Raw genomic sequence first — 55,499 nt, forward strand, 5'->3', positions numbered from 1 at the left:
CATGTCGATGCCGTCGGATGCCACCACGAGGGTTCCCTTGTCCAGCCCCTGGCGCAGCAGGTGCGGGGCGGCCCCGTCCTCAACTGCCTTGTCCCCGAGCGCCATCTTGGCCTGCGACTCGGAGCCGAGCACGAGGGAGGCGCGGGTGTGGGCGCCCTCACGGACCATCTTGGGAAGGTTCTGGTCGGTCGGGTCCTGCGTGCCCTGCCACAGCAGCACATCGACCGCACGGCCCTGGTTGTGGATCGAGCGGGTGGCCATGAAGTACCGGGAGGTGGCCTTCGAACCCCCGTAGGGCCGCTTGGCGTCGTCGACCGCGGGGCACATGAACGCCTTCTGCGCTTCGTCCACGATGACGATCAGGGCCGGGAACTTGACGTGCGGGTTCGCGAGACGCTCTTCGATCCGGCGGTTCATCTCGCGTTCGGCGTCTTCCACCATCTCGGTTGCCTGGATCACGTGGCCGTCGGAGGGGCCCTCGATGAGCACGTCGGCGATGCCGTTGAACATGCTCCAGTCACCGACGCCCTTGAGGTCGGCGATCCAGAACTGCACCGACCGGTCCAGCGCGAGCCACAGGACGAGCGAGCGCAGGGCGGCGGTCTTGCCCTGGTTGGACCGGCCGGTGATGAGCAGGTGGCGCTGATAGAGGCTCAGCTCTGCCGAGTCTCCGCGCAGGTCCTGACCCCACGGGGCCTTACCTGTCTTGTAGTTCGCGGTCACCGTGGTGTCCGTGACCAGCGGAGACGGGCCGATCGGCTCATCCAGCGCCCCCGAATCGGCGATCCACAGGCGGACTGTGCGGGCGGCCTCGGGGATCGTGATGAACACTTCGTGCTCGTGCCGGGTGAGGTTCTCGGCGAGCTTGCGCCGCTTGCCCTGCACCTCGTTGGTGGCCACCCCGGACGGGAGGGTGACGTCGACTTCCACGCCGCATCCCGCGATCCGGATCGGACCGAGCATGGAGGCGCCGGCGTCGCCCATTTCCTTGATGGCGTTGCGCAGTGCGGGCACTCCGAGGTCGCGCAGGGCCTTGACGACGATGGACGGGGTGATCGGTTCACCCTCGCCGTTGCGGATGTTGTCGGGCAGGGCCCACGCGGGAGCGGCTTGCTGCTTGCTGCCGACGGCCCACAGGGCGAGCAGGGCGAGGAACGGGCCGATCGTCAGGGCAGGGCCCCACACGATCTGGACGATGGTGATGATGAGCCGGATGAACTCGATCACGGCCATGACCGGGGAGATCACGTCGGTGACGTCCTTGTTGGCGATGGCCAGGACGACCCCGAGCGCGACCAGGGCACCGATGCCCATCCCGGTCCCGACCAGCACTCCCTTGGCCGCGTCGACCGGGGAGTGAAGGAGGTCCATGCGGCGGCGGTGGCGCTCGGCACGGAAGCGTTGCCCGCGCTCTTCCCACTCAGCCGCCACCTCGTAGTTCCCCGTGGCTTCCGCCGCACGGAACATGCGCTCGTAGCGGGAGGCGGTGCGGCCGTCCCAGGTGCGTTTGGCTGCGATGCGGGCGCCGCCGGCGACGTAGAGAGTGTGCCGGGCAACGGCGCGCGCCGTGGTCTTGGTCGTCTCGTGCGTGACCACGGTCTTGACGGCACGTCCCGAGCGCACCCACAGCGGTATCGGTGCGGCGGGTGCCGGGTCGGGAACCACGGTGAGTGTGGTCACGGGCGCCGGTTCGGTGTTCTTGTGCAGGTGAACGACGTTCTCGCTCATGGTTGAGGACACTCCTGACTGCCCCTGGTCGGGGTGAAGGTGAAGGGGGAGATCAGTGCAGGTGGGGCGGGTGGCGCGGGTGCGCGTCACCACCACCCCGAGGACTTCTTGGCGGCCTTGGCTCGGGCGGCTTCGGTGACGAGTCGCTGTCGTTCGATCTGCAACGCGGTGAGTTCCGCGATCAGTCGCGTCTCGGCGGAGCTGGAGAGGGAGTCGAGTCGGTTGTCTGCGCGGGTGGTGCTCTTGCCGCGCAGGGTCCGGTAGGAGCCGCCGGCGAGGGCGGCGAGCATCGCGCGGCGCTCGGATCCGGTGAGCGGCCATGTCTCGCCCTGGCGGACCGCTTCGAGCTTGCGGTTCGTCTCACGGATCGCACGGTCCAGGCGGCGGGTGTCGGCGTTGGCCATGGTCACGTGCTCCTGACGGTGTCGGAGGGTTCGGGGTAGGCGCACAGGACGCACATGCCGAGCGAGCGCGGCATGCAGTAGCTGTAGATGAGCTGGCACTTGGGGCAGGTGCGGCGGGCGAGCATCGCCAGCGCGAGCGCGCCCCACTTCCGCGAGGTCATCGGCCGCACGGGCTTGGCGAGGTCGATGCGGTACAGGTAGGCCACCCGGACGTTCCCGGCACGCCTGTTGATCCGCATGACCTGCGCCGCTATCGGCTGTCCGCCCGGACGCAGGCCACGGGTCCGCAACTGCCGGCGGGTGGCGAACTGGTCGTCGTCGGGCGCGTACTTCCACGGGTAGGTGGGGATCCCGTAGAGCGCGCCGGTCGGGTCGAAGCACTTGCCGTATGCGCCGCTCATCACGCGGTGGTGTTGGCGCGTTCGGCGAGCAGGGTGTCGCGCAGCATGCGCGCGTTGGCCGGCGAGGTGTGGACCTCACGGCGGATGCCCTCAGCGGTCACCTTCGCGGCCGGCCAACCGGCCGTCACGGTGCGCGCCTCGTCAAGCAACTCGCCCGCAGTGCGCTTCGGGCGGGGTGATCGGGCGGCGGTGGGAACGGTGCCGGTTGCCCGACGCGGTCGGGTCGATGTGGCAGCGACCGCACGCTTCGCGGTCGCCCCGACCGGAGCCGGGGCGATGGCTGGTACCGGCTTGAACGGGAGAGCCGACTTCAGGAAGTCGACAGCGATTGGATCGGGCATCCGCAGCGGAGCCACAGTGATCGGTGCGGGGGCCGATACTGCGAGGTCAGCCGTAGACCGAATACTTACACTCTCGGTAGATTCCTCCGCATTCGCGACCGGGGCCGGAATCGGGGTGGGTCGGTGATGCAGCACCTTCGCGACTAGATCGGAGCCGAAGTAGATCGACCCGACCGGAAGCGACGTGGCGAGCAGCACCAACGCGTAGTTGGCGGGGTCCCAGTCGGCGAGTCGACCCCAGTCGACCGACGCGCCATGCAGCTCGGGAACCAGTCCGTGAACGTAGTTGAGGACCAGCGAGGCGAGCGTGTAGGTGCCCAGCACCTTCAGCGCGAACCGCTTGTCCCCGTCATCCGTCAGAACCAGGGTCGCGAGCAGGGCCAGGGCCATCAGGCCGTCGACCACGAACGGGTAGAGCGTCGCGGCCGTGTTGTCCGCGCCGATCGCGCTGGCCACGTCCCGCAGCGCGTTCCACGAGACCCGGAACGCCATGCCGACCACGCCGACCAGAGCCAGGACCAGGAGGGCTTTGCCCTTGCGGTTGAGGTTCATCGCCGACCACCCCGAAGCTGCCGGCCATGCCGAACCCAGCCGATGAACTGCACCAGGGCGCCGACCACGATGGCGTAGCGCCATGCCGGCTCGTGCGTCACGAACACCGCCGTCGTAGCGGCGAACATGGTCAGCGAACCGAGCATGATCAGCAGCAAAGCCAGACCACTGGGGGAAGGATTCGCGCTCATGCCCGCACCTCCGGAAGGACCGGAGCGGACGCGTTCGCCAGCGAGCGGCGAGCCGCCAGCACGCGACGGTGGGCCCGACGGACACGCCGCGCGTCCAGCTCCGTCGGCGTGCGGTCCAACATCATGATCTGCGCGTCCAACAGGTCGACGTCCGCCGTGATGACGGGCATCTCGCGGTCGATCGCGTCCAGCTCCGCAGTCGTCGGCTCCATGAAGTCGGCGAACGCAGTAACAGCATCCTGAACAGTGACGATGGTGCTCATGGGTCGTGTTCTCCCTAGTCGGTGGGACGGCCCGAAAGCACCCCCCGGAGCTGTCACTCCGGGGGGTGCGCCGTTTTTTGATTGGTCTGCTCGGCCGAGCAGACACGGCCCCCGGCGCCCCGTGCAGGGGCGTCAAGGACCGTGAGCACTCGGGCTCACTGCGACCCATCGACCGCCCGTGTGCAGGCGGCTGGATCGGCACACTGTTGAATTCTCAAGTAACAAACGCTTCCTTCGTACTCACCCCCGCAGAGAGGGGCTTTCCTCCGGGCGCTGTCAGTGCCGACAGGCGCACTTGCTGGTGTTGTGCCGCTTGCTCAACTTGTTGGTACAAGTCGATGTAGTGATGCTGCACCCACGGGTGGTGAAGAGTCAAGGGGTTGGGGGCTACATGTACCAACAAGTTGCGCGAGTGCGTCATGATGGGGGAATGAACAAGCAGCCGAAGTACCGGCAAGTCGCTGACGCCCTGCGCCGCGAGATCGACAACGGCACCTTCGCGCCGGGATCGCGGCTGCCTTCTGAGAACGACCTACAGGAGCGTTTCGACGCGTCCAGGAACACCATCCGCAACGGGCTAAGCCTGCTGGTCAGCGAGGGGTTGATCTCGTCCAGTCAAGGGCTTGGCTACGACGTCAAGTCGCACGAAGTGTTCGAGCTCAACGCGTCTCGGTTCGAGAACCTGAACTTCCCGCAGAGTGGCGACGCCTACTCCACGGATGTGACGAACGCCGGCCGGAGGCCACACCAAACGTTCCGTGTCGAGATGCTGCCGGCCTCTAAAGAGGTTGCTGAGCGACTCAAGGTTCCGGCGAGTACGAAGCTGGTATTGCGGTTTTGTCATCGCTACGTGGACGACGTTCCTTGGTCCACGCAAGCGACCTACTATCCGTCGTGGCTGGTCGATGAGTCGCCACGACTGGCTGAGCCGGGAGATATCGAGGAGGGCACGACGCGGTACCTCGCCGCTCGGGGTATCGAGCAGGTCGGGTACTTCGACGAGATTTCGGCCCGAATGCCCACACCAGAAGAGTCCCGCCTACTGGAGATCGGAGCCGGTGTGCCAGTCATGCTCTGGACTCGAACGGGCTACTCGGCGGATCGGCCGATCCGATGCACGATCACGACGTTCCGGGGTGACCTGAACCGAATGAACTACGAGATCGGCGAGTTGTCCGCCCGAAGTGAGGACATGTGATCATCGCTCCCGCAGAACCGCACGACGTGGCCAAGCTGCTGGCCTTCCGTGAGGAGGCGGCAGAGTGGCTGCGAGGCCTCGGCTCTGACCAGTGGAGTCGCCCATACCCCGCTGACAAGCTGCTGGCCACTATCGAGGCGGGCACGGTGTTCATGCTCCGTGACGGGCACACGACCGCCGCTACGATCACGCTCACCTCTGATGCCGAAGAGGGATTGTGGACTGACCATGAACTGGCCGGACCCTCAATGTTCGTCAATAAGCTCACCGTTGCTCGCGAGTACGCAGGTCAGAACCTCGGTGGCCGACTACTCGACTGGGCTGGTGACCGCGCGCACCGTGCAGGCGCGCGATGGGTACGCCTGGACGCGTGGACGGCTAACGAAGCACTCCAGCGGTACTACCTCGGCCAAGGTTTCACCCACGTTCGTACGGTCCGTGAGGGGAGCGCGGTGAACGGAGGGCCGAGGGTCTCCGGGTGGCTCGCCCAGCGTCCGGCGCGAACGGCGGATCACGGATTCACTGACCGCACGCCGACTCCCGAGCGACTCACGTTCGCGGCTTGAACTGAGGCCCGTGCGACCCTCTGTGGGCATCCCGCCCCCCATGTGTCCCCCATGAGGGGCCTTAGGCCGGGAAACCGCAGGTCAAAGCCCTCGGAACCGTCCCGCTGTAAATCTGCCGGCTTAGCCTTCCGTGGTTCGAATCCACGCGCCGCCACATGGGAAGCAAAGGCCCCGTGACCTGCCCTCTACGCAGGTCACGGGGCCTTTGTCATGCCCTCGCGCGAGGGGGAGCCGACGGATTGTCGGTCGTGGCGGGCACACTGTTGTCATGTCTTCGCGTCGTAGGAACTGCCCCGAGTGCCGTCGGGAGATCGCCGTTGTCGCGGGGCGGTTCGCTCGGCATGATCCGCAGGGTGCGCGGGGGAGTGGGGAGCTGGTCTCGTGTCCGGGGTCGCGCAGGCAGGCGCAGCTCGGGGCGGCTCAGCCGGCGCTGGACGGGTACGCCGTTCCGGAGTTCTCCGGGCAGCTTCCCCTATTCTGACCTCTAGCTTTGACCTCTAGTTCTGAGCACTGAGCACTGAGCACTGAGCTCTGGTTCTGACCCTGGTGCTCTGAGCCTTGGGGCTCTGACCCCTTGTGCTCTAACCTCTGGTCTCCCCGGTTCCCCTAGTTCCCCGCCACCGACTTGACCGCCACCGAGATCGGGGTCGAGCCGCTGATCACTTCCAGCGTCAGGCCTACCGTCGCGGGGGTGTCCACCAGTTCGGCCAGGACCGCGGCGACATCGTCGCGTGGGATCGGTCCGCGGCCGGTGGAGGCTTCCAGGCGTACGAGGCCGGTGCCGGCGTCGTCGATCAGGCTGCCCGGGCGCAGGATCGTCCAGTCCAGGGCCTCACGGCTGCGTACGTACTCGTCGGCCTCGCCCTTGGCGCGCAGGTAGACGTCGAAGATGTCGTCGCCCGGGTGCGCCGCGTCCGCGCCCATCGAGGAGACGACGATGTGACGGCGTACGCCCGCGCGCTCCGCCGCGTCCGCGAACAGGACGGCTGCGCCCCGGTCCACCGTGTTCTTGCGGCCCGGGTCGCTGCCCGGGCCCGCGCCCGCCGCGAAGACGGCCACGTCCGCACCTTGCAGGTGCGCGGCGACCTCCTCCAGCGAGGCGGACTCCAGGTCGCACAGGACCGGCTCGGCGCCGGCCGCCCGCAGGTCGTCGCTCTGTTCGGTGCGGCGGATGATCCCCGCGACCTCGTCACCGCGCGCGGCGAGCAGTCGCTCCAGCCGCAGCGCGATCTGACCATGACCTCCAGCGATAACAATGCGCATGTTTCCGACCGTACGCCCGGATGGACGCGTTCGCCGCACAACCCTGTGGGCGACTCATGGGTCACATGGGTGATCACTGTGGACAAGGGGGACGTCGTGCCAGTCGCGCTGCGTCGTAAGGAGAACGCCATCACCGTCATACGCAAGACCGTCATCGCGGCCGGCAGCGCCGCCGTTCTGCTCGCCACGGCGGCCGCCTGTGGCACGGTTCAAAGTCTCAGCGCAGGTCAGAAGGTGGACCAGGCCGCCGACCGGCTCGGCGAACAGAAGTCGCTGGCCTTCGAGTTGGACCTGGACGCCGATTCCGACGCGCTCACGGCGCTGGCGGGCGAGGCCGGTTCCGACGAGGAACTGCCGCCGGAGTTCGCGAAGTTCCTGGCGGGACTGCGCGTCGAGGTCTCCGTCAAGTCCAAGAAGCCGTTGGCGGATTCGGGTGAGAAGGATCTCGTCGGTACGAGTGTCAGGATCGAGGGCTCCGAAGGTGTTTTGGCCGAATACCGGGTCGTCGGCGACTTCACGTACTACCGCGCCGACATGAAGGCGCTGGGCGAGACCATGGGCATGCCCATGCCTACGGCAGACCAAATCCCGGAGAGCGAGAAGGAGTTCAGGAAGGTTCTTGAGGGCGAGTGGGTCAAGATCGACACCGGCGCCCTGGAGGAGGCCGCGAAGTCCGAGTCGCCCTCGGGCGGCGCCGACGAGACCGCCGGGATCGACGCCAAGACCCAGAAGAAGATCGTCGATGCCGTACGTGGTGTCATCGCGCACGAGGTCACCTTCGCTGCCAAGGATGGCAGCGACGGCACCGAACACATCATCGCCAAGGCCAACTTCCGTGACCTGATCACCGGAGTCATCGACAAGCTCGGGCCGTTGGAGAGCGAACTTCCGCTGGGCACCGAACTTCCCACCGGCAAGGACCTCAAAGACGCCCCGAACAAGAATGTCGCGGTCGACTTCACGCTGAAGAACGGCGACCTGACCCAGGTCGAGGTCGACCTCGCCGCCCTCGCCGACGCCCCGAAGGGCACCAAGCTCCCGCTGGTACTGAATTTCACCGACGCGGGCGACGTCAGCGCGCCGTCGGGTGCCACGGAGATCCCCGTGGGCAAGGTGCCTGGGGGCAGCCCGTTCGCCAGTGGGCTGTTGGGCGGCGGCGCGCTCTGAGCACGCGGGTGCGCCGACCGGCGAGTGAGCGGGCGCGCGAGTAGTCGGTAATCGCGGTAATCGCTGCCACGCGCGTGTGGACGTACGAAAGCGAGCTACGCGCGTGTGGACGTACGAAACGAGTCACGCGCGTGTGGACGTACGAAAACGAGCCACGCGCGCGTGCACTCACGAAACCCGCCCGCCCCGGCCCAACTCGGCGCCGCCCGAGCCGTCTCGTCCCCCACCCAACCCCTTCAAGACGGCTCCCCCCGCCCCTGCCGCGGCAGATCCAACCCCGCCGCCGCCGAGTTGCAGTACTCCCGCACCGCGCTGGTCCGCGCCACCACGCGCCCCCGGTGCACCACGATCCGGCTGTACGCCAGCGACAGCGCCCCCGCGAGCCGGTCCCCGCGTACGGCGAGCAGCTCGGCCGGAAATCCGGCCTCCACGCGTACCTCGGGCAGCCCGAGGGCGGTCCGGGCGACGGAACTCACGGCGTCGTACGCGTCCTCGGGCCGCAGCCCGTGCCGCGAGGCCAGCAGATACGCGGCCTCCAGCGGGTCGCCGCGACCCACCGGGTTCGCCACGTCGCGCAGGGCGCCGCTCCCCGCGGCGACCGGGACCCCGGCCGCCCGCAACAGCCGCACCGGAGCGGTCCCGCGCCGGTCCACCGGTCCGCACCCGCCCTGCGGCAGACACACGACAGTCACCCCGGCCGCGGCGAGTTGCTCCGCGGCGCGGGAGGCGACCTCGGTGGGCAGCCGGCCGAGTCCGCCGCACGGACCGAGGGTCACTCCGGGGCGCAGGCCGCCCGCCATCGCCGCGAGCCGTCCGAGCCGGGCGGGGTCGGCGGCGTCCGTGTGCAGGTCGACCGGGCAGCCGTGCTCGGAGGCGAGCTCCAGGACCGCCTCCACGTATCCCGTCGGATCGGGGTCGGCGTCCGGGCATCCGCCCACTACGGAGGCGCCCATTTTCACCGCGTCCCGCAGCATCGCGAGCCCGTCCGCCCCGGCGATCCCGGTCAGCAGCCGAGGCATCGCCACCGCGGTCAGCTCCGTGAGCCCGCGCAGCGACCGCCGCGCCTGGAGTACCGCGGCCAGTGCGTCGAGCCCCTGTACGTCGCCGACGTGCACGTGTGAGCGCAGCGTGGTGGCCCCGTGGCCGAGTTGCAGCAACGCGGCCTCGGTGGCCCGGCGCTGGACCTCCTCCGCGTCGTACGAGAGGGGGCCGTCGCCCTCGGCGGTCAGGGCCGTGTCGCCGTGGGCGTGCGGTTCGGCCGGGGCCGGCAGCAGGAGGTAGCCGCTCAGGTCCACGCGCGCGGCGTGCGCGCTCAGGCTCCCGGCGGTGCCGACCGCCTCGATGCGTCCGCCGCCCAGCCGTACGTCCACGGTCCTGCCGTCGGTGAGCCGTGCCCCGCACAGCAGGAGGGTGGCCGTGTCGGTCTGTCCCGACGCGGAGGACGAGGAGTGGGGCGGCTGCGGCTGACTGCCGGGCATCGGACTGTCGGGCATCGCGCTCCTGGGGCTCGGGGGCGGCTGCGGGGTGGGTGACTGCGGAGAGTGGAGACGCAAGATCACACAGCGTGAGCCGAGCCTAGGGTGGCGACCCGCCCGCATCGGGGAGGAGCGAAATAGTCGTACCGGTGTGGTCCGTCAGGGAGAAAAGGCCGAGAGCACAGGCCGACGGGCCGAGGGGATCAACTGATCTGACGATGAGGATCAGCCGACCTGATGACGCGGATCAACTGACCTGACGATAGGGATCAGCCGACCTGATGACGGGGATCAGACGGGGATCAACTGACCTGATGACGGAGATCGGCCGGTCTGATGATGGGGATCACTGCTGTGGTTCATGGTGCGTGAGAGGGCCTTGGGAACGCTTGCGGACCAGTGGGGAACAGGCCGGGGCGGTTGCCGCGAAACGGATTTGGGCGATCGGCGGCCGACCGTGTAATGTCTTCATCGCTCGCCCCAATAGCTCAGTCGGTAGAGCGTCTCCATGGTAAGGAGAAGGTCTACGGTTCGATTCCGTATTGGGGCTCTGGTGTGGGAGGTTCCTGTCGCAAGGCGGGAACCGATCGCATCTCAGCGGTGTAGCTCAGTCGGTAGAGCAAGCGGCTCATAATCGCTGTGTCACCGGTTCAAGTCCGGTCACCGCTACTGACAGTAGCCGATTGTGGGGTCGGTCCTTCGATCGGCTACTCTTCTATGCGTTAAACGTCCTATCTGTTATCCGTTCGTCCTAGGAGCACTCCTGTGGCTGCCACCGACGTCCGCCCGAAGATCACGCTGGCCTGCGTGGAGTGCAAGGAGCGGAACTACATCACCAAGAAGAACCGGCGTAACGACCCGGACCGACTGGAGATGAAGAAGCACTGCCCGCGTTGCAACGCGCACACCGCGCACCGCGAAACGCGATAAGTTTCAGGCTCGTACACGAGGCCGTCCCCTTCGCGGGGGGCGGCCTCGCGTCGTTACACAGCGTTCGCTACGCGGCGTTCGTCGCACAGCGGTTGTCTCGTTTCACCAGTCTTCGTCACGCCGATCTTCGTCACACCAGTCTTCGTCGGACCACTGTCCGTCACGCCACTGTCCGTCACACCAGAGCTTCGTCACACCAGAGTTCGTCACATCAGTCTTCGTTTCACCGGCTGAAAGCCAGGAGGTGCCGAGTTCATGGCGCTCGACCAGTCCTTCGTGGGGCGGTCCTATCCGCCCACCGATCCCTATGAGGTCGGGCGGGAGAAGATCCGCGAGTTCGCGGAGGCCGTGGGGGACACCAACCCGGCCTACACGGACCCGGAGGCCGCCAAGGCGCTCGGATACCCCGATGTGATCGCCCCGCCGACCTTCGTCTTCGCGATCAGCTTCAAGGCCGCGGGGCAGGTCATCGAGGATCCCCAACTGGGGCTCGACTACAGCCGCGTGGTGCACGGCGACCAGAAGTTCGCCTACACCCGCCCGGTGCGCGCCGGTGACCGGCTCACGGTCACCTCGACCATCGAGGCGATCAAGTCCATGGCGGGCAACGACATCCTGGACATCCGCGGCGAGGTCCACGACGAGGCGGGCGAGCACGTGGTGACCGCGATCACCAAACTCGTGGCGCGCGGGGAGGGCTGACCATGACGGCGAAGATCGCGTACGAGGACGTCGAGGTCGGCACCGAGCTGCCGGCCCAGTCCTTCCCCGTGACCCGGGCCACGCTCGTGCGCTACGCGGGTGCCTCCGGGGACTTCAACCCGATCCACTGGAACGAGAAGTTCGCGGTCGAGGTCGGGCTTCCCGACGTCATCGCGCACGGCATGTTCACCATGGCCGAGGCGATCCGCGTCGTCACCGACTGGGCCGGCGACCCGGGCGCGGTCGTCGAGTACGGCGTCCGCTTCACCAAGCCGGTCGTCGTCCCGAACGACAACAAGGGCGCGACCGTCGAGGTCAGCGCCAAGATCGGTGCCAAGCTCGACGACAACACCGTCCGCGTCGACCTCGTCGCGACCAGCGCCGGCCAGAAGGTCCTGGGCATGTCACGAGCGGTCGTACGGCTGCCCTGAGGGCGGCGTGGGTGACATAGGCGTCTGACGTAAGGGGCGTCCGCAATAGCGGGCGCCCCTTACGCGTGCCTCGCACGCTTACCTGTTGACGTAGTTAGTGATTGAGTACTAACTTAGCCACATGGTCAGGATGAGCGCAGAGGAAAGGCGCGAGAGCGTCATCCGTGCGGCGATGAGCGAGTTCGCCCGCGGCGGCTACAGCGGCACCTCCACCGAGGCGATCGCCAAGCGTGTGGGTGTCTCGCAGCCGTACCTCTTCCGGCTCTTCCCGAGCAAGAAGGCGATCTTCTTTGCGGCGTCCGAACGCTGCATGGAGCTCTTCCGGCAGACGTTCGAGGAGGCCTCCAAGGGGCTGGAGGGCGAAGAGGCCCTGCACTCCATGGCCAACGCGTACACCAGGGTCATCGCGGAGGAGCCCGAGCGGCTGCTCATGCAGATGCAGACGTACGCGGCGGTGGCGGCGGCCGAGGAGGCCGGCGACCCCGAACTCGGCGAGCTGGTGCGGGACCGCTGGATGCGGCTCTGGGACACCGCCCACATTCCGCTCGGGGCGGATGTGAACGAAACCACGACCTTCATGGCGTACGGAATGCTCGTCAACTGCCTGGTGGCCATGGGTTTCCCACCGGAGCACCGGGTCTGGGAAGGGCTCTACCCATCGGCGCGGTCGAAGGGGCGGCTCGAAACCGGCCCCTTGGAGGCCGAAGCCGAAGCTGAAGTCAAAGCTGAAGCCGAAGCTGGCGAAGGCTGAACACGGAATCAAACAAGGAAGCAGCGATGAAGAAGGCGGAGATCCGCACCTCTTCATGAGCGCGAAAGTTAGTTATCAATAACTAACCAACACTGGCAACCCTCGTTGATAGCCGTCGTTGGTAACCGTCGATAGTGATCACCCTCTGGGGGAGCGATGTCACAGCAGAAGGAACGTCGCGGGGGAGCCGTCTGGGCCCTCGTCATCACCAGCGTCGCCGGGTTCATGGCGGCCCTCGACAACCTCGTCGTCACCACCGCCCTGCCGTCGATCCGTGAAGACCTCGGGGGAGGGATGGACGACCTGGAATGGACCGTGAGCGCGTACACGCTCACCTTCGCCGTGCTGCTGATGTTCGGCGCGGCACTGGGGGACCGGTTCGGCCGGCGGAGGCTCTTCCTCGTCGGTCTCGCCGTCTTCACGGGTGCGTCCGCCGCCGCGGCCATGGCGCCCGGCATCGACCCGCTGATCGGGGCCCGTGCGGTCCAGGGCGTCGGCGCGGCGATCATGATGCCGTTGACGCTGACCCTGCTGACGGCCGCGGTTCCGGTGGCCAAGCGCGGGATGGCGTACGGGATCTGGGGTGCCGTCAACGGACTCGCCGTCGCCTCCGGGCCCCTCATCGGCGGCAGCCTCACCGAACACGTGTCCTGGCAGTGGATCTTCTGGCTGAACGTTCCGCTGGGCCTCGCCCTGCTGCCGCTCGCCCGGCTGCGCCTCTCCGAGTCGTACGGCATCGGTGCCCCGCTCGACATCACCGGCACCGTGCTCGCCAGTGGTGGTCTCTTCGGGGTCGTCTACGCCCTGATCCGCGGCAACGTCGACGGCTGGACCAGCGTTCCCGTGCTCGCCGGCCTGATCGTAGGTGGCGTGCTCCTCGCCGGTTTCGTCCGGCACGGGATCCGCGCCAAGAACCCGATGCTGCCGATGCGGCTCTTCCGTAGCCGCGCCTTCTCCGCGATCAACGCCGCCAGCCTGCTGATGTTCGTCGGGATGTTCGGCTCGATCTTCCTGCTGAGCCAGTTCCTACAGGGTGTCCTCGGTTACTCGCCGACCGAGGCGGGCCTGCGGATGCTCCCGTGGACCGGCATGCCGATGATCGTCGCTCCCATAGCCGGGTATCTGTCGGACCGGATCGGCGGACGCCCGGTCGTCACCGCGGGCCTCGCCCTGCAGGCCGTCGGGCTCGGCTGGTTCGCCCTGGTCGTCTCGCCCGAGATGTCGTACGCGGCCCAGCTCCCCGCCCTGATCATCAGCGGCGTCGGCATGGGCCTGTACTTCGCCCCGTCCGCCGCCCTGGTGATGTCCAGCGTCCTCCCGTCCGAGCAGGGCATCGCCTCCGGCGCCAACAACGCCCTCCGCGAGGTCGGCGGCGCACTCGGTATCGCGGTCCTGGCCTCGGTCTTCTCGGCACAGGGCGGCTACGAGTCCGCGCAGCGCTTCGTGGACGGGCTCTCGCCCGCACTGTGGGTGGGCGCCGCGGTGGTCGGCGTGGGCGCGGTGGCCGCGGCGCTGCTGCCCCGCAGCCGGCCGACGACCGGGACCCAGGTCGCGGCCTCCGCCCCGACCCGCACCCTCGACCCCGTCTCCCACTGACGCTCAATGGGCAGTCCACCGGGCGCAGGTGCTGCGGTACTTCGGCTCAGCCGCTGATGACGTACGTACGACACGGAAGGGCCCCGTCCGACAGGCGGGGCCCTTCTCCGTGTGCGCCGGCCGGGCCGCCCCGGTCCTTCTCGTAGTCTTGAGCCCGTGCAGGTACTCCATGACGCCCCGCTCGCCCCGCTGACCACCTTCAGGCTCGGGGGTCCGGCGACCCGGCTGATCACCGCCACGACCGACGCCGAGGTGATCGCCGCCGTTCGCGAGGCGGACGACGCCGGTACGCCGCTGCTGGTGATCGGTGGCGGATCCAACCTGGTCATCGGCGACAAGGGTTTCGCCGGGACCGCCCTGCGGATCGCGACGAGGGGCTTCGAACTCGACGGCGGGAGGCTGGAGCTGGCGGCGGGCGAGGTGTGGACCGACGCGGTCGCCCGCACCGTCGAGGCGGGGCTCGCCGGCGTCGAGTGCCTCGCGGGTGTCCCCGGTTCCGCGGGTGCGACACCGATCCAGAACGTGGGCGCGTACGGCCAGGAAGTGTCGTCGACCATCACCGAAGTGATCGCGTACGACCGGAAGACGCGCGAGACGGTCACGCTGACGAACGCCGAGTGCGCCTTCTCGTACCGCCACAGCCGCTTCAAGGCCGACCCCGAGCGCCGTGTCGTGCTCCGCGTCCGCTTCGAACTGGAGGACGCGGAGGGGCTCAGTGCGCCCGTCAGGTACGCCGAGACGGCCCGCTCGCTGGGTGTCGAGCCCGGCGACCGTGTGCCGCTGGAAAAGGCCCGGGAGACCGTCCTGAAGCTGCGCTCCGGGAAGGGCATGGTGCTCGATCCCGAGGACCACGACACCTGGTCGGCCGGGTCGTTCTTCACCAACCCGATCCTCACGGACGAACAGTTCGCCGCCTTCCACGCGCGCGTGGAGGAACGGCTCGGCGCCGGTACCGCACCGCCCGCGTACCCGGCGGGCGACGGTCACACCAAGACGTCCGCGGCCTGGCTGATCGACAAGTCGGGCTTCACCAAGGGCTACGGCAACGGGCCCGCCCGGATCTCCACCAAGCACACACTGGCCCTCACCAACCGCGGCGGGGCCACCACCGAGGATCTCCTCGCCCTGGCCCGCGAGGTCGTCGCCGGTGTACATGACGCCTTCGGGATCACCCTGGTCAACGAGCCGGTGACCGTCGGAGCGGAGCTCTAGTACGTCATGAGACCGGGTCGCTGAGCCACGCGTCCACGCCGGACAGCAGCTTTTCCTGTACGCCCTCAGGGGCGGCCGAAGCGCGGATGGACTGGCGGGCCAGTTCGGCCAGTTCGGGGTCGGTGAAGCCGTGGTACTGGCGGGCGATCTCGTACTGGGCCGCGAGGCGTGAGCCGAAGAGCAGGGGGTCGTCGGCGCCGAGGGCCAGAGGGACGCCGGCTTCGAAGAGGGTGCGCAGGGGGACGTCCTCCGGCTTTTCGTAGACCCCCAGGGCGACGTTGGAGGCCGGGCAGACCTCGCAGGTCACCTGGCGGTCCGCGAGGCGTTTCATCAGCCGGGGGTCCTCCGCGGCGCGCACCCCGTGGCCGATCCGGGAGGCGTGCAGGTCGTCCAGGCAGTCGCGGACCGAGGCCGGTCCCGTCAGTTCGCCGCCGTGCGGCGCGGCCAGCAGACCGCCCTCACGCGCGATCTCGAAGGCCCGGTCGAAGTCCCGCGCCATACCCCGCCGTTCGTCGTTGGAGAGCCCGAAACCGACGATGCCGCGGTCCGCGTACCGTACGGCCAGGCGTGCCAGCGTGCGGGCCTCCAGCGGGTGCTTCATACGGTTCGCGGCCACCAGGACGCGCATCCCGAGCCCGGTCTCCCGCGCGGCCGAGTCCACCGCGTCCAGGATGACCTCAAGGGCCGGGATCAGACCGCCCAGGCGCGGGGCGTACGACGTCGGGTCGACCTGGATCTCCAGCCACCCGGAGCCGTCCTTCACGTCCTCCTCGGCGGCCTCGCGCACCAGCCGCCGGATGTCCTCGGGTTCTCTGAGGCACGACCGCGCCGCGTCGTACAGCCGCTGGAACCGGAACCAGCCGCGCTCGTCCGTCGCCCGCAGCTTCGGCGGCTCCCCGCTGGTCAGAGCGTCGGGCAGCCGTACGCCGTACTTGTCGGCCAGCTCCAGCAGGGTCGTGGACCGCATCGACCCGGTGAAGTGCAGGTGCAGATGGGCCTTTGGCAGTTCACTTACATCACGTACGCGCTCCATCCCAGGATCTTGCCGTACGCGGATGACGTGCCGGTACCGCTTTCCCTGATCGTGGGCTTGTCCGAACGGAATCCCTAATGAAGAAGCGGGGCACCTACTTCGAAAAGTAGGTGCCCCGCGCGCGTGGAGCGCGAAAAACGTCAGTCGGTGGTCAGTCAGTGGCCTCGGCCAGCAGCTTCTGGAGGCGCGAGACACCCTCCACGAGATCCTCGTCACCCAGCGCGTACGACAGACGCAGGTACCCGGGAGTGCCGAAGGCCTCGCCCGGGACCACCGCGACCTCGACCTCCTCCAGGATGAGCGCGGCCAGCTCGACCGTGTCCTGGGGGCGCTTGCCGCGGATCTCCTTGCCGATCAGGGCCTTCACCGAGGGGTACGCGTAGAAGGCGCCCTCCGGCTCGGGGCAGAGCACGCCGTCGATCTCGTTCAGCATGCGCACGATGGTCTTGCGGCGGCGGTCGAAGGCCTCGCGCATCTTCTCGACGGCCGCCAGGTCGCCCGAGACGGCGGCGAGAGCGGCGACCTGGGACACGTTGGAGACGTTCGAGGTGGCGTGCGACTGGAGGTTCGTCGCGGCCTTGATGACGTCCTTGGGGCCGACGACCCAGCCCACCCGCCAGCCGGTCATGGCGTACGTCTTGGCGACGCCGTTCACGATGATGCACTTGTCGCGCAGCTCGGGCACGACCACCGGCAGGGAGTGGAACTCCGCGTCGCCGTAGACCAGGTGCTCGTAGATCTCGTCGGTCAGGACCCACAGGCCCTTCTCGGCGGCCCAGCGGCCGATCTCCTCGATCTGCTCGCGGGAGTAGACCGAGCCCGTCGGGTTGGACGGGGAGACGAAGAGCAGCACCTTGGTGTTCGCGGTGCGCGCGGCCTCCAACTGCTCGACCGTGACGCGGTAACCGGTGGTCTCGTCGGCCACGACATCGACCGGGACACCGCCGGCGAGACGGATCGACTCCGGGTAGGTCGTCCAGTACGGCGCCGGGACGATGACCTCGTCGCCCGGGTCGAGGATCGCGGCGAAGGCTTCGTAGATGGCCTGCTTGCCACCGTTGGTGACCAGGACCTGGCTGGCCTCCACCTCGTAGCCGGAGTCGCGCAGCGTCTTCGCGGCGATGGCGGCCTTCAGCTCGGGCAGGCCGCCGGCCGGCGTGTAGCGGTGGTACTTCGGGTTCGAGCAGGCCTCGATGGCGGCCTGGACGATGTAGTCCGGGGTCGGGAAGTCCGGTTCACCGGCGCCGAAGCCGATCACCGGCCGCCCCGCGGCCTTGAGGGCCTTGGCCTTGGCGTCCACGGCGAGGGTGGCGGACTCGGAGATCGCGCCGACGCGGGCGGAGACCCGGCGCTCGGTGGGAGGGATTGCAGCGCTCATGGACCCCATCGTTTCAGACCGGAAACCTCCCCGGCACGCGGGTTTCACAGACTGAACAACGACTGGACAACCGTCCGGATCGTGGCGGTGGGCTGGACGATCTTCCGCGATCAAAGCCCGTACGGACACTTTCTGTTCGACGACCGGCCCCGGAGCACGTACACTCTCTCCTCGTTGGCCTTCACCGGCCGCACTCACCCGGTGCACACCGAGCACTCGGGCGGATGCGGTACGTTGGGGGAAATCAAAGGGTCGTAGCTCAATTGGTAGAGCACTGGTCTCCAAAACCAGCGGTTGGGGGTTCAAGTCCCTCCGGCCCTGCTACACAATCCTTCGCCAGGATGTGTGCGCATGTACTGACTGCAATGCACCGCCGTGCGGCCTGGCCGGGCACGGCGTAGCCACGACCCGGAATCAGGTGAGGACGAGTGACGGACGCCGTGGGCTCCATCGACATGCCTGATGCCGAGGCACCGGAGTCCAATAAGAAGACTCGCAAGGGCGGCAAGCGTGGCAAGAAGGGCCCTCTGAGGCGCCTCGCCACCTTCTACCGCCAGATCGTCGCGGAACTCCGCAAGGTCGTCTGGCCGACGCGTAATCAGCTGACGACGTACACCTCAGTGGTCATTGTCTTCGTCGTCATCATGATCGCCTTGGTGACCGTGATTGACTATGGACTCGACCACGCCGCCAAATACGTATTTGGCTGAGCCAAACGCGAAGGGCGCCGTCACCGGCGCCCCTTTCGTGTGTTCCACCCCCATGTATCCAGGAAGAAGCAGCCACCGTGTCTGACCCGAACCTGAACGACGCCATCGAGTCGGTCGAGTCCGTTGAGGACGAGCTCGACATCGTGGAGGGCGCGGACACCGAGGACCCGGACGAGGTCGAGGCTGCCGACGCCGCCGCGGGTGAGCCCGCCGAAGAGGCGGCCCTGCACGTCGAGGACGAGTCCGGCGGGGACGTCGAGTCCGGCGGGGACGTCGAGTCCGGCGGGGACGTCGAGTCCGTCGAGGACGAGGACGTTTCTGACGAGGCCCTCGCCGTCGAGGACGAGGAAGCCGAGGCGGAGGCCGAAGAAGAGGCCGAGCCCGAGCCCGAGCCCGTCGATCCTGTCGCCGCCCTGCGTGACGAGCTCCGCGCACTCCCCGGCGAGTGGTACGTCATCCACACGTACGCCGGTTACGAGAACCGCGTGAAGACCAACCTCGAGCAGCGTGCCGTCTCGCTGAACGTCGAGGACTTCATCTTCCAGGCCGAAGTGCCGCAGGAAGAGGTCGCGCAGATCAAGAACGGCGAGCGCAAGACCGTCCGACAGAACAAGCTGCCCGGCTACGTGCTGGTGCGCATGGACCTGACGAACGAGTCCTGGGGCGTTGTCCGCAACACCCCCGGCGTCACCGGCTTCGTGGGCAACGCCTACGACCCGTACCCGCTGACTCTGGACGAGATCGTCAAGATGCTCGCCCCGGAGGCCGAGGAGAAGGCCGCCCGTGAGGCCGCCGAGGCCGAGGGCAGGCCGGCTCCGGCCCGCAAGCTCGAGGTCCAGGTGCTGGACTTCGAGGTCGGCGACTCGGTCACCGTCACCGACGGTCCGTTCGCCACGCTGCAGGCGACCATCAACGAGATCAACGCCGACTCGAAGAAGGTCAAGGGCCTCGTCGAGATCTTCGGCCGCGAGACCCCGGTCGAGCTTTCCTTCGACCAGATCCAGAAGAACTAACAGCTTCTGGACGTACGTCTTCCGAACAGGTCAGGCGGCTCTCGCAGCCGTCTGACCTGCTCGGTTTTTGGCCGCGCATGGATACCCGTTATCGTTGTGCGGTATGCCTCCATCCGGGTCGGATTCAGTGGTTCGGTTGAAGGCACTCGCCCGGGCGTGTCTCGGGCGTAGGTAGGCGAAAACGAAAGAGGACCCGGAATGCCTCCCAAGAAGAAGAAGGTCACGGGGCTTATCAAGCTCCAGATCCAGGCCGGCGCTGCCAACCCGGCTCCGCCGGTCGGCCCCGCGCTCGGTCAGCACGGTGTCAACATCATGGAGTTCTGCAAGGCCTACAACGCCGCGACCGAGTCGCAGCGTGGCTGGGTGATCCCGGTGGAGATCACGGTCTACGAAGACCGCTCCTTCACCTTCATCACCAAGACTCCGCCGGCCGCCAAGATGATCCTCAAGGCCGCGGGTGTCGAGAAGGGCTCCGGCGAGCCGCACAAGACCAAGGTCGCCAAGATCACCCAGGCGCAGGTCCGTGAGATCGCCACGACCAAGCTCGCCGACCTGAACGCCAACGACCTGGACGCCGCGTCGAAGATCATCGCCGGCACCGCCCGTTCCATGGGCATCACGGTCGAGGGCTGACACCCACCTTCGTAGGAATCATGCGGCCTCGGCCGCACGTGGCAGGGCCTGCTCGGTCCGCACCACGACTCCTCAGAACACATCAGGAGAAGCAGTGAGCAAGCGCAGCAAGTCTCTCCGCGCTGCGGACGCCAAGATCGACCGGGAGAAGTTCTACGCCCCGCTCGAGGCCGTCCGTCTCGCCAAGGAGACCTCCACCTCGAAGTTCGACGGCACCGTCGAGGTCGCCTTCCGTCTGGGTGTCGACCCGCGCAAGGCCGACCAGATGGTCCGTGGCACCGTGAACCTCCCGCACGGCACCGGTAAGACCGCCCGGGTCCTGGTCTTCGCGACCGGTGACCGTGCCGAGGCCGCACTCGCCGCGGGAGCCGACATCGTCGGCTCCGACGAGCTCATCGACGAGGTGTCGAAGGGCCGTCTGGACTTCGACGCCGTCGTCGCCACCCCCGACCTCATGGGCAAGGTCGGCCGCCTCGGCCGAGTCCTCGGCCCGCGTGGTCTGATGCCGAACCCGAAGACCGGCACCGTGACCCCGGACGTGGTCAAGGCCGTGACCGAGATCAAGGGCGGCAAGATCGAGTTCCGCGTCGACAAGCACTCGAACCTGCACTTCATCATCGGCAAGACCTCGTTCGACGAGACCAAGCTGGTGGAGAACTACGGCGCCGCGCTGGACGAGATCCTTCGTCTGAAGCCGTCGGCCGCCAAGGGTCGCTACATCAAGAAGGCCGCGATCAGCACCACGATCGGCCCCGGCATTCCGCTCGACCCGAACCGCACCCGCAACCTCCTCGTCGAGGAGGACCCGGCCGCCGTCTGAGCCTCCCGCTCACCCCGGTGACCGCGTCGCGTACGCGTATCTGACACGGGCCCCGCAACCTTTCGAGGTGCGGGGCCCGTTGCCGTTCGAGGGGATACCGCCACCGGTGCCACGCACCGGAGTTAGCTTGGACCTCACGGGGCGCACAAGGGGGGCACGGACGATGCACAGAACAGTGGGGCGAGGGATACTCCCGACCGCACTGCTGGCCGCGCTGACCACGGTCGTCGCGTGCGGCCTCTGGGGGGACTCGGACAGTCACGCCGAGGAGACCCCCGCAGAGACCGCGAGTGCCGACGCCGGTTCGGTGGCCGCGCTGCGGGCCGCCGAGAAGGCCACCGGCAAGGCGGGTTCCGCCAGGATCGCCTCCACCACGGTCATGGGCGACATGCTCTCGATGAAGACGGACGGCGCCCTCGGCTGGGCCGGCGCCTCGACCGGCAGGCTCCGGCTCACCTACACGGGCGGTCAACTGGCCGAAACCATGCGGGAACTGGGCAGTACGTCGATGGAGGCCCGGCTGCTGCCCGACGCCTACTACGCGAAGGTCGGCGACGGATTCGCGGCCCAGATGCACGGCAAGCACTGGATCAAGTACGCCTACGACGACCTGGAGAGCCTCCCGGGCGGCTCGGGGACGTATCTGAAGGAACAACTCGCGAACACCGCCCCGCTCCCACCGGTCAAGCTCCTGCTCGTCTCCAGGGACGTGCACAAGGTCGGCGAGGAGGAAGTGCGCGGCGAGCGGACCACGCACTACTCGGGCACGGTGAACGTGGCGGACCTCAAAGGCGCCGACGCCCTCAAGGAGCAGCTGGAACAGGCCGGCGTCACCACGGAGAAAATCGACGTCTGGGTCAACGGAGACGACCTGTTGGTCAAGAAGGTCGAGAAGGGCGAGCTGACGACCGGCTCGATGTCCGCGACGGCGTACTACAGCGACTACGGCGTGCAGGTCGCCGCCCAGGAGCCCCCGGCGAGCGACACGGCCGACTTCAAGGAGCTGCTGTAAAGGAGCTGCTGTGGCCGCAGGGCGCCACTTCCTGAGCGCGCCGGAGCGAAGCCGCCGAGGACTGCTTACGGGCGGATTTGCTTGACGCGCGACCGTTCACGTACTCTTCCGGAGAAGCCAAAGACCGCTGGTCGTTGTCTTGTGCTCGTAAGAGGGCAAGGTGACCGAAGGATCCGCTGAAACTGCGGACGACCCGCGTAGGTGACTGTGGATATGTTCCTGGAATTCTCTCAAGGAATTCTGGTCGAGCTACGCCCCGTGCGCCTGCGCCGGGGCGTTTCGTTTTTCTCAGCCCCTTCTGAGCGGTCCTCATCACCCGGAAGGAGGCCACGCTTATGGCAAGGCCCGACAAGGCTGCCGCGGTAGCCGAGCTCGCGGACCAGTTCCGCAGCTCGAATGCCGCTGTGCTGACCGAGTACCGGGGTCTCACCGTGGCGCAGCTCAAGACGCTGCGTCGTTCGCTCGGTGAAGACGCCCAGTACGCCGTGGTGAAGAACACGCTGACCAAGATCGCGGCCAACGAGGCCGGGATCTCTACGCTCGACGACCTGTTCAACGGTCCGACGGCGGTCGCCTTCATCACCGGTGACCCGGTGACGTCGGCGAAGGGTCTTCGTGACTTCGCCAAGGACAACCCCAACCTCGTCATCAAGGGCGGTGTCCTTGATGGCAAGGCGCTGTCCGCCGACGAGATCAAGAAGCTTGCGGACCTCGAGTCCCGCGAGGTTCTGCTCTCCAAGCTGGCCGGTGCCTTCAAGGGCAAGCAGTCTCAGGCTGCCTCGCTCTTCCAGGCGCTGCCGTCGAAGTTCGTCCGCACTGCGGAAGCGCTTCGCGTCAAGCTGGACGAGCAGGGCGGTGCCGAGTAATTCGGCTCGCGCATTGACCGCCGCCTGAGGCGACGGTCGCAGCGGGCCGAACGTACGCCCGCCTCACCAGTACATACCGGCACCTGCCGAATTAGTGGAAGGACGCCATCATGGCGAAGCTGTCCCAGGAAGAGCTGCTCGCGCAGTTCGAGAACCTCACCCTCATCGAGCTTGCCGAGTTCGTAAAGGCCTTCGAGGAGAAGTTCGACGTCACCGCCGCCGCCGCGGTCGCCGTCGGTCCCGCCGCCGCCGCTGCGCCGGTCGAGGCCGAGGCCGAGCAGGACGAGTTCGACGTCATCCTCACGGGTGCCGGCGAGAAGAAGATCCAGGTCATCAAGGTCGTGCGTGAGCTGACCTCGCTGGGTCTGAAGGAGGCCAAGGACCTCGTCGACGGCGCTCCGAAGCCCGTCCTTGAGAAGGTCACCAAGGAGGCCGCCGAGAAGGCTGCCGAGTCCCTCAAGGGCGCCGGCGCCGGCGTCGAGGTCAAGTAACACCTCGCGAGTCCCCACCGGACTCCAGCGCGCTGACACAGCCGCTCACGTAGCGCTGTAACGCTGACGCACCGAAGAGCGATCACCCAACTGGGTGGTCGCTCTTCGGCGTTCCAGGGGGTCCGCAAGCGGCTGCCTTGCGCTGGTGGTCGCGACGAGTAAGGTGATCTTCGTTGTGCCTCCGGCCGCCCCAGTGACGGGCTGCAAGACAGGCGGTGCGTGACAATCGCTGCACTCGGTTTGGGCATGGGAGGCCTTGACGAACCGCACGCAGCGCGCAATTCTCAGGACGCGTCGTCACAACGATCCGGATCCGAGGCATGGATCGGTGGCGAAGAGGGCAGTATCGATGTGCATCGAGGGCGTGGCTTGCAGCAGGGGTTGAGAACAACGAGGGTCTTCAAAAACCCGCACTGGACATCAGTGGGCCTAGTGGCTACACTGACCCTTTGCGCTGCCTGTTAGCTGCCTCCTGCCCGTCACCAGGGGCATACTCGTGTACGAACACTGACGATTGGATCGTCCCTGACCTGGCCTTTTTCGGCTGAATCGGGAACGCCTCAATCTCTGTGTCCGACATGGACCGGTACGCGCGTAGTGAGTCCGAGCCCTCGGAAGGACCCCCTCTTGGCCGCCTCGCGCACTGCCTCGACCGCGAATACGAACAACGGCGCCAGCACCGCCCCGCTGCGCATTTCCTTTGCAAAGATCAAGGAGCCCCTCGAGGTTCCGAACCTTCTTGCGCTGCAGACCGAGAGCTTCGACTGGCTGCTCGGCAATGCCTCGTGGAAGGCTCGTGTCGAGGCGGCTCTGGACAGTGGACAGGACGTCCCCACCAAGTCAGGTCTGGAAGAGATCTTCGAGGAGATCTCGCCGATCGAGGACTTCTCCGGGTCGATGTCCCTGACGTTCCGCGACCACCGCTTCGAGCCTCCCAAGAACTCGATCGACGAGTGCAAGGACCGTGACTTCACGTACTCCGCGCCACTCTTCGTCACCGCCGAGTTCACCAACAACGAGACCGGCGAGATCAAGTCCCAGACGGTCTTCATGGGCGATTTCCCGCTCATGACCAACAAGGGCACCTTCGTCATCAACGGCACCGAGCGTGTCGTCGTGACGCAGCTGGTCCGTTCGCCGGGTGTCTACTTCGACTCCTCCATCGACAAGACGTCCGACAAGGACATCTTCTCGGTCAAGGTCATCCCGTCCCGGGGTGCCTGGCTGGAGATGGAGATCGACAAGCGCGACATGGTCGGTGTCCGCATCGACCGCAAGCGCAAGCAGTCCGTCACCGTTCTCCTGAAGGCTCTCGGTTGGACGACCGAGCAGATCCTGGAGGAGTTCGGCGAGTACGAGTCCATGCGCGCCACCCTGGAGAAGGACCACACCCAGGGCCAGGACGACGCGCTGCTCGACATCTACCGCAAGCTGCGTCCCGGCGAGCCGCCGACCCGTGAGGCCGCGCAGACGCTGCTCGAGAACCTCTACTTCAACCCCAAGCGCTACGACCTGGCCAACGTCGGCCGTTACAAGGTCAACAAGAAGCTGGGCGGCGAAGCCCCGCTGGACGCCGGGATCCTGACCGTCGAAGACATCATCGAGACGATCAAGTACCTGGTGAAGCTGCACGCCGGTGAGACCGAGACCGTTGGTCCCAACGGCACCTCGATCGTCGTCGAGACCGACGACATCGACCACTTCGGCAACCGTCGTCTGCGCAACGTCGGCGAGCTCATCCAGAACCAGGTCCGCACGGGTCTGGCTCGTATGGAGCGCGTCGTCCGCGAGCGCATGACGACTCAGGACGTCGAGGCGATCACGCCGCAGACCCTGATCAACATCCGGCCGGTCGTCGCCTCCATCAAGGAGTTCTTCGGCACCAGCCAGCTGTCGCAGTTCATGGACCAGAACAACCCGCTGTCGGGTCTTACGCACAAGCGCCGTCTGAACGCGCTCGGCCCCGGTGGTCTGTCCCGTGAGCGGGCCGGCTTCGAGGTCCGTGACGTACACCCGTCGCACTACGGCCGCATGTGTCCGATCGAGACCCCCGAAGGCCCGAACATCGGCCTGATCGGCTCGCTCGCCTCCTACGGCCGGATCAACGCGTTCGGTTTCGTCGAGACCCCGTACCGCAAGGTCACCGGTGGTGTCGTCACCGACGAGGTCGACTACCTCACGGCTGACGAAGAGGACCGATTCGTCATCGCGCAGGCCAACGCGCCGCTCACCGAAGAGCTTCGGTTCGAGGAGTCCCGCGTGCTGGTCCGCCGTCGTGGCGGAGAGGTCGACTACGTCCCCGGTGACGACGTCGACTACATGGACGTCTCGCCGCGCCAGATGGTGTCGGTCGCGACCGCGATGATCCCGTTCCTGGAGCACGACGACGCCAACCGTGCCCTCATGGGCGCGAACATGATGCGTCAGGCCGTGCCGCTCATCAAGTCCGAGGCGCCGCTGGTCGGCACCGGCATGGAGTACCGCTGTGCGGTCGACGCCGGTGACGTACTCAAGTCGGAGAAGGACGGTGTGGTCCAGGAGGTTTCCGCGGACTACATCACCACGGCCAACGACGACGGTACGTACACCACGTACCGCCTCGCGAAGTTCTCCCGCTCCAACCAGGGCACGTCCGTCAACCAGAAGGTTGTCGTGGACGAGGGCGCCCGGGTCGTCGCCAGTCAGGTTCTGGCCGACGGTCCGGCGACCGAGAACGGCGAGATGGCGCTCGGCAAGAACCTGCTCGTGGCGTTCATGCCGTGGGAGGGTCACAACTACGAGGACGCGATCATCCTGTCGCAGCGCCTCGTGCAGGACGACGTCCTCTCCTCGATCCACATCGAGGAGCACGAGGTCGACGCCCGTGACACCAAGCTCGGCCCCGAGGAGATCACCCGGGACATCCCGAACGTCTCCGAGGAGGTCCTCGCCGACCTCGACGAGCGCGGCATCATCCGTATCGGTGCCGAGGTCGTCGCCGGCGACATCCTCGTCGGCAAGGTCACGCCCAAGGGTGAGACCGAGCTGACCCCCGAGGAGCGTCTGCTCCGCGCGATCTTCGGTGAGAAGGCGCGCGAGGTGCGCGACACCTCGCTGAAGGTGCCGCACGGTGAGATCGGCAAGGTCATCGGTGTCCGCGTCTTCGACCGTGAAGAGGGCGACGAGCTGCCGCCGGGCGTGAACCAGCTGGTTCGTGTCTACGTGGCGCAGAAGCGCAAGATCACGGACGGTGACAAGCTCGCCGGCCGCCACGGCAACAAGGGCGTCATCTCGAAGATCCTGCCGATCGAGGACATGCCGTTCCTGGAGGACGGCACCCCGGTCGACATCATCCTCAACCCCCTCGGTGTCCCGTCCCGAATGAACCCGGGACAGGTCCTGGAGATCCACCTCGGCTGGCTCGCCAGCCGCGGCTGGGACGTCTCCGGGCTCGGCGAGGACTGGGCGCAGCGCCTGCAGGCCATCGGTGCCGACGTGGTCGCTCCGGGTACCAACGTCGCCACCCCCGTCTTCGACGGTGCGCGTGAGGACGAGCTCGCCGGTCTGCTCCAGCACACCATCCCGAACCGCGACGGCGACCGCATGGTGCTCCCGACCGGCAAGGCGAGGATGTACGACGGCCGCTCCGGCGAGCCGTTCCCGGAGCCGGTCTCGGTCGGCTACATGTACATCCTCAAGCTGCACCACCTGGTCGACGACAAGCTGCACGCCCGTTCGACCGGTCCGTACTCGATGATCACTCAGCAGCCGCTGGGTGGTAAGGCCCAGTTCGGTGGCCAGCGCTTCGGTGAGATGGAGGTGTGGGCGCTTGAGGCTTATGGCGCCGCGTACGCCCTCCAGGAACTGCTGACCATCAAGTCCGACGACGTCACCGGCCGCGTGAAGGTCTACGAGGCCATCGTCAAGGGCGAGAACATCCCAGAGCCCGGCATCCCCGAGTCCTTCAAGGTGCTCATCAAGGAGATGCAGTCCCTGTGCCTCAACGTGGAGGTGCTTTCCTCGGACGGCATGTCCATCGAGATGCGCGACACCGACGAGGACGTCTTCCGCGCGGCGGAGGAGCTCGGCATCGACCTGTCCCGGCGCGAGCCGAGCAGCGTCGAAGAGGTCTGACGGGAGTCCGGCGGGCTCAGGGATGAGCCCGCCGGCCCCAGGACCCCCGTATCAGACCCCTAAGACTTACAACCCTGAGAGGGATTGACGCATAGTGCTCGACGTCAACTTCTTCGATGAGCTCCGGATCGGTCTGGCCACCGCTGACGACATCCGTCAGTGGAGCCACGGCGAGGTCAAGAAGCCTGAGACCATCAACTACCGCACGCTCAAGCCCGAAAAGGACGGACTCTTCTGCGAGAAGATCTTCGGTCCGACCCGGGACTGGGAGTGCTACTGCGGCAAGTACAAGCGCGTCCGCTTCAAGGGCATCATCTGTGAGCGCTGTGGCGTAGAGGTCACTCGCGCCAAGGTGCGTCGTGAGCGGATGGGCCACATCGAACTGGCCGCGCCTGTCACCCACATCTGGTACTTCAAGGGCGTTCCGTCGCGTCTTGGCTACCTTCTCGACCTCGCTCCGAAGGACCTGGAGAAGGTCATCTACTTCGCGGCGTACATGATCACGTACGTCGACGACGAGCGGCGCACGCGTGACCTGCCCTCGCTGGAGGCGCACGTCTCCGTCGAGCGTCAGCAGGTCGAGAACCGTCGCGACTCCGACCTCGAATCCCGTGCCAAGAAGCTTGAGGGCGACCTGGCCGAGCTTGAGGCCGAGGGCGCCAAGGCCGACGTACGCCGCAAGGTGCGCGAAGGTGCCGAGCGTGAGATGAAGCAGCTGCGTGACCGTGCGCAGCGCGAGATCGACCGTCTCGACGAGGTGTGGAGCCGCTTCAAGAATCTCAAGGTCCAGGACCTGGAGGGCGACGAGCTCCTCTACCGCGAGCTGCGTGACCGCTTCGGCACGTACTTCGACGGTTCGATGGGTGCCGCGGCGCTGCAGAAGCGCCTGGAGTCCTTCGACCTGAACGAAGAGGCCGAGCGGCTTCGCGAGATCATCCGTACCGGCAAGGGCCAGAAGAAGACCCGTGCGCTCAAGCGCCTGAAGGTCGTCTCCGCGTTCCTGCTGACCAGCAACAAGCCCAAGGGCATGGTCCTCGACTGTGTCCCGGTCATCCCGCCGGACCTGCGTCCGATGGTGCAGCTGGACGGTGGCCGCTTCGCGACCTCCGACCTGAACGACCTGTACCGCCGCGTGATCAACCGCAACAACCGTCTGAAGCGACTCCTTGACCTCGGCGCCCCCGAGATCATCGTGAACAACGAGAAGCGCATGCTTCAGGAGGCCGTCGACGCGCTGTTCGACAACGGTCGTCGTGGCCGTCCGGTCACCGGTCCGGGTAACCGCCCGCTGAAGTCCCTGAGTGACATGCTCAAGGGCAAGCAGGGTCGTTTCCGTCAGAACCTGCTCGGCAAGCGTGTGGACTACTCCGCGCGTTCCGTGATCGTCGTCGGTCCGCAGCTGAAGCTGCACCAGTGTGGTCTGCCCAAGGCCATGGCGCTGGAGCTCTTCAAGCCGTTCGTGATGAAGCGGCTCGTGGACCTCAACCACGCGCAGAACATCAAGAGCGCCAAGCGCATGGTCGAGCGCGGCCGCACGGTCGTGTACGACGTCCTGGAAGAGGTCATCGCCGAGCACCCGGTTCTGCTGAACCGTGCGCCGACGCTGCACCGCCTCGGCATCCAGGCCTTCGAGCCGCAGCTGGTCGAGGGCAAGGCCATCCAGATCCACCCGCTCGTCTGCACCGCGTTCAACGCGGACTTCGACGGTGACCAGATGGCCGTGCACCTGCCGCTCTCCGCGGAGGCGCAGGCCGAGGCCCGCATCCTGATGCTGTCCTCGAACAACATCCTGAAGCCGGCCGACGGCCGCCCGGTCACGATGCCGACCCAGGACATGGTCCTCGGTCTGTTCTTCCTGACCACGGACGGCGAGCTGCGTGACGTCAAGGGCGAGGGCCGGTCCTTCGGCTCCACGGCCGAGGCGATCATGGCGTTCGACGCCGGCGAGCTCGCGCTCCAGTCGGCCGTCGACATCCGCTTCCCGGTGGGTACCATCCCGCCGCGTGGCTGGGTGCCGCCGGTCCGCGAAGAGGGCGAGTCGGAGTGGCAGCAGGGAGATGTCTTCCGTCTCCGTACGACGCTGGGCCGCGCGCTCTTCAACGAGCTGCTGCCCGAGGACTACCCGTTCGTCGACTACGCGGTCAGCAAGAAGCAGCTCTCCGAGATCGTCAACGACCTCGCCGAGCGCTACCCCAAGGTCATCGTGGCGGCGACGCTCGACAACCTGAAGGCGGCCGGCTTCTACTGGGCGACCCGTTCCGGCGTCACCGTGGCCATCTCCGACATCGTCGTTCCCGAGGCGAAGAAGGAGATCGTCAAGGGCTACGAGGCGCTGGACGAGAAGGTCCAGAAGCAGTACGAGCGCGGTCTGATCACCAAGGACGAGCGCACGCAGGAGCTCATCGCGATCTGGACCAAGGCGACCAACGAGGTTGCCGAGGCGATGAACGCGAACTTCCCGAAGACCAACCCCATCTTCATGATGGTTGACTCGGGTGCCCGAGGAAACATGATGCAGATGCGTCAGATCGCCGGTATGCGTGGTCTGGTGTCGAACGCCAAGAACGAGACGATTCCGCGCCCCATCAAGGCCTCCTTCCGCGAAGGCCTGTCGGTGCTCGAGTACTTCATCTCGACTCACGGTGCTCGTAAGGGTCTGGCGGACACCGCCCTGCGTACCGCCGACTCGGGTTACCTGACCCGTCGTCTGGTGGACGTGTCGCAGGACGTCATCATCCGCGAGGAGGACTGCGGCACCGACCGTGGCCTCAAGCTGAAGATCGCGGAGCGCGGCGCGGACGGTGTGCTGCGCATGGCGGAGAACGTCGAGACCAGCGTGTACGCACGTGCGCTGGCCGAGGACATCGTCGTCGACGGTGTGGTGCTGGCTCCGGCCAACACCGACCTGGGCGACGTCCTCATCGACGAGGTCGTCAAGCACGGCATCGAGGAGGTCAAGACCCGCTCGGTCCTGACCTGCGAGTCCGCCGTCGGCACCTGCGCCATGTGCTACGGCCGTTCGCTGGCCACCGGCAAGCTGGTCGACATCGGTGAGGCGGTCGGCATCATCGCCGCCCAGTCCATCGGTGAGCCCGGTACCCAGCTGACGATGCGTACCTTCCACACCGGTGGTGTGGCCGGTGACGACATCACCCAGGGTCTGCCCCGTGTCGTCGAGCTCTTCGAGGCTCGTACGCCCAAGGGTGTCGCCCCGATCTCGGAGGCGGCCGGCCGCATCCGTATCGAGGAGACCGAGAAGACCAAGAAGATCGTCGTCACCCCGGACGACGGCAGCGACGAGACGGCGTTCCCGATCTCGAAGCGTGCCAAGGTCATGGTGCGTGAGGGTGACCACGTCGAGGTGGGCCAGAAGCTCACCTTCGGTGCCACCAACCCGCACGACGTGCTGCGGATCCTCGGTCAGCGCGCGGTCCAGGTCCACCTGGTCGGCGAAGTCCAGAAGGTCTACAACTCGCAGGGTGTGTCGATCCACGACAAGCACATCGAGATCATCATCCGGCAGATGCTGCGCCGTGTGACGATCATCGAGTCGGGCGACGCGGAGCTGCTGCCCGGCGAGCTGGTCGAGCGTTCGAAGTTCGAGACCGAGAACCGTCGTGTGGTCCAGGAGAGCGGTCAGCCCGCCTCCGGCCGTCCGCAGCTGATGGGTATCACCAAGGCCTCGCTCGCCACCGAGTCGTGGCTGTCGGCGGCGTCCTTCCAGGAGACGACCAGGGTTCTGACGGACGCGGCGATCAACGCCAAGTCCGACTCCCTGATCGGCCTCAAGGAGAACGTCATCATCGGTAAGCTCATCCCGGCCGGTACGGGTCTGTCCCGCTACCGCAACATCCGGGTCGAGCCGACCGAGGAAGCCAAGGCCGCGATGTACTCGGCCGTCGGCTACGACGACATCGACTACTCGCCGTTCGGCACGGGCTCCGGCCAGGCCGTTCCGCTGGAGGACTACGACTACGGTCCGTACAACCAGTAAGGCGTACGTCTGCTGAAGGGCGGCCACTCCGTTTCGTACGGGGTGGCCGCCCTTCGGCGTGTCCTCGGGGGTCCAGGGCCTGTAAGGGCCCTTCAGTGCCCGCCGAGGGCTGCTCTGTGGCTCGTCCGCCGCACGGAATCCATGGAATCCCCAGCATCCATGGAATCCCCAGCATCTATGGAATCCCCAGCTCGAAGATCACGTAGTGCGCATACCACCCCGACGCCACCGCGGCCGTCGTGAAGAAGACCACCAGGCTCGGCAGCTTGAGGCGGCTCATCGCCGCGGCCGGGGCGATGAGCAGGGGGAAGCAGGGGAGCAGGTAGCGCGAGGTGTTGCCGAACATCTGCTGGGTGCCGAGCACGGAGACGATGCCGGCCAGGGTGTAGGCGATCAGTACCAGGGGCGGTCGCTTGCGCAGCATCAGCGCGATCAGGAAGGGCAGGGCCAGTACCAGCTGTACGGCGATCAGGTCCGGGACGGTGAAGGCGAAGATGTAGTCGTGCTTGCCGACCGCGGTGTTGCCCAGGACGTCGAAGGTGTGGTGGCCGTAGTCGAAGTAGTGCGCCCAGCCCTCCTTCTGGAGGGTGAAGTACGCCGTGAGGTCGCCCATGCTGAGGCCGACCCAGGTGATGTAGGTGAGCAGACCGAGCGGCGCGGCGACCATGGCGTACACCGGGCCCGCGACTCCGTGTTCTCGTCTGCTCTCGCGCCGCGCCAGCGTCACCAGCGCGGCCAGTCCCACGGCGCCGATGAGCGCGGCGGACGTCGGCCTGCTGAGCCCGGCGACGAAGGCGAGCAGCCCGGCCGCCACCCATTGGCGTTTCATCACGCTGTAGCAGCACCAGACCGCGATCGCCACGAACAGGGACTCCGAGTACACCGCCCACTCGGTGCCCGCGCCGGGCGCCACGGCCCACAGCCCGGCGGCGATCGTGCCCGCGCGGGCCCCGGCGAGCAGGGAGATCACGGCGTAGATGCCGGCGGCGGCGACGAACGACGTCAGGACCGAGACCAGCAGTCCGGCCCCGAACAGGCCCAGGCCGGTGATCTCGGACACCGTCCGGATCAGAGCCGGGTAGAGGGGGAAGTAGGCGACCGAGTTCTGCTTGACCGTGAACATGCCGCCCGGGTCGAGCCGCTCCAGCGGGCGGGGGTCGTACCCCTTCTCGGCGACCTGGAGGTACCACCAGCCGTCCCAGCTGGCGAGCACGTCCCACCAGTGGGCGCCGCCGCCGAAGCGCGGGTTCTTCTTGTGGTACTCGCCGGCGCTTTCCAGCAGCCAGGCGAAGACGCCGAGCCCTATGAGCTTGGTGACGCCGTAGAGGATCAGCGGGGCGGCGTACGGTCGTGCGCCTGCCGGTAGGGTGAGGCGGCCGGCGGATATTCGGGGCCGCCACTCCTGCGGCGCCCACCACCTCCGCCCCTTGTTCGGTATGTCGCAATCCGTGATCGCGTCGCCGTCCGTCGCCGCGTCGTCGGAGATCGTGCTCATGACGGTTCCCCCCGTCCTGCCACCGGAGTCAGAGCGTGACTCACTGTCCCGGTGGTTGTGAACTGTCTGTACGTAAGATCGCGACAGACTCGCACATCCCTGTCCGGACCCGTCCGGAACCCCCGGAGTGTCGGCCGCTGGGCATTTGTTTTGACCACAGCGAATGAGGTAGGTACGCTCATACCTTGTGCCTGGGGTGTGCCCTGGCTCCCGTGCGTGCCTTCGAACCGCACGGGAAGCCGTAAGCGGCCACCGTGAATCTGCGCTCTTCTCGCCTTTCGGCGGGAGTCTGCAGGCTTCGACACACCCGACCGCGTGGGTCGGCGATGTTCCAGGTTAGCTACACCACTCGGCACACAGAAACCGGAGAAGTAGTGCCTACGATCCAGCAGCTGGTCCGGAATGGCCGGCAGGACAAGGTCAAGAAGAACATGACGCCCGCGCTCGAGGGCTCGCCCCAGCGGCGCGGTGTCTGCACGCGTGTGTTCACGACCACCCCGAAGAAGCCGAACTCGGCCCTGCGTAAGGTCGCGCGTGTGCGTCTGACCAGCGGGATCGAGGTCACCGCCTACATTCCGGGTGAGGGACACAACCTGCAGGAGCACTCGATCGTGCTCGTGCGCGGCGGCCGTGTGAAGGACCTGCCCGGTGTTCGCTACAAGATCATCCGCGGTTCGCTTGACACCCAGGGTGTCAAGAACCGCAAGCAGGCCCGCAGCCGCTACGGCGCCAAGAAGGAGAAGTAGAAATGCCTCGTAAGGGCCCCGCCCCGAAGCGCCCGGTCATCATCGACCCGGTCTACGGTTCCCCTCTGGTGACCTCCCTCATCAACAAGGTGCTGATGAACGGCAAGCGCTCCACCGCTGAGCGCATCGTTTACGGCGCCATGGAGGGCCTGCGCGAGAAGACCGGCAACGACCCGGTCATCACGCTCAAGCGCGCTCTGGAGAACATCAAGCCGACCCTCGAGGTCAAGTCCCGCCGAGTCGGCGGTGCGACGTACCAGGTTCCGATCGAGGTCAAGCCCGGTCGCGCCAGCACGCTCGCGCTGCGTTGGCTCGTCGGTTACTCCCGCGCCCGTCGCGAGAAGACGATGACCGAGCGTCTGCTCAACGAGCTTCTCGACGCCTCCAACGGCCTTGGTGCCGCTGTGAAGAAGCGCGAGGACACGCACAAGATGGCCGAGTCCAACAAGGCCTTCGCGCACTACCGCTGGTAGTCGCTACCCACGACGAGACCGAGAGAAGACCGAAGCCTTATGGCTACCACTTCACTTGACCTGGCCAGGGTCCGCAACATCGGGATCATGGCTCACATCGACGCGGGTAAGACGACCACCACTGAGCGGATCCTCTTCTACACCGGCGTCAGCTACAAGATCGGTGAAGTCCACGACGGCGCTGCCACCATGGACTGGATGGAGCAGGAGCAGGAGCGTGGCATCACGATCACCTCTGCTGCCACCACCTGTCACTGGCCGCTCGAGGACAACGACTACACGATCAACATCATCGACACCCCGGGGCACGTCGACTTCACGGTCGAGGTGGAGCGCTCGCTGCGCGTCCTCGACGGTGCCGTCACGGTGTTCGACGGTGTCGCCGGCGTTGAGCCGCAGTCCGAGACGGTGTGGCGTCAGGCCGACCGTTATGGCGTGCCGCGTATCTGCTTCGTCAACAAGCTCGACCGGACCGGCGCGGAGTTCCACCGCTGCGTCGACATGATCAAGGACCGCCTTGGTGCGGTTCCGCTGATCATGCAGCTTCCGATCGGTGCCGAGATGGACTTCAAGGGCGTTGTGGACCTGGTCCGCATGAAGGCGCTCGTGTGGTCCGCCGAGGCGGCCAAGGGCGAGATGTACGACGTCGTCGACATCCCGGCCACGCACGCCGAGGCTGCCGAGGAGTACCGCGGCAAGCTCGTCGAGGCCGTCGCGGAGAACGACGACGAGATCATGGAGCTGTTCCTGGAGGGCCAGGAGCCCACCGAGGAGCAGCTGTACGCCGCGATCCGTCGCGTCACCATCGCGTCCGGCAAGTCCAACGGCATCACGGTCACCCCGGTGTTCTGTGGCACCGCGTTCAAGAACAAGGGCGTCCAGCCCCTGCTCGACGCGGTCGTGCGCTACCTGCCGACCCCGCTCGACGTCGAGGCCATCGAAGGCCACGACGTGAAGGACCCCGAGCTGGTCGTCAAGCGCAAGCCGTCCGTGGACGAGCCGCTGTCCGCGCTCGCGTTCAAGATCATGAGCGACCCGCACCTGGGCAAGCTCACCTTCGTCCGGGTCTACTCGGGCCGCCTGGAGACTGGCACCGCGGTGCTGAACTCCGTCAAGGGCAAGAAGGAGCGCATCGGCAAGATCTACCGCATGCACGCGAACAAGCGTGAGGAGATCGACGCGGTGGGCGCCGGCGACATCGTCGCGGTCATGGGCCTGAAGCAGACCACCACCGGTGAGACGCTGTGCGACGACAAGAACCCGGTCATCCTGGAGTCCATGGACTTCCCGGCGCCGGTCATTCAGGTCGCCATCGAGCCCAAGTCCAAGGGTGACCAGGAGAAGCTGGGTGTAGCCATCCAGCGTCTCGCGGAGGAGGACCCCTCCTTCCACGTTCACTCGGACGAGGAGACGGGCCAGACCATCCTCGGCGGTATGGGCGAGCTGCACCTCGAGGTGCTGGTCGACCGTATGAAGCGCGAGTTCCGGGTCGAGGCCAACGTCGGTAAGCCGCAGGTCGCCTACCGTGAGACGATCCGTAAGGCCGTCGAGCGCGTGGACTACACCCACAAGAAGCAGACCGGTGGTACCGGTCAGTTCGCCAAGGTGCAGATCGCGATCGAGCCGATCACCGACTCCGACGGTCCGGCGTACGAGTTCGTCAACAAGGTCACCGGTGGCCGTATCCCGCGGGAGTACATCCCGTCGGTGGACGCCGGTGCGCAGGAGGCCATGCAGTTCGGCATCCTGGCGGGCTACGAGATGACGGGTGTTCGCATCACGCTTCTCGACGGTGCCTACCACGAGGTCGACTCCTCCGAGCTCGCCTTCAAGATCGCCGGTTCGCAGGCGTTCAAGGAGGGTGCGCGCAGGGCCAGCCCCGTGCTGCTCGAGCCGATGATGGCCGTCGAGGTCACCACGCCCGAGGACTACATGGGCGACGTCATCGGCGACATCAACTCCCGTCGTGGCCAGATCCAGGCCATGGACGAGCGAGCCGGTGCGCGTGTCGTGAAGGGCCTCGTGCCCCTCTCGGAGATGTTCGGCTACGTCGGCGACCTCCGCAGCAAGACCTCGGGTCGCGCAAGCTACTCGATGCAGTTCGACTCCTACGCCGAGGTTCCCCGGAACGTCGCCGAGGAGATCATCGCGAAGGCCAAGGGCGAGTAACACACCCCGTTTGCACGCTTTAGGCTTGACACCGACCGCCGGGGCTTCAACCCGGCCAAGGGACGAGCGATCGTCCCCGGGACAGAACCCCGGCGGGCGGCATCCCAGCAAAGATCACCTGGCGCCGATGAGTAAGGCGTACCAGAACCACTCCGCAGGAGGACCCAGTGGCGAAGGCAAAGTTCGAGCGGACTAAGCCGCACGTCAACATCGGCACCATCGGTCACATCGACCACGGTAAGACGACCCTCACGGCCGCCATTACCAAGGTGCTGCACGACGCGTACCCGGACCTGAACGAGGCCTCGGCCTTCGATCAGATCGACAAGGCTCCCGAGGAGCGCCAGCGCGGTATCACGATCTCCATCGCGCACGTCGAGTACCAGACGGAGACGCGTCACTACGCCCACGTCGACTGCCCCGGTCACGCGGACTACATCAAGAACATGATCACGGGTGCGGCGCAGATGGACGGCGCCATCCTCGTGGTCGCGGCCACCGACGGCCCGATGCCGCAGACCAAGGAGCACGTGCTCCTGGCCCGCCAGGTCGGCGTTCCGTACATCGTTGTCGCCCTGAACAAGGCCGACATGGTGGACGACGAGGAGATCCTGGAGCTCGTCGAGCTCGAGGTTCGTGAGCTCCTCTCCGAGTACGAGTACGCGGGCGACGACCTTCCGGTCGTCAAGGTCTCGGCGCTCAAGGCTCTTGAGGGTGACAAGGAGTGGGGTCAGACCGTCCTCGACCTGATGAAGGCCGTCGACGAGAACATCCCGCAGCCCGAGCGTGACGTCGAGAAGCCGTTCCTCATGCCCATCGAGGACGTCTTCACGATCACCGGTCGCGGTACGGTCGTCACCGGCCGTATCGAGCGTGGTGTCCTCAAGGTCAACGAGACCGTCGACATCGTCGGCATCAAGACCGAGAAGACCACCACCACGGTCACCGGCATCGAGATGTTCCGCAAGCTGCTCGACGAGGGCCAGGCGGGCGAGAACGTCGGTCTGCTCCTCCGTGGCATCAAGCGCGAGGACGTCGAGCGCGGCCAGGTCATCATCAAGCCCGGTTCGGTCACGCCGCACACCGAGTTCGAGGCCCAGTCCTACATCCTGTCCAAGGACGAGGGTGGCCGTCACACGCCGTTCTTCAACAACTACCGTCCGCAGTTCTACTTCCGTACGACTGACGTGACCGGTGTTGTGACCCTTCCCGAGGGCACGGAGATGGTCATGCCGGGCGACAACACCACGATGACCGTTTCGCTCATCCAGCCCGTCGCCATGGAAGAGGGCCTGAAGTTCGCCATCCGTGAGGGTGGCCGGACCGTGGGCGCCGGCCAGGTCATCAAGATCAACAAGTAGTTCTGCTTGTTGGCCTGATCGCCTGGTAGCTCCTTCAAGAGCTCCGAGAAGGGCCCGTACGACTTCGGTCGCACGGGCCCTTCTGCCATGTTCCGGGAGTCACCAGGTGACGGGGAGTGCCACCGGTCCGCGGATCATCGTGCGCTGTCGCCAGGGGACCTCATCGGCGGGGACGGCGAGGCACAGCTCCGGCAGCCGGTCGAGGAGGGTGTTGATCAACAGGTCGGTCTGCATCCGGGCGAGGACGGCGCCGGTGCAGTAGTGGGGGCCGTTTCCGTAGGCGAGATGCGCGCCGGTGTCCCGGTCGATGTCGATGCGGTCGGGGTCGGGGAAGACGTCCGGGTCGCGGTTGGCGGCGAGGTAGGAGACGTAGACGGGGTCGCCCGCGGTGATGCGTACGCCCTGGATGTCGATGTCCTCCAGGGCGATGCGGGCCAGGCCGACCGAGGTGCGGTGCGGGATGTAGCGCAGGAGTTCGTCGATGGCGGCGGGGCGGGACTCGGGCTGGCAGCGCAGGCGATCGAGCAGCTCGGGGTCGGTCAGGATGAGGTACAGCATCTGGCCGACGTTGTGGGTGACGGCCTCGCCGCCGATCTGGAGCGGGCCGGCGATGCCGATCGCTTCGGCCTCGCTGATGTCACCGCGGCCGACGGCGGCGCCGAGCAGCGAGAGGACGTCCTCGGCTTGGCTTCCGGCCCGCTCGCGGATGGCCTCGGTGATCCAGCCGTACATCCCGTCCTTGGCGCGCTCGGCGGCCTCGGCGCCGCCCGCGGTGGAGATGATCTGCCGGGTCCAGGCGTGGATCTGTTCCCGGTCGGCGACCGGTACCCCCATCACGTCGCAGACGACGGCGATGGGGAAGGGTTCGAGGACGCGCTCGATGAGGTCGGCGGGGGGACCGTCCTGAAGTACGCCTTCGACGAGTGCGTCGAGTGTCTCCTGCGCGCGGGGGCGCAGCCGCTTCACGGCTCCCACGGTGTACGCCGCTGCCACCGCCTTGCGGAGCCGGTTGTGGTCGGGCTGGTCGGCGAACGCCAGTGACCCGGGCTTCGGCTTGAAGTGCGGTGCGACACGGGTGACTTGGCGGTCGACGACCTCGGCGCGGCTGAAGCGGGGGTCGTTCGTGATCGCCTTCACGTCCTCGTGGCGGGTCGCCAGCCAAGCCCAGCCCTCCCCGTGGGGGAGCCGGATCCGGGTCAGCGGTCCCTCGCGCATCAGCTCCGCGAGCACCGGGTCGAAGTCGGTCGCGTGCAGTTCGCGGGGCGGCCAGTCCCGTACGGGGGGAGGGGGCTGGCTGGTCAGGGTGGTGGTGTCTTCTGCCATGGGTCCACCATTAGTCGGCGAGGGCCGGGTGTCGCGTGGGAGTGGTCCAGGCGGAGTCGGTCACGTCGGCGAGGGGCGTGCGCTCAGCTCCCGTAGGGCTTCCTGGGCGGTGTCGGGGTCCTCGTGATCGAGCGTGCTCTGCGCGTGGGCGAGGCGGGAGGTCAGGCCGGGGCGGCGGGCTTGTGGTGTTCTCCTCACTGCTCGGGGTGTACGCCGCCCTTGCTCTGGTAGCGCGGCAGGTCATGCGTCGGGATGGTCCAGTCGGCGATGGTGACGTCCTCGCCGTAGACGAAGTCCTTGCGGGTGGCGTAGCGGGGGCCGGCCGGGGTCGAGTGGATCTCGGAGAAGACGGCACCCTCGCCCGTACGAGGATCGAAGATCACGTAGATGGGAATGCCGAGCAGGGGATAGTCGCGCATCTTGCTCACCTTGCGAGGGACGGCACCGAGTTCGACGTCCCACGCGATCGGCGAGCGCCTCGACCAGGACACCGAGGGCCCCCGCCTCACCTTCGCCCCGACCGCTTGGGCGGACTTCGTGTCGTACGCCTCTGCGCACTGACCTAGGGCAGATGCCCCCTCCTCCTGTAAATTCGCTGATGCGTACGACAGTTACTGAGGCGAACGTGACGGGGGTTGCGGCGTGGCGGGGAATCGGCCGAGTGATTGGCATGTCCTGGACCTGGACAAGGACCCGACCCCGGGTGATCCGGACCGGGTGCGCCAGCTGTCGAAGAATCTGCAGGACTTCGCCGATGACGTCGGGGACGCGCTGCGTCTGATCAAGGGGATGGCGGACGAGGAAGCGGTTCTGCAGTGGGCGGGGAAGTCCGCGAAGGCGTTCCAGGATCAGTTTTCGGGTGTGCCGAAGCAGCTGAAGAAGCTGAAGACGTCGTACGACATGGCGGGGGATGCGCTGGCGGCGTACTGGCCGAAGCTGGAGCGTGCCCAGGCTCTCGCGGACAGGGCGTTGGTAAACGGCCGCACCGCCCAGGCCGACCTCAGCTCGGCCAAGTCCCGTCTCTCGTCCGCTGATTCGTGGGTGACGAAGGCCGGCAAGGAAGCCGACAAGTACAAGGACGACCCGACCGGCAGCAAGAGTGCGGAGAAGCCGGACGAGGCGAAGGTCCGCGCCGCGACGAGGGATGCGCAGCACGCGAAGTCGGCCCAGACGTCGGCGCAGTCGGACGTCAGCTCGGCGCAGAACGCGCTGGACGCGGCGAAGAAGATGGCCGAGGACGCCCGCACGATGCGCGAGGAGGCGGCGCGGGAGGCCAAGACCAAGATCGATGACGCCTCGGATGCGGGGATCCGGAACCGGAAGTGGTGGGAGGAGGTCGGGGACTGGTTCTCCGACAACTGGGACACCATCGTCACGGTCTGCAAGGTTGTCGTCGCGGTTGTCGGCATCATCGCGCTGATCATCGGAGGGCCGATCCTCGGCGCGATCGTGCTGATCGCGGCTCTCGTCGTCCTCGCCGACACCCTCAACAAATACGCGAAGGGGCAAGCTTCCCTATGGGATGTGGCCTTCGCGGCGCTGGACTGCATACCTGGCATGAAGGGGCTGACCACCCTCGGCGGACTCGCCAAGGGGCTCAAGGGTGGCCTGACGGCGATGAAGGGCCTCAGAGGCGGCCTGAAGGGGATGGGCCTGGCCGTGCGCGGACTCGGGAAGTCGGCCCGCGGCGCTCTCGGGGACAGCGCCAAGGGCGCCTACAACCGGCTCAAGAACGTGGTCCGTTCGAAGGGCAGTGACCCGGTGGACATGGCCACCGGCGCCATGTTCCTGCCGCAGACCGACATCACTCTGCCGGGCGTGCTGCCGTTGGTCTTCAGCCGCCGGGTCGCCTCCGACTACCGCAGCGGCTGGTGGTTCGGCCCCACCTGGGCGTCCACCCTCGACCAGCGCCTCGAAGTCGACGAACACGGCATTGTCCTCGTCACCGAGGAGGGCCTGCTGCTGGCCTATCCGCACCCTGCCGAACCGGGCACGCCGGTCCTGCCCGCGGCCGGACCCCGCTGGCCCCTCACCCGCCTCGATGACGGCGGCTATCGCGTCGACGACCTTTTCACAGGCCACGCACGCCACTTCTCCCAGCCCGCCGTCGGTATCGCCCCGCTCACCCGCATCACCGACCGCAGCCACAACACGATCACCTTCGAGTACGACGAGCACGGCACCCCGCGCGCCATTCGTCATTCCGGCGGTTACCACCTCACCGTCACCACCGACGAAGGCCGCGTCACCGCACTCGCCATGGCGGGCGCCGCCGAGGACGGCTCCGACGTCACCGTCAAGCGCTACGGTTACACCGACGGCAACCTCACCGAGGTCATCAACTCCTCCGGTCTGCCGCTGAAGTTCACGTACGACGAACGCCTGCGCGTCACCTCGTGGACCGACACCAACAGCAGCCGCTACGCCTACACCTACGACGACCGCGACCGCTGTATCGCCGAAGGCGGCGAGGCCGGCCACATCACGGTCACCCTCGACTACGACGGCACCGACCCCGCCTGGCCCGACTGCCGCATCACCACACTCACCACCGCCGAGAACGCCGCCACCCGCTTCGTCATCAATGACAACAGCCAGGTCATCGCCGAAATCGACCCACTGGGCGGCACCGTCCGCACCGAATACGACGGCAACCACCAGGTCATCTCCCGCACAAACGAGCTCGGTCACACGTCGCGACTCGCACTCGACGAGAACGGGCGTCCCACGGCGGTGGTCCGCCCGGACGGCGCGACCATGCGTATCGCATACGACGACCTCAACAGCCCCACGCTCATCCGCAGGCCGGACGGCGCCTGCTGGAGCAGGGAGTACGACGAACACGGCAACTGCACGTCCATGACCGACCCCGCAGGGGCGACAACGCGGTTCACGTTCAACTCCGCAGGCCATGTCACGCGGGTCGTGGACGCCCTGGGCAACACCAGAACGGTGCGCTGCAATCCGGCAGGACTTCCCGTCTCAGCCGACGATCCGCTCGGCGCGACCACCACATGGGAACGTGACGCGTTCGGCAGGATCGTCACGTACACCGATCCGCTGGGACGCGTCACCCGTCTCGCCTGGACAGTCGAAGGCCTGCTCGCGAGTCGTGTCACGTCCGATGCCGCAGTCGAGACCTGGTCGTACGACGCTGAGGGCAATTGCACGAGCCACACCACACCCACCGGCGCCGTTACGCGCTTCGAGTACACCCACTTCGACCTCCCGTCGGCCCGCACCGGTCCCGACGGAGCGAGGTACGAGTTCACCCATGACCCGAACCTACGGCTGGTCGAGGTCACCAACCCCCAGGGCTTGACGTGGACGTATCAACACGACGCGGCAGGGCGCCTGATCTCGGAGTCCGATTTCGACGACCGGGTCCGGACGTACGCCTACGACGCGGCGGGCCGCCTGACGTCACGTGCCAACGCGCTTGGCATTACCAGCCACTACGAGCACGACGTCCTTGGCGATCTGGTTCGGAAGACCAGCGCCGGCCATGTCACGGAATTTGCGTACGACCTCAATCGTGAGCTGGTCGCAGCGCAAGGGCCGGACGTCTCTGTCGCGTTGGAGCGAGACCTCAACGGCGTGGTCATCGGTGAGACGGTCAACGGTCGGCGCCTGGCCCATGAGCGTGATCAGTTGGGGCGCCTCACCCACCGGACCACTCCTTCAGGGGCCTTCACCCACTGGACGTATGACGCCACGGGCAACCGCACGCAGATGGACGCGTCGGGCCGCACCGTACGGTTCGACCATGACTGGTCGGGTCAGGAGACCTGCCGGTCCATCGGCCAGGGCATCACACTCACGCATGCGTACGACGGCCTCGGCCGACGCACCGCCCAGTCCCTGTCTGCGCCTGCGTCCGACGGCGGTGATGGTCACATTCTGCACCGCTCCTATCTGTACGGCGAGGACGGCGGTCTTGTCGGCATCGACGACCAGACGTCCGGCAGCCGACGGTTCAGCCTGGACGCCGCGGGACGCGTCACCGCTGTCCAGGCCCGTGACTGGACCGAGCGCTACGCCTATGACGCGGCCGGCAACCTGACAGACGCCTCCTGGCCCACGAGGCATCCCGACCAAGAATCCACAGGAGGACGTGCCTACACCGGAACGCGCATCGGCCACGCGGGCGGAACGCGTTACGAATACGACTCCCTGGGGCGCACGGTTCTACGCCAGAAGAAACGTCTGTCGCGCAAGCCTGATACCTGGCACTACACGTGGGACCCGGAAGACCGTTTGGCTTCGGTGACGACACCGGACGGAACACGCTGGCGGTACCTCTACGACCCGTTCGGGCGACGCACCGCCAAGCAACGCATCGCCGACGACGGCGAAACGGTCGTGGAGCAAGTCGACTTCACGTGGGACGGCATCACCCTCTGCGAACAGTCGACCCGAGCGCAGTCCGTTCCTCGCTTGGTGACGCTGACATGGGACCACGACGGCCTTCATCCGATCGCGCAGACGGAACGCATCACGGTGCCGGAAGTGCCGCAGGAAGAAATAGACTCCCGCTTCTTTTCCATCGTCACGGATCTGGTGGGCACGCCGACAGAACTCATTGACGAAGACGGGGGAGTCGCATGGAAGACGCGAGCCACTCTCTGGGGAAGAACCACGTGGAACGCCGACGCGGCCGCGTACACCCCTCTTCGGTTTCCGGGCCAGTACTACGACCCCGAAACCGACCTTCACTACAACTACTTCCGGCACTATGACCCCGAGACCGCTCGCTACCTGACGCCGGACCCGCTCGGCCTGGCACCGGCGCCGAACCCGGTTACGTACCTGCACAATCCGCACACCGGGGTCGACCCCCTTGGGCTGAGCCCGTACTACAGCGAGATCGCCCCGAACGGACAGCGGGGTCCCGCTTACGCGGAGGTCACTCCTCAGACTCTGGACGACGCGGCCAACAACCTCATCGGCAGTCCACCCGGGCGAGGCGCCCGGCATGCTCCCGCGGGCTTCCAGGGCGGTGCGGCCGGTCATTCACGAGGGCACCTGATCGGGCAGCAGTTCGGAGGGGACGGGCGGGACATGCGGAACATCGTCACGCAAGGAACCACCCAGAACAACGGGCCGATCTCGGATGCCGAAGACCTCATCGCCGGTCATGTGAGATCGAGCGGAAACACGGTCATTATGAGCGTTACCCCCGAATACGCTCACGGAGGCGATGTCCCCAGTCACGTCCTCATCGAAGCCGTGGACGACTTCGGCTGGTCATTCAGCAGTCGACTTCCCAACATGTAGAAAGGTGCGGACCGGATGACCGACGCGAACCGTGCGGACGATCTTCTGAAGCTCACAGAGCTCTGCCCACCTCCGGCAGACCCCGGTCCGTCTCACTCCGAGCGCGGCGTCCGGACGCCAAGACTAATTCCCGAAAGCCACTACGATCTGGTCCGCACATACGGCACGGGATGCTTCGACGATTTTCTGTGGATCTTCGCGATGGGTGCAGACAACGCGAACCTTGACATCGAATCCAGCACCGGTGTGATGCAATCGATTCTCCGAGCCAAGGGTGCGCCTGATCTCCGCGAGGTCTTGGCCCGGTACGGCGTGAAGCCGCAGGACATGATCCAGTGGGGATCCACCGACAACGGCGACTCGTTGTTGTGGATTCCCGCCGGAGAACCTGAGAATTGGCCAACAATCGTCATTCAAGCCGGACAGCTCGCTTTCGTAATCTCACCGCGCAGTTCAACGGGAGTAGTGCTCGACATCCTCACGGGAGAACTCAACATCGGATTCTTCCCGGACGACTTCCCGAGCGATCACCCAGAGTTCTCAACGAACCCCTATGTCTAGACGGCCCTCCTGGGCAGCGGCAGCCGCAGTGGAGGAGGGGGCTCCCCGTTCTGGACCCTCAAGGATGAATCGGGAGATTGAGGCTTGACGGAAGGCTATGCACCGATCTCCGAAACCGGGCTCGGGGGAGCGGTCCCTGCGGGATGTATCGAGGGCTATCCCCCCGCCATCGACGACCTCGTGGTGCTGCGATGCATGCTCCGCATGGGGAGCGACCTCCAGTTGGCCAGGCTCGAGAAGCTCCGGCAGTACGCGCATGCGCTGGAGGGCTTGATCGACTGGTGGCCGCTCCCGTCCGGGGGCGCTCCTCCCCGCTGAAGCTTCCGCGTTCGGTAGGTGAATCGGTGGTGAACGCCATATGGTGCGTAGCTGGCCGTTGGGGCAAGTGTGCGTCCCGGGTGGGGAGTTTGTTTCAGTCTGGTCGCTGTGGGGTGGTTGTGGCGGTCGTAGCCTGAGTCGGCTTGGGGCCGCTCGGCTCCCGGGATTCCTTGTGAGGGTGGGTAGGTGGCCATGCGCGGCGCCGCAGGCGGATCGGCGATACCCGTGCGGGGCGCGGGTGGGTTGAAACAGCCGCTTCCCCCGCTCGCCGAGTCGGACTGGCGGACCGGCGTCGCCGCAGCCGAGAGGCTGGCGCAGCCGCCCGCGAGTGTCAGCGAGGGAAAGCCCGCCGCTCGCGGGCAGGGGGCACGCCCCCGGCTGTACGCCATCGACGGCATCCGGATAGCCGCCGCGCTCATGGTGGCCGTGCACCACCTCGCCGGTACGGACAGGGTGAACCGGCCGGGCAACGCGATCTGGGACCGTCCGGTGTCCGACATCATGCCCAGCGTGTTCCACCTCGCCACGTACGGCTGGATCGGCGTCGAGATCTTCTTCGTGATCAGCGGGTTCGTGATCTGTATGTCGTGCTGGGGGCGCACCCCGCGGCAGTTCTTCGTCTCGCGGGTGATCCGGCTCTACCCGGCGTACTGGTTCGCCGTCCTCTTCACTACCGGCGTGCTGGTGGCCGTGCCGGGAGTGTGGGAGCGGCTGCGGACGCGGGAGATCCTGCTCAACCTCACGATGTTGCAGACCGGTTCGGGTGTGCAGAACGTCGACGGCGTGTACTGGACGCTCTGGTCGGAGCTGCGCTTCTACCTGCTCTTCATGCTGGTCGTCGCGGCCGGACTGACGTACCGCAAGGTCGTCGTGTTCTGCTGCGTGTGGGGCGCCGCCGCGATGCTCGCTCCGGTGTCCGACTTCCATCTGCTGGAGCTCGTCGCGAACCCCGAGGGTGCCTGGTTCTTCATCGCGGGGCTCGCCCTCTACCTCATGCACCGCTTCGGCCAGGACCTGCTGCTGTGGGGCATCCTCGCGATGGCCTGGCTGATGGGGCAGATGGAACTGGGGAACCGGGTCGACGAGGTCGAGCACGTCTCCAGCTGGCGCGGGGCCGTGCTGATCTTCACCGTGTTCCTGCTGGTCATGGTCGGCGTCGCGCGCGGCATGGCCGACCGCATCCAGTGGAAGTGGCTCGTCACCGCCGGCACCATGACGTACCCCCTCTATCTGATGCACTACGCGGCCGGTACGGCGCTGATCAACCGCCTGCGTGACACCATGGACGCCCGGCTGCTGGTCGTCGCCGTGATCGTCGGCTTCCTGGTCCTCAGCTACCTGGTCCACCGGTTCGTGGAGCGGCCGGTGGCGCGGCTGTTGAAGAGGGGCCTCGATACGTCCTTCGCTCGGCTGCGCAACGCCGGGAACGCCGGAAGCACAGTCTGATCCGGGACGCGGCCCGCCGAACCGAGCCTGTGTTTGACCTGCGTCACCTTCGGGGTATTCTCTCCGGCTCGATTGGCCAGGCCCATGCCCCGTATGGCAGACTGTCGGAGTTGCTCGGTCGAGCGCCGATGCTGCGCGCCTCCCGTCGGGAGGACCGGAAGCGAGTCCCACAGTACTCGTCGCCCCAACTGCCGTAAGGCAGCGCTGGGGCGGACGTACGGGAATCTTTCGGGAAGTGTCAGCGGGGTGCAGGCCAGGCACCCGGTGGGTGTTCAGCCCCCGGTCCTGCGGTTGCTTTCGGGCGAGCCGCGTCCCTCGTAGGGAAATCCGTAACGGATATCTGTGCGGCAGGAACGCGACACACCCGACCGCGTGGGTCGGAGGACAGGACGCGAACCCCCGGGTTCCGGAGCGTTTCACTAGACAAAGGACTACTGAGTAGCCATGGCGGGACAGAAGATCCGCATCCGGCTCAAGGCCTACGACCACGAGGTCATCGATTCCTCGGCGAAGAAGATCGTCGAGACGGTGACGCGTACTGGTGCGTCGGTCGCGGGCCCGGTGCCGCTGCCCACTGAGAAGAACGTGTACTGCGTCATCAAGTCGCCGCACAAGTACAAGGACTCGCGCGAGCACTTCGAGATGCGCACGCACAAGCGCCTGATCGACATCCTCGACCCGACGCCCAAGACCGTTGACTCCCTGATGCGACTCGACCTCCCGGCCGGTGTCGACATCGAGATCAAGCTCTAAGGGCCGGTGATCTGAGAATGGCTAAGCAGATCAAGGGCATCCTGGGCGAGAAGCTCGGCATGACGCAGGTGTGGGACGAGAACAACCGTGTTGTTCCCGTCACCGTCGTCAAGGCCGGTCCGAACGTCGTGACCCAGGTCCGTACGAATGACTCCGACGGCTACGAGTCGGTCCAGATCGCCTTCGGCGAGATCGACCCTCGCAAGGTGAACAAGCCCCTCAAGGGTCACTTCGCCAAGGCCGACGTCACCCCCCGCCGCCACCTCGTCGAGATCCGTACCGCTGACGCCAGCGAGTACACCCTCGGCCAGGAGATCACCGCCGAGACCTTCGAGGCCGGCGTCAAGGTGGACGTGACCGGCAAGAGCAAGGGCAAGGGCTTCGCCGGTGTCATGAAGCGTCACAACTTCAAGGGCCTCGGCGCCGGCCACGGTGTCCAGCGCAAGCACCGCTCTCCCGGCTCCATCGGTGGCTGTGCCACCCCTGGCCGTGTCTTCAAGGGCATGCGCATGGCGGGCCGCATGGGCAACGAGCGGGTCACCACCCAGAATTTGACCGTTCACGCTGTTGACGCGGAGAAGGGACTGCTCCTCATCAAGGGAGCCATCCCCGGTCCGAACGGCGGCCTCGTCCTGGTCCGTACCGCGGCCAAGGGGGTCTGAGGAACATGACCACCATCGACATTCAGTCGCCCTCCGGCGACACCGCCGGGACCGTTGAGCTCCCGGCCGAGATCTTCGACGTAGAGAAGATCAGCATCCCGCTGCTCCACCAGGTCGTCGTCGCACAGCTGGCCGCTGCCCGTCAGGGCACGCACAAGGTCAAGCGTCGTGGCGAGGTCCGCGGTGGCGGCAAGAAGCCCTACCGCCAGAAGGGCACCGGCCGCGCCCGTCAGGGTTCGACCCGTGCTCCGCAGTTCGCCGGCGGTGGCGTCGTCCACGGCCCCACGCCGCGCGACTACTCGCAGCGGACCCCGAAGAAGATGAAGGCCGCGGCCCTGCGCCACGCCCTCACCGACCGGGCCCGCAACGCTCGCATCCACGTCATCACCGACGTGATCGAGGGCGAGACCGTCTCCACCAAGGCCGCCAAGAGCTTCCTCGGCACGATCTCGGAGCGCAAGAACGTGCTCCTGGTCATCGAGCGCTCGAACGAGGCCGCGCTGCTTTCCGCGCGCAACCTGCCCCAGGTCCACATCCTGGAGCCGGGCCAGCTGAACACGTACGACGTTCTCGTCTCGGACGACGTGGTCTTCACCCAGGCCGCTTTCGAGTCCTTCGTGTCTGGCCCCCAGGCCGCTGACACCGAAGGGAGCGAAGCCTGATGGCTACGCGTCACCCGAGCATCGCCTCGAAGGCCGCCAAGGCCAAGAAGATCGCGCGCGTCGCCAAGGCGAAGCGCCACGAGGCCGAGGGCAAGAACACCGTCGAGACGCCGCTGAGCAAGAGCTTCACGGACCACCGTGACGTCCTTCTCAAGCCGGTCGTCTCCGAGAAGAGCTACGCGCTGCTCGACGAGGGCAAGTACACCTTCGTCGTCGCGCCGGGCGCCAACAAGACCCAGATCAAGCAGGCCGTCCAGGCGGTCTTCTCGGTCAAGGTCACTGGCGTCAACACGATCAACCGTCAGGGTAAGCGCAAGCGCACCAAGAGCGGTTTCGGTAAGCGCGCTGACACCAAGCGCGCCATCGTGACCCTCGCTGAGGGCGACCGTATCGACATCTTCGGCCAGGCCTCCTAACGGAGCGCCCTGGTCCGAATATCGGACGAGGACTGAGAAATGGGAATCCGCAAGTACAAGCCGACTACGCCGGGCCGCCGTGGCTCCAGCGTCGCCGACTTCGTCGAGGTCACGCGGTCCACGCCGGAGAAGTCGCTGGTTCGCCCGCTGCACAGCAAGGGCGGCCGTAACAATTCCGGTCGTGTGACCGTTCGCCACCAGGGTGGCGGACACAAGCGCGCCTACCGAGTGATCGACTTCCGTCGTCACGACAAGGACGGCGTGCCGGCGAAGGTCGCGCACATCGAGTACGACCCCAACCGCACCGCGCGCATCGCGCTGCTGCACTACGCGGACGGCGAGAAGCGTTACATCCTCGCCCCCCGCAACCTGTCGCAGGGCGACCGCGTCGAGAACGGTCCCGGGGCCGACATCAAGCCGGGCAACAACCTGGCGCTCCGCAACATCCCGGTCGGTACCACGATCCACGCGATCGAGCTCCGTCCGGGTGGCGGCGCCAAGTTCGCCCGCTCCGCCGGTGCCTCGGTGCAGCTGCTCGCGAAGGAGGGCACTATGGCCCACCTCCGCATGCCGTCCGGTGAGATCCGTCTGGTCGACCAGCGCTGCCGCGCCACGGTCGGCGAGGTCGGCAACGCCGAGCAGAGCAACATCAACTGGGGCAAGGCCGGCCGTAAGCGCTGGCTGGGCGTTCGCCCGTCCGTCCGCGGTGTTGCGATGAACCCGGTCGACCACCCGCACGGTGGTGGTGAGGGCAAGACCTCCGGTGGTCGCCACCCGGTCTCCCCGTGGGGTCAGAAGGAGGGTCGTACTCGCTCGCCGAAGAAGGCTTCGAGCAAGTACATCGTCCGCCGCCGCAAGTCGAACAAGAAGCGCTAGGAGCGGGTTTAGATGCCGCGCAGTCTCAAGAAGGGGCCCTTCGTCGACGGACACCTCATCAAGAAGGTGGACGTACAGAACGAAGCCGGTACCAAGAACGTCATCAAGACCTGGTCCCGTCGCTCGATGATCATCCCGGCCATGCTCGGTCACACGATCGCGGTGCACAACGGCAAGATCCACATCCCGGTGTTTGTCACCGAGTCGATGGTCGGCCACAAGCTCGGCGAGTTCTCGCCGACGCGCACCTTCCGGGGTCACGTCAAGGACGACCGGAAGACGAAGCGCCGCTAAGGCGGGGTGGATTCGACCATGACAGACACTGGAAGGACAACCATGGAAGCCAGGGCCCAGGCGCGGTACATCCGCGTTACGCCCATGAAGGCCCGCCGCGTGGTGGACCTTATCCGTGGCATGGATGCCACGGAGGCTCAGGCGGTCCTGCGTTTCGCCGCGCAGGCCGCGAGTGTGCCGGTCGGCAAGGTGCTTGACAGCGCCATCGCCAACGCCGCGCACAACTACGACCACACCGACGCCGGCAGCCTCGTCATCTCTGAGGCGTACGTCGACGAGGGTCCGACCCTGAAGCGGTTCCGTCCGCGCGCCCAGGGCCGTGCCTACCGGATCCGCAAGCGGACCAGCCACATCACCGTGGTCGTCAGCAGCAAGGAAGGAACCCGGTAATGGGCCAGAAGGTTAACCCGCATGGGTTCCGGCTCGGCATTACCACGGACTTCAAGTCCCGTTGGTACGCCGACAAGCTGTACAAGGACTACGTCAAGGAAGACGTCGCCATCCGTCGGATGATGACGTCCGGCATGGAGCGCGCCGGCATCTCGAAGGTTGAGATCGAGCGCACCCGTGACCGTGTGCGGGTGGACATCCACACCGCGCGTCCCGGCATCGTCATCGGTCGCCGTGGCGCCGAGGCCGACCGCATCCGCGGCGACCTCGAGAAGCTCACGGGCAAGCAGGTCCAGCTGAACATCCTCGAGGTCAAGAACCCCGAGACGGACGCTCAGCTGGTTGCTCAGGCCGTTGCCGAGCAGCTGTCCTCCCGCGTCTCCTTCCGCCGCGCCATGCGTAAGAGCATGCAGTCGTCGATGAAGGCCGGCGCCAAGGGCATCAAGATCCAGTGTGGTGGCCGTCTCGGCGGCGCCGAGATGTCCCGCTCGGAGTTCTACCGCGAGGGCCGCGTGCCCCTGCACACCCTCCGTGCGAACGTCGACTACGGCTTCTTCGAGGCCAAGACGACCTTCGGCCGTATCGGTGTGAAGGTCTGGATCTACAAGGGCAACGTCAAGAACATCGCCGAGGTCCGCGCCGAGAACGCCGCTGCCCGTGCGGGTAACCGCCCGGCCCGTGGTGGAGCCGGTGGCGGCGGCGGTGACCGCCCGGCCCGTGGTGGTGCCCGTGGTGGCGAGCGTGGCGGCCGCGGCCGCAAGCCGCAGCAGCAGTCCGCGCCGGCTGCCGAGGCCCCCAAGGCCGACGCTCCCGCCGCCGCTGCCGCTCCGGCTGAGAGCACCGGAACGGAGGCCTGACCGAAATGCTGATCCCCCGTAGGGTCAAGCACCGCAAGCAGCACCACCCGAAGCGCCGTGGTCAGGCCAAGGGCGGTACGCAGGTTTCGTTCGGCGAGTACGGCATTCAGGCCCTCACGCCGGCTTACGTGACCAACCGCCAGATCGAGGCGGCGCGTATCGCAATGACCCGCCACATCAAGCGTGGCGGCAAGGTCTGGATCAACATCTACCCGGACCGCCCGCTGACCAAGAAGCCTGCCGAGACCCGCATGGGTTCCGGTAAGGGTTCGCCCGAGTGGTGGGTCGCGAACGTGCACCCGGGCCGGGTCATGTTCGAACTGTCCTACCCCAACGAGAAGATCGCCCGTGAGGCCCTCACTCGCGCAGCCCACAAGCTGCCGATGAAGTGCCGGATCGTCAAGCGCGAGGCAGGTGAAGCGTGATGTCGGCCGGTACCAAGGCGTCCGAGCTGCGCGAACTGGGTGACGAGGAGCTTCTCGCGAAGCTTCGCGAAGCCAAGGAAGAGCTGTTCAACCTCCGCTTCCAGGCGGCGACGGGGCAGCTCGAGAACCACGGTCGGCTCAAGGCCGTCCGCAAGGACATCGCGCGGATCTACACCCTGATGCGTGAGCGCGAGCTGGGCATCGAGACGGTGGAGAGCGCCTGATGAGTGAGAACAACGTGACTGAGCAGACTGCTGAGGCCCGCGGCTTCCGCAAGACCCGTGAGGGTCTCGTCGTCAGCGACAAGATGGACAAGACCGTCGTCGTCGCCGTCGAGGACCGCGTCAAGCACGCGCTGTACGGCAAGGTCATCCGCCGTACGAACAAGCTCAAGGCCCACGACGAGCAGAACGCCGCCGGCGTCGGCGACCGCGTCATCATCATGGAGACGCGTCCGCTGTCCTCGACGAAGCGCTGGCGCATCGTCGAGATCCTCGAGAAGGCCAAGTAAGTACCTGAGGGTTCCCTCAGGTTGGTTCCGCCAGGCTCGGGGCGGGGTCGCCGTAAAGGCCGACCCCGCCCCGGGAACCGGCAGACAATCAGGAGATAGACGTGATCCAGCAGGAGTCGCGACTGCGTGTCGCCGACAACACTGGTGCGAAGGAAATCCTTTGCATCCGTGTGCTCGGTGGCTCCGGTCGCCGCTACGCGGGCATCGGTGACGTGATCGTTGCCACCGTCAAGGACGCGATCCCCGGTGGCAACGTGAAGAAGGGTGACGTCATCAAGGCGGTCATCGTTCGCACCGTCAAGGAGCGCCGCCGTCCGGACGGCTCGTACATCCGCTTCGACGAGAACGCCGCTGTCATTCTCAAGAACGACGGCGACCCTCGTGGCACCCGTATCTTCGGCCCGGTGGGCCGGGAGCTGCGCGAGAAGAAGTTCATGAAGATCATCTCGCTCGCGCCGGAGGTGCTGTAAGCATGAAGATCAAGAAGGGTGACACGGTTCAGGTCATCACCGGCAAGGACAAGGGCAAGCAGGGCAAGGTCATTGCGGCCTACCCCCGCGAGGACCGCGTCCTGGTCGAGGGTGTCAACCGGGTCAAGAAGCACACCAAGGCCGGCCCGACCGCAAAGGGTTCGCAGGCCGGCGGCATCGTCACGACCGAGGCGCCCGTCCACATCTCCAACGTCCAGCTGGTCGTTGAGAAGGACGGCAACAAGGTTGTCACGCGTGTCGGTTACCGCTTCGACGATGAGGGCAACAAGATCCGCGTTGCCAAGCGGACGGGTGAGGACATCTGATGACTACCACCACGACTCCGCGTCTCAAGACGAAGTACCGCGAGGAGATCGCGGGCAAGCTGCTTGAAGAGTTCGCGTACGCGAACGTCATGCAGGTTCCCGGCCTCGTCAAGATCGTGGTCAACATGGGTGTCGGCGACGCCGCCCGTGACTCGAAGCTCATGGACGGTGCCGTCCGTGACCTGACCACGATCACCGGTCAGAAGCCGGCCGTCACCAAGGCCCGCAAGTCCATCGCGCAGTTCAAGCTGCGTGAGGGTCAGCCGATCGGTGCCCACGTCACACTCCGTGGCGACCGCATGTGGGAGTTCCTGGACCGCACCCTGTCGCTCGCGCTTCCGCGCATCCGCGACTTCCGTGGTCTGTCCCCCAAGCAGTTCGACGGCCGTGGCAACTACACCTTCGGTCTCACGGAGCAGGTCATGTTCCACGAGATCGACCAGGACAAGATCGACCGCGTCCGGGGTATGGACATCACCGTGGTCACCACGGCGACCAACGACGCTGAAGGCCGTGCCCTTCTCCGTCACCTCGGCTTCCCCTTCAAGGAGGCGTAACCGAGATGGCGAAGAAGGCTCTGATTGCCAAGGCTGCTCGTAAGCCCAAGTTCGGCGTACGTGGCTACACGCGCTGCCAGCGCTGCGGCCGTCCGCACTCCGTGTACCGCAAGTTCGGCCTGTGCCGCATCTGCCTTCGTGAGATGGCTCACCGTGGCGAGCTGCCGGGCGTGACCAAGAGCTCCTGGTAACTCCTTTCCGTCCGTAGGACGTTAGGGATTCCCAGAGGCTCTCGGTAAGCAATGGGTTCGGTAAGGTGCCCTGCTCTCCATGGCTTAGGCTAGGAGGGTTGGGCGCCTGCCGCCCGTACGACTTACTACGCCGTAGGTCCCCGCACCGCACCCGTCCCGCCACTGAGTGGGGAGAGGGATGGCGCACTGGAAACCCCGGCGAGAGAGGCCGAAGGCCAATTCATGACCATGACTGATCCCATCGCGGACATGCTTACTCGTCTGCGTAACGCGAACTCGGCGTACCACGACGATGTCGCGATGCCGCACAGCAAGATCAAGTCTCACATCGCGGAGATCCTCCAGCAGGAGGGCTTCATCACCGGCTGGAAGGTCGAGGACGCCGAGGTCGGCAAGAAGCTCGTCCTCGAGCTGAAGTTCGGCCCGAACCGTGAGCGCTCCATCGCGGGCATCAAGCGGATCTCGAAGCCGGGTCTGCGCGTGTACGCGAAGTCCACCTCCCTGCCCAAGGTGCTCGGTGGCCTCGGCGTGGCGATCATCTCCACGTCGCACGGTCTCCTCACTGGACAGCAGGCCGGCAAGAAGGGCGTAGGCGGAGAAGTTCTCGCCTACGTCTGGTAGCGGAAGGGAACGGAGGAAACAGCTATGTCGCGTATTGGCAAGCTCCCCATCACGGTTCCCGCCGGCGTGGACGTCACCATCGACGGCCGTACGGTCCAGGTGAAGGGCCCCAAGGGCGCTCTCTCCCACACCGTCGCGGCACCGATCGATGTCGCCAAGGGTGAGGACGGCATTCTCAATGTCACCCGCCCGAACGACGAGCGTCAGAACAAGGCCCTGCACGGCCTGTCCCGCACGCTGGTGGCGAACATGATCACCGGCGTGACCCAGGGTTACGTGAAGAAGCTCGAAATCAGCGGTGTCGGTTACCGCGTCCTGGCGAAGGGCTCCAACCTGGAGTTCTCGCTCGGCTACAGCCACTCGATCACGGTCGAGGCGCCCGAGGGCATCTCGTTCAAGGTCGAGAACCCGACGCACTTCTCGGTCGAGGGCATCGACAAGCAGAAGGTCGGAGAGGTTGCGGCCAACATCCGCAAGCTGCGCAAGCCCGACCCGTACAAGGCCAAGGGCGTCAAGTACGAAGGCGAAGTCATCCGCCGCAAGGTCGGAAAGGCGGGTAAGTAAGCCATGGCATACGGTGTCAAGATTGCTAAGGGCGACGCTTACAAGCGTGCTGCCATCAAGCGTCGTCACATCCGGATCCGGAAGCACATCTCGGGTACGGCTGAGCGTCCGCGCCTGGTCGTGACGCGCTCCAACCGCCACATCGTGGCCCAGGTCATCGACGACGTTAAGGGTCACACCCTGGCGTCGGCGTCGACCCTGGACACCACGGTCCGCGGTGCCGAGGGCGACAAGTCCGCGCAGGCCAAGTCGGTCGGCGCCCTGGTTGCCGAGCGCGCCAAGGCCGCCGGTGTCGAGGCCGTCGTATTCGACCGTGGTGGAAACCAGTACGCCGGGCGCATTGCCGCTCTGGCGGACGCCGCCCGCGAAGCGGGACTCAAGTTCTGAGTCGCCCGTCGCGCTAGCGACTTCGGTCGCTGCGTAGCTAGCGGAAAAAGAGAGAGGTAATCCAATGGCTGGACCCCAGCGCCGCGGAAGCGGTGCCGGTGGCGGCGAGCGGCGGGACCGGAAGGGCCGTGACG

General features: G+C 66.6%; 60 protein-coding genes, 3 tRNA genes and 1 pseudogene (2 of these 64 only partly in view). 50 read left to right on the forward strand and 14 right to left on the reverse strand.

The window, feature by feature from the left end; translation table 11 throughout:
• The 6 genes from AB0N66_RS33430 to AB0N66_RS33455 form a co-directional block, all read right to left on the reverse strand.
• On the reverse strand, positions 1-1,728 hold the 5' portion of the coding sequence (locus AB0N66_RS33430) for an FtsK/SpoIIIE domain-containing protein (protein WP_365442096.1). Its footprint begins 384 nt before the window's first position; only the first 1,728 of its 2,112 coding nucleotides appear in the window; the start codon lies at positions 1,726-1,728; its stop codon lies beyond the left edge, outside the window.
• Between the two features lie 86 nt (positions 1,729-1,814).
• A complete protein-coding gene (locus AB0N66_RS33435) occupies positions 1,815-2,132 on the reverse strand; it encodes a hypothetical protein (protein WP_365442098.1) in 318 nt (105 codons plus the stop codon).
• Between the two features lie 2 nt (positions 2,133-2,134).
• Complete coding sequence (locus tag AB0N66_RS33440; RefSeq protein WP_365442100.1) at positions 2,135-2,533, reverse strand: RRQRL motif-containing zinc-binding protein; 399 nt, start codon at positions 2,531-2,533, stop codon at positions 2,135-2,137.
• The gene (locus tag AB0N66_RS33445; RefSeq protein ID WP_365442102.1) at positions 2,533-3,426 is read right to left on the reverse strand and encodes a DUF2637 domain-containing protein; all 894 of its coding nucleotides are present in this window, start codon (positions 3,424-3,426) and stop codon (positions 2,533-2,535) included. Before AB0N66_RS33445 ends, AB0N66_RS33440 begins: the two co-directional genes overlap by 1 nt.
• Entirely contained in the window at positions 3,423-3,617 is a 195-nt protein-coding gene (locus AB0N66_RS33450; RefSeq protein WP_365442104.1) for a hypothetical protein, read from the reverse strand. The genes AB0N66_RS33445 and AB0N66_RS33450 overlap by 4 nt, the downstream gene beginning before the upstream one ends.
• A complete protein-coding gene (locus AB0N66_RS33455) occupies positions 3,614-3,880 on the reverse strand; it encodes a DUF6284 family protein (RefSeq protein WP_365442106.1) in 267 nt (88 codons plus the stop codon). The genes AB0N66_RS33450 and AB0N66_RS33455 overlap by 4 nt, the downstream gene beginning before the upstream one ends.
• Positions 3,881-4,310: 430 nt before the next feature.
• On the opposite strand from AB0N66_RS33455, the gene AB0N66_RS33460 reads away from it, so the two are divergent.
• From AB0N66_RS33460 to AB0N66_RS33470, 3 genes are all read left to right on the forward strand, one after another.
• On the forward strand, positions 4,311-5,078 hold the full coding sequence (locus AB0N66_RS33460) for a GntR family transcriptional regulator (protein ID WP_365442108.1): 768 nt from the start codon (positions 4,311-4,313) through the stop codon (positions 5,076-5,078).
• Positions 5,075-5,644, forward strand: coding sequence for a GNAT family N-acetyltransferase (locus tag AB0N66_RS33465; RefSeq protein WP_365442110.1), 570 nt, complete (start codon positions 5,075-5,077; stop codon positions 5,642-5,644). Before AB0N66_RS33460 ends, AB0N66_RS33465 begins: the two co-directional genes overlap by 4 nt.
• 268 nt (positions 5,645-5,912) lie before the next feature.
• A complete protein-coding gene (locus tag AB0N66_RS33470) occupies positions 5,913-6,125 on the forward strand; it encodes a hypothetical protein (RefSeq protein ID WP_365442112.1) in 213 nt (70 codons plus the stop codon).
• A 125-nt stretch (positions 6,126-6,250) separates the two neighbouring features.
• Here the strand turns inward: AB0N66_RS33470 and AB0N66_RS33475 are convergent, their stop codons facing one another.
• Entirely contained in the window at positions 6,251-6,907 is a 657-nt protein-coding gene (locus AB0N66_RS33475) for an SDR family oxidoreductase (protein WP_365442114.1), read from the reverse strand.
• Positions 6,908-7,003: 96 nt separating this feature from the next.
• Here AB0N66_RS33475 and AB0N66_RS33480 point away from each other — a divergent pair, with 96 nt between their 5' ends.
• Positions 7,004-8,074, forward strand: coding sequence for a hypothetical protein (locus AB0N66_RS33480; RefSeq protein ID WP_365442116.1), 1,071 nt, complete (start codon positions 7,004-7,006; stop codon positions 8,072-8,074).
• Positions 8,075-8,310: 236 nt separating this feature from the next.
• Here AB0N66_RS33480 and AB0N66_RS33485 read toward each other — a convergent pair whose 3' ends face one another.
• Positions 8,311-9,552, reverse strand: coding sequence for an amidohydrolase family protein (locus tag AB0N66_RS33485; RefSeq protein WP_365442211.1), 1,242 nt, complete (start codon positions 9,550-9,552; stop codon positions 8,311-8,313).
• A 474-nt stretch (positions 9,553-10,026) separates the two neighbouring features.
• On the opposite strand from AB0N66_RS33485, the gene AB0N66_RS33490 reads away from it, so the two are divergent.
• The 8 genes from AB0N66_RS33490 (at position 10,027) to AB0N66_RS33525 (ending at position 15,171) form a co-directional block, all read left to right on the forward strand.
• Positions 10,027-10,099, forward strand: a tRNA-Thr gene (locus AB0N66_RS33490).
• Positions 10,100-10,145: 46 nt separating this feature from the next.
• Positions 10,146-10,218 (forward strand) — tRNA-Met (locus AB0N66_RS33495).
• Between the two features lie 96 nt (positions 10,219-10,314).
• The gene (gene rpmG, locus AB0N66_RS33500; RefSeq protein WP_004571794.1) at positions 10,315-10,479 is read left to right on the forward strand and encodes a 50S ribosomal protein L33; all 165 of its coding nucleotides are present in this window, start codon (positions 10,315-10,317) and stop codon (positions 10,477-10,479) included.
• Positions 10,480-10,734: 255 nt separating this feature from the next.
• Entirely contained in the window at positions 10,735-11,181 is a 447-nt protein-coding gene (locus tag AB0N66_RS33505; RefSeq protein WP_365442118.1) for a MaoC family dehydratase N-terminal domain-containing protein, read from the forward strand.
• 2 nt (positions 11,182-11,183) lie between these two features.
• Positions 11,184-11,612, forward strand: a complete 429-nt coding sequence (locus AB0N66_RS33510) for a MaoC family dehydratase (RefSeq protein WP_365442120.1) — start codon at positions 11,184-11,186, stop codon at positions 11,610-11,612.
• A 121-nt stretch (positions 11,613-11,733) separates the two neighbouring features.
• On the forward strand, positions 11,734-12,363 hold the full coding sequence (locus AB0N66_RS33515) for a TetR/AcrR family transcriptional regulator (protein ID WP_365442122.1): 630 nt from the start codon (positions 11,734-11,736) through the stop codon (positions 12,361-12,363).
• A gap of 156 nt (positions 12,364-12,519) precedes the next feature.
• Positions 12,520-13,959 (forward strand): MFS transporter, encoded by a 1,440-nt coding sequence (locus AB0N66_RS33520; RefSeq protein WP_365442124.1) that lies wholly within the window; start codon positions 12,520-12,522, stop codon positions 13,957-13,959.
• A gap of 156 nt (positions 13,960-14,115) precedes the next feature.
• Positions 14,116-15,171 carry a UDP-N-acetylmuramate dehydrogenase gene (locus AB0N66_RS33525; RefSeq protein WP_365442126.1) on the forward strand — a complete coding sequence of 352 codons (1,056 nt, stop codon included), beginning with the start codon at positions 14,116-14,118 and terminating at the stop codon, positions 15,169-15,171.
• A 4-nt stretch (positions 15,172-15,175) separates the two neighbouring features.
• On the opposite strand, the gene AB0N66_RS33530 is transcribed toward AB0N66_RS33525, so the two are convergent.
• Both AB0N66_RS33530 and AB0N66_RS33535 read right to left on the reverse strand, forming a co-directional pair.
• Complete coding sequence (locus AB0N66_RS33530; RefSeq protein ID WP_365442128.1) at positions 15,176-16,204, reverse strand: adenosine deaminase; 1,029 nt, start codon at positions 16,202-16,204, stop codon at positions 15,176-15,178.
• A gap of 151 nt (positions 16,205-16,355) precedes the next feature.
• Complete coding sequence (locus AB0N66_RS33535; protein WP_365442130.1) at positions 16,356-17,582, reverse strand: pyridoxal phosphate-dependent aminotransferase; 1,227 nt, start codon at positions 17,580-17,582, stop codon at positions 16,356-16,358.
• Positions 17,583-17,830: 248 nt separating this feature from the next.
• Here AB0N66_RS33535 and AB0N66_RS33540 point away from each other — a divergent pair.
• The 10 genes from AB0N66_RS33540 to AB0N66_RS33585 all read left to right on the forward strand — a co-directional run bounded on the left by AB0N66_RS33540 (position 17,831) and on the right by AB0N66_RS33585 (position 31,234).
• Positions 17,831-17,903 (forward strand) — tRNA-Trp (locus tag AB0N66_RS33540).
• 107 nt (positions 17,904-18,010) lie between these two features.
• A complete protein-coding gene (gene secE, locus AB0N66_RS33545; RefSeq protein WP_266456088.1) occupies positions 18,011-18,292 on the forward strand; it encodes a preprotein translocase subunit SecE in 282 nt (93 codons plus the stop codon).
• A gap of 77 nt (positions 18,293-18,369) precedes the next feature.
• Complete coding sequence (gene nusG, locus AB0N66_RS33550; RefSeq protein ID WP_365442132.1) at positions 18,370-19,305, forward strand: transcription termination/antitermination protein NusG; 936 nt, start codon at positions 18,370-18,372, stop codon at positions 19,303-19,305.
• A gap of 198 nt (positions 19,306-19,503) precedes the next feature.
• A complete protein-coding gene (gene rplK, locus AB0N66_RS33555) occupies positions 19,504-19,938 on the forward strand; it encodes a 50S ribosomal protein L11 (protein ID WP_107020981.1) in 435 nt (144 codons plus the stop codon).
• A 94-nt stretch (positions 19,939-20,032) separates the two neighbouring features.
• Positions 20,033-20,758: a 50S ribosomal protein L1 gene (rplA, locus tag AB0N66_RS33560; RefSeq protein ID WP_365442135.1), complete on the forward strand. Its 726-nt coding sequence runs from the start codon at positions 20,033-20,035 to the stop codon at positions 20,756-20,758.
• Positions 20,759-20,921: 163 nt separating this feature from the next.
• Positions 20,922-21,770: a hypothetical protein gene (locus AB0N66_RS33565; RefSeq protein ID WP_365442137.1), complete on the forward strand. Its 849-nt coding sequence runs from the start codon at positions 20,922-20,924 to the stop codon at positions 21,768-21,770.
• A 335-nt stretch (positions 21,771-22,105) separates the two neighbouring features.
• Positions 22,106-22,636 (forward strand): 50S ribosomal protein L10, encoded by a 531-nt coding sequence (rplJ, locus tag AB0N66_RS33570; RefSeq protein WP_365442139.1) that lies wholly within the window; start codon positions 22,106-22,108, stop codon positions 22,634-22,636.
• Between the two features lie 110 nt (positions 22,637-22,746).
• A complete protein-coding gene (gene rplL / locus AB0N66_RS33575) occupies positions 22,747-23,127 on the forward strand; it encodes a 50S ribosomal protein L7/L12 (RefSeq protein ID WP_365442141.1) in 381 nt (126 codons plus the stop codon).
• A gap of 627 nt (positions 23,128-23,754) precedes the next feature.
• The gene (gene rpoB, locus AB0N66_RS33580) at positions 23,755-27,240 is read left to right on the forward strand and encodes a DNA-directed RNA polymerase subunit beta (protein WP_365442143.1); all 3,486 of its coding nucleotides are present in this window, start codon (positions 23,755-23,757) and stop codon (positions 27,238-27,240) included.
• 94 nt (positions 27,241-27,334) lie between these two features.
• Positions 27,335-31,234, forward strand: coding sequence for a DNA-directed RNA polymerase subunit beta' (locus tag AB0N66_RS33585; protein ID WP_365442145.1), 3,900 nt, complete (start codon positions 27,335-27,337; stop codon positions 31,232-31,234).
• A gap of 175 nt (positions 31,235-31,409) precedes the next feature.
• On the opposite strand, the gene AB0N66_RS33590 is transcribed toward AB0N66_RS33585, so the two are convergent.
• Positions 31,410-32,729, reverse strand: a complete 1,320-nt coding sequence (locus AB0N66_RS33590; RefSeq protein ID WP_365442147.1) for a glycosyltransferase family 39 protein — start codon at positions 32,727-32,729, stop codon at positions 31,410-31,412.
• A 374-nt stretch (positions 32,730-33,103) separates the two neighbouring features.
• On the opposite strand from AB0N66_RS33590, the gene rpsL reads away from it, so the two are divergent.
• The 4 genes from rpsL to tuf all read left to right on the forward strand — a co-directional run bounded on the left by rpsL (position 33,104) and on the right by tuf (position 37,478).
• A complete protein-coding gene (gene rpsL / locus AB0N66_RS33595; RefSeq protein WP_050372972.1) occupies positions 33,104-33,475 on the forward strand; it encodes a 30S ribosomal protein S12 in 372 nt (123 codons plus the stop codon).
• A gap of 2 nt (positions 33,476-33,477) precedes the next feature.
• Positions 33,478-33,948 carry a 30S ribosomal protein S7 gene (gene rpsG, locus AB0N66_RS33600; protein ID WP_055517367.1) on the forward strand — a complete coding sequence of 157 codons (471 nt, stop codon included), beginning with the start codon at positions 33,478-33,480 and terminating at the stop codon, positions 33,946-33,948.
• 39 nt (positions 33,949-33,987) lie between these two features.
• Positions 33,988-36,117 (forward strand): elongation factor G, encoded by a 2,130-nt coding sequence (gene fusA, locus AB0N66_RS33605; RefSeq protein ID WP_365442149.1) that lies wholly within the window; start codon positions 33,988-33,990, stop codon positions 36,115-36,117.
• A 167-nt stretch (positions 36,118-36,284) separates the two neighbouring features.
• Positions 36,285-37,478 carry an elongation factor Tu gene (gene tuf, locus AB0N66_RS33610; protein WP_365442151.1) on the forward strand — a complete coding sequence of 398 codons (1,194 nt, stop codon included), beginning with the start codon at positions 36,285-36,287 and terminating at the stop codon, positions 37,476-37,478.
• Positions 37,479-37,577: 99 nt separating this feature from the next.
• On the opposite strand, the gene AB0N66_RS33615 is transcribed toward tuf, so the two are convergent.
• The 3 genes and pseudogenes from AB0N66_RS33615 to AB0N66_RS33625 all read right to left on the reverse strand — a co-directional run.
• A complete protein-coding gene (locus AB0N66_RS33615) occupies positions 37,578-38,801 on the reverse strand; it encodes a cytochrome P450 (RefSeq protein WP_365442153.1) in 1,224 nt (407 codons plus the stop codon).
• 60 nt (positions 38,802-38,861) lie between these two features.
• Positions 38,862-38,999, reverse strand: coding sequence for a hypothetical protein (locus AB0N66_RS33620; protein ID WP_365442155.1), 138 nt, complete (start codon positions 38,997-38,999; stop codon positions 38,862-38,864).
• Positions 38,996-39,229: pseudogene (locus AB0N66_RS33625) on the reverse strand (Uma2 family endonuclease); the annotation flags it as partial. The pseudogene AB0N66_RS33625 and the gene AB0N66_RS33620, both read right to left, overlap by 4 nt.
• Position 39,230: 1 nt before the next feature.
• On the opposite strand from AB0N66_RS33625, the gene AB0N66_RS33630 reads away from it, so the two are divergent.
• From AB0N66_RS33630 to rpsE, 24 genes are all read left to right on the forward strand, one after another.
• A complete protein-coding gene (locus AB0N66_RS33630; protein ID WP_365442157.1) occupies positions 39,231-39,362 on the forward strand; it encodes a hypothetical protein in 132 nt (43 codons plus the stop codon).
• A gap of 81 nt (positions 39,363-39,443) precedes the next feature.
• On the forward strand, positions 39,444-44,078 hold the full coding sequence (locus AB0N66_RS33635; protein ID WP_365442159.1) for a DUF6531 domain-containing protein: 4,635 nt from the start codon (positions 39,444-39,446) through the stop codon (positions 44,076-44,078).
• Between the two features lie 15 nt (positions 44,079-44,093).
• Entirely contained in the window at positions 44,094-44,639 is a 546-nt protein-coding gene (locus tag AB0N66_RS33640; RefSeq protein ID WP_365442161.1) for a hypothetical protein, read from the forward strand.
• A gap of 84 nt (positions 44,640-44,723) precedes the next feature.
• On the forward strand, positions 44,724-44,957 hold the full coding sequence (locus tag AB0N66_RS33645) for a hypothetical protein (RefSeq protein WP_365442163.1): 234 nt from the start codon (positions 44,724-44,726) through the stop codon (positions 44,955-44,957).
• Positions 44,958-45,149: 192 nt separating this feature from the next.
• Positions 45,150-46,403 (forward strand): acyltransferase, encoded by a 1,254-nt coding sequence (locus AB0N66_RS33650; protein ID WP_365442165.1) that lies wholly within the window; start codon positions 45,150-45,152, stop codon positions 46,401-46,403.
• Positions 46,404-46,847: 444 nt separating this feature from the next.
• Positions 46,848-47,156: a 30S ribosomal protein S10 gene (rpsJ, locus tag AB0N66_RS33655; protein ID WP_003948644.1), complete on the forward strand. Its 309-nt coding sequence runs from the start codon at positions 46,848-46,850 to the stop codon at positions 47,154-47,156.
• A gap of 17 nt (positions 47,157-47,173) precedes the next feature.
• A complete protein-coding gene (rplC, locus tag AB0N66_RS33660) occupies positions 47,174-47,818 on the forward strand; it encodes a 50S ribosomal protein L3 (RefSeq protein WP_365442167.1) in 645 nt (214 codons plus the stop codon).
• A 5-nt stretch (positions 47,819-47,823) separates the two neighbouring features.
• Positions 47,824-48,480: a 50S ribosomal protein L4 gene (gene rplD, locus AB0N66_RS33665; protein WP_365442169.1), complete on the forward strand. Its 657-nt coding sequence runs from the start codon at positions 47,824-47,826 to the stop codon at positions 48,478-48,480.
• Positions 48,480-48,896: a 50S ribosomal protein L23 gene (gene rplW, locus AB0N66_RS33670; RefSeq protein WP_365442171.1), complete on the forward strand. Its 417-nt coding sequence runs from the start codon at positions 48,480-48,482 to the stop codon at positions 48,894-48,896. Before rplD ends, rplW begins: the two co-directional genes overlap by 1 nt.
• A gap of 39 nt (positions 48,897-48,935) precedes the next feature.
• On the forward strand, positions 48,936-49,772 hold the full coding sequence (gene rplB / locus AB0N66_RS33675) for a 50S ribosomal protein L2 (protein WP_043676819.1): 837 nt from the start codon (positions 48,936-48,938) through the stop codon (positions 49,770-49,772).
• Between the two features lie 12 nt (positions 49,773-49,784).
• Positions 49,785-50,066: a 30S ribosomal protein S19 gene (gene rpsS, locus AB0N66_RS33680; protein ID WP_365442173.1), complete on the forward strand. Its 282-nt coding sequence runs from the start codon at positions 49,785-49,787 to the stop codon at positions 50,064-50,066.
• A 42-nt stretch (positions 50,067-50,108) separates the two neighbouring features.
• Positions 50,109-50,456: a 50S ribosomal protein L22 gene (gene rplV / locus AB0N66_RS33685; protein WP_266456014.1), complete on the forward strand. Its 348-nt coding sequence runs from the start codon at positions 50,109-50,111 to the stop codon at positions 50,454-50,456.
• Complete coding sequence (gene rpsC / locus AB0N66_RS33690) at positions 50,456-51,313, forward strand: 30S ribosomal protein S3 (protein WP_365442175.1); 858 nt, start codon at positions 50,456-50,458, stop codon at positions 51,311-51,313. The genes rplV and rpsC overlap by 1 nt, the downstream gene beginning before the upstream one ends.
• A 5-nt stretch (positions 51,314-51,318) precedes the next feature.
• Entirely contained in the window at positions 51,319-51,738 is a 420-nt protein-coding gene (rplP, locus tag AB0N66_RS33695) for a 50S ribosomal protein L16 (RefSeq protein WP_099500627.1), read from the forward strand.
• Complete coding sequence (rpmC, locus tag AB0N66_RS33700) at positions 51,738-51,962, forward strand: 50S ribosomal protein L29 (RefSeq protein WP_003998824.1); 225 nt, start codon at positions 51,738-51,740, stop codon at positions 51,960-51,962. Before rplP ends, rpmC begins: the two co-directional genes overlap by 1 nt.
• Positions 51,962-52,249 carry a 30S ribosomal protein S17 gene (gene rpsQ, locus AB0N66_RS33705; protein ID WP_365442177.1) on the forward strand — a complete coding sequence of 96 codons (288 nt, stop codon included), beginning with the start codon at positions 51,962-51,964 and terminating at the stop codon, positions 52,247-52,249. The genes rpmC and rpsQ overlap by 1 nt, the downstream gene beginning before the upstream one ends.
• A 101-nt stretch (positions 52,250-52,350) precedes the next feature.
• Positions 52,351-52,719 carry a 50S ribosomal protein L14 gene (gene rplN, locus AB0N66_RS33710; RefSeq protein ID WP_003992364.1) on the forward strand — a complete coding sequence of 123 codons (369 nt, stop codon included), beginning with the start codon at positions 52,351-52,353 and terminating at the stop codon, positions 52,717-52,719.
• Positions 52,720-52,721: 2 nt separating this feature from the next.
• Entirely contained in the window at positions 52,722-53,045 is a 324-nt protein-coding gene (gene rplX, locus AB0N66_RS33715) for a 50S ribosomal protein L24 (protein ID WP_365442179.1), read from the forward strand.
• Positions 53,045-53,602 carry a 50S ribosomal protein L5 gene (rplE, locus tag AB0N66_RS33720; RefSeq protein ID WP_365442181.1) on the forward strand — a complete coding sequence of 186 codons (558 nt, stop codon included), beginning with the start codon at positions 53,045-53,047 and terminating at the stop codon, positions 53,600-53,602. Before rplX ends, rplE begins: the two co-directional genes overlap by 1 nt.
• A gap of 5 nt (positions 53,603-53,607) precedes the next feature.
• Complete coding sequence (locus AB0N66_RS33725) at positions 53,608-53,793, forward strand: type Z 30S ribosomal protein S14 (RefSeq protein ID WP_261705331.1); 186 nt, start codon at positions 53,608-53,610, stop codon at positions 53,791-53,793.
• A 222-nt stretch (positions 53,794-54,015) separates the two neighbouring features.
• Positions 54,016-54,414: a 30S ribosomal protein S8 gene (gene rpsH / locus AB0N66_RS33730; protein ID WP_081218894.1), complete on the forward strand. Its 399-nt coding sequence runs from the start codon at positions 54,016-54,018 to the stop codon at positions 54,412-54,414.
• Positions 54,415-54,438: 24 nt separating this feature from the next.
• Positions 54,439-54,978, forward strand: coding sequence for a 50S ribosomal protein L6 (rplF, locus tag AB0N66_RS33735; RefSeq protein ID WP_365442184.1), 540 nt, complete (start codon positions 54,439-54,441; stop codon positions 54,976-54,978).
• A gap of 3 nt (positions 54,979-54,981) precedes the next feature.
• Positions 54,982-55,365, forward strand: coding sequence for a 50S ribosomal protein L18 (gene rplR / locus AB0N66_RS33740; RefSeq protein WP_168510320.1), 384 nt, complete (start codon positions 54,982-54,984; stop codon positions 55,363-55,365).
• Positions 55,366-55,429: 64 nt separating this feature from the next.
• A protein-coding gene (rpsE, locus tag AB0N66_RS33745) for a 30S ribosomal protein S5 (protein ID WP_006376045.1) crosses the window boundary here: on the forward strand, positions 55,430-55,499 show its 5' end (the start). 536 nt of this gene lie beyond the right edge of the window; the window shows 70 of its 606 coding nt (coding positions 1-70); it begins with the start codon at positions 55,430-55,432; the stop codon falls past the right edge of the window.

It is taken from the genome of Streptomyces sp. NPDC093544 (assembly GCF_040683495.1).
Lineage (GTDB): Bacteria > Actinomycetota > Actinomycetes > Streptomycetales > Streptomycetaceae > Streptomyces.

Bases quoted from the DNA above. Each gene is read 5' to 3' on its own strand.
- fusA (WP_365442149.1), top strand. From the start codon at position 33,988: ATGGCTACCACTTCACTTGACCTGGCCAGGGTCCGCAACATCGGGATC.
- AB0N66_RS33535 (WP_365442130.1), bottom strand. From the start codon at position 17,582: ATGAGCGCTGCAATCCCTCCCACCGAGCGCCGGGTCTCCGCCCGCGTC.
- AB0N66_RS33470 (WP_365442112.1), top strand. From the start codon at position 5,913: ATGTCTTCGCGTCGTAGGAACTGCCCCGAGTGCCGTCGGGAGATCGCC.
- AB0N66_RS33590 (WP_365442147.1), bottom strand. From the start codon at position 32,729: ATGAGCACGATCTCCGACGACGCGGCGACGGACGGCGACGCGATCACG.
- rplW (WP_365442171.1), top strand. From the start codon at position 48,480: ATGGCTACGCGTCACCCGAGCATCGCCTCGAAGGCCGCCAAGGCCAAG.
- rplL (WP_365442141.1), top strand. From the start codon at position 22,747: ATGGCGAAGCTGTCCCAGGAAGAGCTGCTCGCGCAGTTCGAGAACCTC.
- rplR (WP_168510320.1), top strand. From the start codon at position 54,982: ATGGCATACGGTGTCAAGATTGCTAAGGGCGACGCTTACAAGCGTGCT.
- rplD (WP_365442169.1), top strand. From the start codon at position 47,824: ATGACCACCATCGACATTCAGTCGCCCTCCGGCGACACCGCCGGGACC.
- AB0N66_RS33640 (WP_365442161.1), top strand. From the start codon at position 44,094: ATGACCGACGCGAACCGTGCGGACGATCTTCTGAAGCTCACAGAGCTC.
- AB0N66_RS33510 (WP_365442120.1), top strand. From the start codon at position 11,184: ATGACGGCGAAGATCGCGTACGAGGACGTCGAGGTCGGCACCGAGCTG.
- rplX (WP_365442179.1), top strand. From the start codon at position 52,722: ATGAAGATCAAGAAGGGTGACACGGTTCAGGTCATCACCGGCAAGGAC.
- rpsC (WP_365442175.1), top strand. From the start codon at position 50,456: ATGGGCCAGAAGGTTAACCCGCATGGGTTCCGGCTCGGCATTACCACG.
- rplB (WP_043676819.1), top strand. From the start codon at position 48,936: ATGGGAATCCGCAAGTACAAGCCGACTACGCCGGGCCGCCGTGGCTCC.
- rplF (WP_365442184.1), top strand. From the start codon at position 54,439: ATGTCGCGTATTGGCAAGCTCCCCATCACGGTTCCCGCCGGCGTGGAC.
- rplK (WP_107020981.1), top strand. From the start codon at position 19,504: ATGCCTCCCAAGAAGAAGAAGGTCACGGGGCTTATCAAGCTCCAGATC.
- AB0N66_RS33650 (WP_365442165.1), top strand. From the start codon at position 45,150: ATGCGCGGCGCCGCAGGCGGATCGGCGATACCCGTGCGGGGCGCGGGT.
- rpsS (WP_365442173.1), top strand. From the start codon at position 49,785: ATGCCGCGCAGTCTCAAGAAGGGGCCCTTCGTCGACGGACACCTCATC.
- AB0N66_RS33530 (WP_365442128.1), bottom strand. From the start codon at position 16,204: ATGGAGCGCGTACGTGATGTAAGTGAACTGCCAAAGGCCCATCTGCAC.
- AB0N66_RS33515 (WP_365442122.1), top strand. From the start codon at position 11,734: ATGGTCAGGATGAGCGCAGAGGAAAGGCGCGAGAGCGTCATCCGTGCG.
- AB0N66_RS33520 (WP_365442124.1), top strand. From the start codon at position 12,520: ATGTCACAGCAGAAGGAACGTCGCGGGGGAGCCGTCTGGGCCCTCGTC.
- rpsH (WP_081218894.1), top strand. From the start codon at position 54,016: ATGACCATGACTGATCCCATCGCGGACATGCTTACTCGTCTGCGTAAC.
- AB0N66_RS33435 (WP_365442098.1), bottom strand. From the start codon at position 2,132: ATGGCCAACGCCGACACCCGCCGCCTGGACCGTGCGATCCGTGAGACG.
- AB0N66_RS33440 (WP_365442100.1), bottom strand. From the start codon at position 2,533: ATGAGCGGCGCATACGGCAAGTGCTTCGACCCGACCGGCGCGCTCTAC.
- AB0N66_RS33455 (WP_365442106.1), bottom strand. From the start codon at position 3,880: ATGAGCACCATCGTCACTGTTCAGGATGCTGTTACTGCGTTCGCCGAC.
- rplP (WP_099500627.1), top strand. From the start codon at position 51,319: ATGCTGATCCCCCGTAGGGTCAAGCACCGCAAGCAGCACCACCCGAAG.
- AB0N66_RS33485 (WP_365442211.1), bottom strand. From the start codon at position 9,552: ATGCCCGGCAGTCAGCCGCAGCCGCCCCACTCCTCGTCCTCCGCGTCG.
- AB0N66_RS33565 (WP_365442137.1), top strand. From the start codon at position 20,922: ATGCACAGAACAGTGGGGCGAGGGATACTCCCGACCGCACTGCTGGCC.
- AB0N66_RS33475 (WP_365442114.1), bottom strand. From the start codon at position 6,907: ATGCGCATTGTTATCGCTGGAGGTCATGGTCAGATCGCGCTGCGGCTG.
- AB0N66_RS33450 (WP_365442104.1), bottom strand. From the start codon at position 3,617: ATGAGCGCGAATCCTTCCCCCAGTGGTCTGGCTTTGCTGCTGATCATG.
- AB0N66_RS33505 (WP_365442118.1), top strand. From the start codon at position 10,735: ATGGCGCTCGACCAGTCCTTCGTGGGGCGGTCCTATCCGCCCACCGAT.
- AB0N66_RS33445 (WP_365442102.1), bottom strand. From the start codon at position 3,426: ATGAACCTCAACCGCAAGGGCAAAGCCCTCCTGGTCCTGGCTCTGGTC.
- rplJ (WP_365442139.1), top strand. From the start codon at position 22,106: ATGGCAAGGCCCGACAAGGCTGCCGCGGTAGCCGAGCTCGCGGACCAG.
- rplE (WP_365442181.1), top strand. From the start codon at position 53,045: ATGACTACCACCACGACTCCGCGTCTCAAGACGAAGTACCGCGAGGAG.
- rpmC (WP_003998824.1), top strand. From the start codon at position 51,738: ATGTCGGCCGGTACCAAGGCGTCCGAGCTGCGCGAACTGGGTGACGAG.
- rplC (WP_365442167.1), top strand. From the start codon at position 47,174: ATGGCTAAGCAGATCAAGGGCATCCTGGGCGAGAAGCTCGGCATGACG.
- rpsQ (WP_365442177.1), top strand. From the start codon at position 51,962: ATGAGTGAGAACAACGTGACTGAGCAGACTGCTGAGGCCCGCGGCTTC.
- AB0N66_RS33460 (WP_365442108.1), top strand. From the start codon at position 4,311: ATGAACAAGCAGCCGAAGTACCGGCAAGTCGCTGACGCCCTGCGCCGC.
- AB0N66_RS33615 (WP_365442153.1), bottom strand. From the start codon at position 38,801: ATGGCAGAAGACACCACCACCCTGACCAGCCAGCCCCCTCCCCCCGTA.
- rpsG (WP_055517367.1), top strand. From the start codon at position 33,478: ATGCCTCGTAAGGGCCCCGCCCCGAAGCGCCCGGTCATCATCGACCCG.
- rpsJ (WP_003948644.1), top strand. From the start codon at position 46,848: ATGGCGGGACAGAAGATCCGCATCCGGCTCAAGGCCTACGACCACGAG.
- AB0N66_RS33725 (WP_261705331.1), top strand. From the start codon at position 53,608: ATGGCGAAGAAGGCTCTGATTGCCAAGGCTGCTCGTAAGCCCAAGTTC.
- rplV (WP_266456014.1), top strand. From the start codon at position 50,109: ATGGAAGCCAGGGCCCAGGCGCGGTACATCCGCGTTACGCCCATGAAG.